This window comes from Acinetobacter sp. B51(2017), from assembly GCF_003711395.1.
GTDB lineage: Bacteria > Pseudomonadota > Gammaproteobacteria > Pseudomonadales > Moraxellaceae > Acinetobacter.
Genome location: NZ_PJRJ01000001.1, coordinates 56,031 through 111,826, shown reverse-complemented (window position 1 = coordinate 111,826; position 55,796 = coordinate 56,031). Strand labels below are relative to the sequence as shown.

Sequence of the window (55,796 nt, the reverse complement as noted above, 5' to 3'; positions counted from 1 at the left end):
TCGGTGCTGGGCGATTTATTTGAATCGATGATTAAGCGTCGTGCTGGCATTAAAGATTCAGGTCGTATTCTACCAGGTCATGGTGGGGTACTTGATCGTATTGACTCACTCCTTGCTGCTGCACCTATCTTTGCCGCAGGGATGTATGTATTCAAATTAATTGGCGTAGATTTATAAATGTCACAAGCTGTTTGTATCTTAGGTGTTACAGGTTCCATTGGTCAAAGTACCTTAAAAATTTTACAACAACATCCTGAACAATACTCGGTGTTTGCAGTCACGGCACATAGCCGTATCGATGCATTAATTGACATTTGTAAACAGTATCAGCCCAAAGTTGCTGTTGTGCCGCAGTATAAAGTCGATGAGTTGGCACAAAAACTCAAAGCTGCAGGCTTATCACATATTGAAATTCTAAGTGGTGAAGCTGGTTTAATTGCTGTTGCCAAGCATCCAAGCGTAGATGTAGTGATGGCCGCGATTGTGGGTGCGGCAGGGCTGTTACCAACGCTGGCTGCAGTTAAAGCCGGTAAACGTGTATTACTTGCCAATAAAGAAGCTTTAGTGATGTCGGGTGACATTATGATGCAGGCTGCGCGTGAGCATGGTGCATTATTATTACCTGTAGATTCTGAGCATAACGCTATTTTCCAATGTTTACCGAGTGATTATTTAGATGCTGAACGTCACGGTAAACCGAAATTGGGAGTGCAGCAAATTTTACTTACCGCCTCAGGTGGGCCATTTTTAAATCACAGCTTAGAACAGCTAAAAACGGTGACGCCTGCGCAAGCCTGTAAGCATCCCAATTGGTCAATGGGGCAAAAAATCTCTGTTGACTCGGCAACGTTAATGAATAAAGGCTTAGAGCTGATTGAAGCCTGTCATTTATTTGCAGTTTCAGAAGATTACATCACCGTGGTCGTGCATCCAGAAAGTATTATTCATTCGATGGTGCAATATGTCGATGGCTCGACCTTAGCGCAAATGGGTAATCCAGATATGTGCACCCCAATTGCACATGCTTTGGCATGGCCTGAGCGTTTAACCACGCATGTGCCGCCGCTCGATTTATTTATCAATCAGCAATTGAATTTCCAAGCACCGGATGTGACACGTTTTCCTGCTTTAAAACTCGCACGTCAAGCCATGCAAGCTGGCGGAACTGCACCGACTATTTTAAATGCTGCCAATGAAGTAGCAGTGGCAGCATTCTTGCAAGGTCAAATTGGCTTTACACAAATTCCACAAGTGGTTGAGCAGAGTTTAACTACAATGGCGCACGCACAGGCCAACAGCCTTGAGGCCATCTTGGCGGCAGATCAACAAGCACGCGAGATTGCATCTGACTATATTCGAACAGGAAGCTAAAACATGAGTGCCTTATTTATGATTGTGGCGGCAATTTTGTTGCTGGGGCCATTAATTGCGATTCATGAATTTGGTCATTATTTTGTGGCACGTAAATTGGGTGTCAAAGTTTTAGTCTATTCGATTGGTTTTGGCCCAACCTTATTGAAGTGGACTTCTAAAAAGTCGGGCATTCAATATCAGTTGTCGGCATTGCCACTCGGTGGTTATGTCAAAATGTTGGATGAGCGTGAAGGTAATGTAAAAGCAGAAGATTTACCCAAAGCCTTTAACCGTCAGCATCCATGGAAACGTATTGCGATTGTGGCGGCTGGCCCGTTGGTCAATTTGGCCTTTGCTGTGTTGCTGTTTTGGGTTTTATTCTTACCTGAACAAACGCAGCTGAATACCCGTGTGGGTAAAGTCATAGAAAATACACCGGCAGCACAAGTCTTGCAGGTGGGCGATAAAATCAATGCGGTTGATGGCACCAATACACCAAATTGGGAAAAACTTAGCTTTGCCTTGGTGGATCGTGCCGGTGAAACCGGTCAAATTGCTTTAAGTATTGACCGTGCTGGACAAGATCAAGTTGTGCAATTGCCGATTCAAGATTTCTTAAAAGATCAAAGCCAATCTCCTCTTGATGAATTAGGCTTCTTGCCATACCGTCCAACGATTCCTGCCGTGGTGTCTAAATTGACCGAAGATGGTGCTGCGATTCGTCAAGGGATGCGAGTTGGCGATAAAATTACTGCCATAGATGGCGTAAAAATGAACGATTGGTATGCTGTGGTTGAAAAAGTACAAGCATCACCAGAAAAATTATTAAAAATCGAAGTATTACGTGATAATAAACTTATTATTTTAGAAGTGATGCCGCAAGGCAAACGTGACAATATGGGACGTGTTACTGGGATGCTTGGTGTACAAAGTGATCCTGGAAAAATTAATATCCCAGCAGAATATAAGCAAACCATCCAATATACCCCAATAGAAGCCTTGGGTATGGCGGCAGATAAAACCGTACATATCTCAAGTATGATCTTGAATTCTATGGTAAAAATGGTAAAAGGTTTAATTGGTTTAGATAATTTATCTGGACCGATCACCATCGCCAAAGTGGCAGGTCAAAGTGCCGAAATGGGATGGCAAACCTTTATTGGCTTTATGGCACTCATGAGCGTGAGTTTAGGGATTTTAAACTTATTACCTATTCCTATGCTTGATGGCGGGCATTTAGTCTATTATTTTATCGAACTGATTCGAGGTAAACCTGTTTCGGAACAAATACAATTAGTTGGATTGAAAATTGGTATGGTACTGCTCGGAAGTATGATGCTTCTGGCATTATTTAATGACTTTATGCGTTTATAACAAAACGTAATGGAATAAACTAACAGCGGAAAAGACTGGCATGCAGCACAGATATTTATTTATGCCTTTGGCACTGGTTAGTGCTATGGCAGCAGTACCACAAGTATATGCAGCGGACGCGTTTGTAGTACGGGACATCAAGGTCGATGGTTTAGTACGTTTAACGCCGGCGCAAGTTTATAGCGCACTGCCGATTCAAGTGGGACAACGTGTTGACGATGCTGCAATTGCTGAGGCAATTCGTGCTTTATATGCCACTGAAAACTTTGATGACATTAAAACGGCACATTTAGAAGACGTCCTTGGTTTTCAAGTGGTCGAACGCCCATTGATTTCAAGTGTGGAACTCAAAGGCAATAAACTCATTCCTAAAGAAGCTTTAACCGAAGGCTTAAAGAAAATGGGCTTGGCCGAAGGTCAGGTGCTTAAAAAATCATTATTACAGACGGTTGAATCAGAGCTTGAACAACAATACATGCAGCAAGGTCGTTATGATGCTGATGTAAAAGTGATCACCACCGCACAATCGAATAACCGCGTGGCAGTGACCTTAGAATTTGTTGAAGGTAAGGCTGCCAAAGTTGTTGATATCAACTTAATTGGCAACACTGTCTTTAAAGACGATGATATTAAACGTGCCTTTGCAGTCAAAGAGAGTGGTTGGAACTCTATTCTGTCGAAAAACGATCGCTATGCGCGTGAGAAAATGGCGGCCAGCTTAGAAGCACTGCGCGCTTTATACTTAAACAAAGGTTATATTAACTTTGATATCACCAATTCAAGCTTAAACTTAAGTGAAGATAAGAAAAATGTCTTTATTGAAGTGGCTGTGAATGAAGGCGAACAATTTAAGTTTGGCGAAAGTAAATTCTTAGGTGATGCTTTATATACGCCTGAAGAATTAAAAGCGTTACAAGTCTATAAAGACGGTCAAACTTACTCGCAAGAAAAAGTGAACTCGGTTAAACAGTTGCTACAACGTAAGTATAGCAATGCGGGTTATTACTTTGCCGAAGTAAACGTAGTACCACAAATTGACAATGACACAAAAACTGTCGGCTTAAACTACTACATTAATCCAGGTCAACAAGTGACCGTACGTCGGATTAACTTTAGTGGTAATGTGAAAACAGCCGATGAAGTACTACGTCGTGAAATGCGTCAAATGGAAGGTGCTTTAGCCAGCACAGATAAAATTGATTTATCTAAAGTTCGTTTAGAGCGTACCGGCTTTTTTAAAACAGTTGATATGAAATTGGCTCGCGTACCGAACGTACCTGACCAAGTCGACATTAACGTCAATGTGGAAGAGCAGCATTCAGGCACCAGTACCCTTGCTGTGGGTTATTCACAAAGCGGTGGTATTACCTTCCAAGCAGGCTTAAGTCAAACCAACTTCTTAGGTACGGGTAATAGTGTCGCGATTGATTTATCGCGCTCAGAAACTCAAGATTACTACAACTTAAGTGTGACTGACCCGTACTTCACCATTGACGGTGTACGTCGTGGTTATAATATGTACTATCGTAAAACCAAGTTGGATGACGATTACAACGTTAACAACTATGTGACCGACAGTATTGGTGGTGGCTTAACTTTAGGTTATCCGATTGATGAAAACCAAAGTATCAGTTTTGGTTTAAACCTCGACCAAACTGATATCACCACGGGGCCTTACGCATCGACCTATATTAATGACTATTTGGAAGATCAAGGCACAGATAGCTTCTTAAGTTATAACCTCAACCTAGGTTGGTCGTACAACACTTTAAACCGTCCGATGTTCCCAACCAAAGGGACATTACACCGCGTTAATGCAGAAGTGGCATTACCGGGTGGTGATGCGGAATACCAAAAAATTACCTATGAAGCACAAAGTTTCTTCCCGCTGGGTAAAGACTTTGTACTGCGTGGCTATGGTAAGTTAGGTTATGGTAATGATCTGCCATTTTATAAACATTTCTATGCCGGTGGTTATGGTTCGGTACGTGGTTATGAAAACAGCACTTTAGGACCAAAATACATCACCCAGTTTGATGCAGATCAAGAGGCAGCAGGTGAGGATGTCAAAGATCCATATTACGAAGAAGTGGGTGGTAATGCTTTAGTACAATTTGGTACAGAGCTGGTGTTGCCATTGCCATTTAAAGGAGATTGGACCAGTCAAGTGCGTCCAGTGGTCTTTGCTGAAGGTGCGCAAGTTTTTGATACCACCTGTGATGTACCTAACGACGCGCGTGATCAAAAGTTATGTAAAGATAACTATCAATTTGACCTGAATGAAATGCGTTATTCGGTAGGGGTAGGTTTTACGTGGATTACCATGATCGGGCCTTTATCACTCAGTTATGCATTCCCGTTAAATGACAAGCCAGGTGATGAAACCAAAAACATTCAATTTGAGATCGGTCGTACCTTCTAAGGACGACCTGATACTTTGGGCATTTGACAGGATATAACAATGAAAAAACTCGTAATAGCAGTTCTAGCAGGTTTGGCTTTAAATGTAACGCATGCAGCAGGTTATGGTGTGATTGACCTTGAACGTGTGGTGCAAAATAGCAGCTATTTAAAACAGCAAAATACCAGCTTGCAAAACACCATTAAGCCGCAAACCAGTCAGTTAGAACAACTGCAAAAAGATTTAGCGGGTATTCAGCAAAAAGGTCAAGCTGCCAAAACGCAAGCGGAACGTGAACAACTTGCCAAAGAGTTTGAAGCTAAAGCAGAACAAGCGGCAAAATTACAGCAGCAAGTACAAAACACCGTACAAAGCAGTATGCAAAATGTCAATAAAACCTTTGAGGGTCGAGTTAAATCGACAGCTGAACAATTGCGTCAAGAAAATAAACTAGATTTTATTCTCAATAAAAATGCTGCACTGGCCTATGACGTAAAAGCTGATTTAACTGATAAAATGATTCAAAAGGTTAATGCTATCAAATAACGTATGACTCATTCTTCATTTACCTTGCAAGATCTTGCTCGCCGTGTTCAAGGCGAGTGGATCGGGCAAGCCGACCTCCCATTGTCTAAACTGGCCAGTCTTGAGCAAGCCACAGCTCAACAGCTTGGTTTTGTGAATGGCGATAAATATCTCTCTCAAGCTCGTGCTTCTCAAGCAGGTGCTTTAATTGTTACAGAAGCGCTATTTAAACAATTGCCTGCCAATGGGAACTACATCATTGTGGCGAATCCCTACTTGGCGTTTGCGATCTTAACTCATGTGTTTGAACGTAAAGTTAGTAAACGTGGCATTGAAAGCACAGCGCAAATCGACCCATCTGCCATCATTGCCGATACTGCTTATATTGGGCATTATGTGGTAATTGGTGAAAATTGTGTGGTGGGCGACAACACCATTATTCAATCGCATGTCAAACTCGATGACTTTGTTGAAATTGGCAAAGATTGTTTTATTGATTCTCATGTGACCATTACGGGTGAGAGTCGCTTAGGCGATCGCGTGCGCGTGCATGCCAATAGCGTAATTGGTAGTGAGGGTTTTGGTTTTGCACCCTATCAAGGTCAGTGGCATCGTATTGCCCAACTGGGTTCAGTTCGTATTGGAGATGATGTACGCATTGGCTCGAATACCAGCATTGACCGCGGTGCCTTAGATGACACAATTTTAGACAATGGCGTGATTATTGATAATCTTGTGCAAGTCGCCCATAACGTGAAGTTGGGTGCAGGAACGGCCATTGCTGCGAAAACTGCAATTGCAGGAAGTACTACAATTGGCAAAAACTGTATCATCGGTGGCGGTTCTGCGATTTCAGGTCACTTAAATATTGTGGATAACGTGACTTTAACCGGAATGTCAATGGTGACAAATAATATTTCTGAAGCAGGGAAATACTCTTCAGGCATTGGTTTATTTGAAAATCAGCGTTGGAAACGTACCGTGGTGCGCTTAAGACAATTAGCAGATGTGCCATTGACCCAAGTCGTGAAAAAAATTGATGATATACAGACTCAGATTGAGTCCCTTGAATCAACTTTAAAATTGCGTAAATAACTATGAATATGATGACAGAGTCAACTCCGCCAGCATTCACGAAACCAGAATTGCCAATGACAATTCAAACCATTCGTGAATATTTACCGCATCGCTATCCATTTTTGTTAGTGGATCGTGTGGTTGAAATTAATGATAACAGCATTGTTGGCTATAAAAATATCACCATTAACGAAGAGTTTTTCCAAGGACATTTCCCTGAATACCCGATTATGCCGGGCGTACTGATTGTAGAAGCTTTAGCACAGGTATCGGGTATTTTGGGCTTTGTCATGAGTGGACAAAAGCCAACTGCAGATTCTTTATTCTTATTTGCAGGCGTAGATAAGGTAAGATTTAAGAAACAAGTGGTTGCAGGTGACCAACTTGTATTAAAATCTGAATTGTTAATGCACAAACGTGGGATCTACAAGTATGCTTGTACAGCCACGGTTGATGGCGTCGTTGCAACCACTGCGGAAATTACAGTTTCGCATCTAAAAGTCGAGCAGGCATGAGTAATACCGATTTAATCCATCCAACTGCCATTATTGATCCATCTGCTGTGATTGCAGCAGATGTGAGCATTGGTCCATACTGTGTTATTGGTCCCCATGTCACAATTGGGGCGGGGACTGAACTACATTCGCATGTGGTTGTCGGCGGTTATACCCGTATTGGTGAACACAACGAAATTTTTCAGTTTGCCAGTGTGGGTGAGGTTTGTCAGGATCTAAAATATCGTGGCGAAGAAACATGGTTGGAAATCGGTGATCATAACAGTATCCGTGAACATTGCAGTTTGCATCGCGGTACAGTACAAGACCAAGGCTTAACCAAGATTGGTAGCCACAATTTATTGATGGTCAACACTCATATTGCCCATGATTGTATGGTCGGCGATCATAATATTATGGCCAATAATGTGGGTGTGGCAGGTCATGTTCACGTAGGTGACTATGTGATTTTAGGTGGTAACTCGGGTATTCACCAATTCTGTAAGATCGGTTCTTATAGTATGGTAGGCGCAGCATCTTTAATTGTGAAAGATGTACCTGCTTACGTGATGGCATCAGGTAATCCTGCCCATGCATTCGCCATGAACTTTGAAGGGATGCGTCGTAAGGGTTGGTCTAAAGAGGTGATTCAAGCCTTACGTGAAGCGTTTAAACTGGTATATAAATCTGGTTTAACCAAAGATCAAGCAGTAGAAAAAATTCGTGCTGATTTATTACCACACTATGCTGAGGTCGGTCTTTTTGTTGATTCAATTGAACAATCTGAGCGTGGTATTGTGCGTTAAAAAGCACTGCTAAAAAAAGACACCTACGGGTGTCTTTTTTTACTTTAAAAATCCAGCTTCTTCAGAGTTTGGATAACTTTTTTGCAACATAGTGGCATATTCATGTGCAAGGGTTGGGTTTTTATCGACATTTTTAGCCATGCTGTATAAGCGATATAGGGCAGAGGCCGCTTTGGCTGACTGCGGATAACGATTTACGACTTCAGCATAATTGGCTTGGGCACGTTTATAGTTAATGGGTTCAATAGCTAAATAAAACTCACCCATCCAAAAATAAGCATTACTGACGTAAATGCTATTGGGATGATTTTTAATAAAATTACGCATCGGTGCAATGGCTTTGGCCGCTCCACCTTGTTTATAGGCCTCTAGGGCAATGGTATAGGCGGCACGATCTAGCTCATTATCATATTGTGCTGTTGAATCAGGCGTGACTTGCGAGTTTGGCTCAATACTGGGCGCTGCGGTGGGCTTAATTGGATCAGGCGTTGTAACATTTATACCACTGGGTGCAGTATCCTGTTGATTATCCTCCGCTTGTTCAGGGGTATCTTCGCTATTGTCGGCATCCAACTTTTGTTGTAATAGTTCTAAGCGTTGATCTAAGTCGGTGTAGCGATTATTGAGCTCATGGTTTAGCTTTTCGTTAGCATTTTCGAGTTCTTCAATCTTGCCACGTAAATGCCGTAACTCAGTTTCGAGTTGCTGATTTTTTTGAATGAGTTGCCAATTTAAATTGGTGGTGACTTGATCCCCGCCAGTACTGGCCGCAACAGGCGTTGCAAGCGTAGTGCTTTGACTTAAACCGCGTGATTCAATTGGAATGTTGGCAAAACTTAAGCTGCTTGCAAACAGCGCACAGCCAAACAAAATATGCTGATGGAGCATCATATTAAAAAATCCATATTTGTGATTATGGGCTTAAAAACCTGAGTCCATTAAAAACACATGCCTATTGAAAAGCAAGTCTTAGATACAGTGTAAAGTTGCTTTTATGTAGCGAAATGTAGAGATAAATCCAGCAATAATTCTAAATTGTTCTTAATTTAATCAAATAGATAGCTTTATTGATTTTTTTGTTGTTGAGGGCTTGCATAGCGCATAAAAATCTCTATAATCGTTTTTGCAATGGTAGCCCTGCTGGTTACTTCGCAATTGTATCCTATGAACCCCGCCAGGACCGGAAGGTAGCAACGGTAATAGACATATGATGTGCCGAAGGCTTGCTGGTAGGGCTGCCACCAGATTCTTATAATAATATTCAATCTCTGTTTTAAATATCTCCAGCTTTAATCATCATCCTCTCGACGGCTGATTGCTTTAAAAATCACATCTAAGTCAAAACCACGATATTGTAAAAAGCGAATCTGTTTGGCTTTTAGTTTTGGATCTTGGCTAACGTCTACGCCATATTTTTTCACTTTCAGTTGATAGGCTTGTTCTAACCAATCAATTTCTTGCATTTCCTCCCGAATTAAATCGCTATCAATTTTTTTATTCTTTAATGCCAGTTTAATTCGCGCAGGTCCCTTGCCTCTACGCTTTTGGCTAGATAATACAGTTTCAGCCATGCGTTGATCACTCTGATAATGCTGATTGGCCAGTTCTTCGACCAGCGCAATCACTTCATTACGATCCTCTGCATATAAAGCTAATTTTTCGATCAGTTCGGCTTTGGAATATTCTTTACGCGTCAGTACTGCAAAGGCATAAGAACGTAAACGTGAACCTTTAAGTAAGCTACGTTCGGCTTTTTTCTCTGCTTGATTAAAATTTAATGGGCTGTAGCCAGCATCTTTTGCGATGCTTTCATCACCATATTCACGTTTTAACGCGTCATAATCAATAATCTTGCTGAATTTGGCATCATTCATCATAATATCCTATAAAGACAAAAACGCCCCGTAGGGCGTTTTATACTGTTTTAATTATTCTGCAGGTTCAAATTCAGCATCATCGTCCTGATCATCAGCAGGTACTTGATTGGTGGTTAAAAGTTGCTCGCGGATTAGGCGCTCAATTTCTTGTGCCATTTGGGTATTTTCTTCTAACAAACGAATGACGTTGTTTTTACCCTGACCAATTTTGCTGCCTTGGTAAGAGTACCAAGCACCAGCTTTTTGCACGATGTCTTGTTGTACCGCAAGGTCAACCAATTCACCTAAATGATTCACACCACGACCGTAGAGAATCTGGAACAGCGCTTCACGGAACGGCGGTGCCATTTTGTTTTTCACGACTTTGACTTTGGTTTCTGAGCCAATAATCTCATCGCCTTCTTTGACCTGACCAATACGACGAATATCTAAACGTACAGAGGCGTAGAATTTAAGGGCGTTACCGCCTGTAGTGGTTTCTGGGCTACCAAACATCACACCAATCTTCATACGAATCTGGTTAATGAAGATCACCATACAGTTCGAGCGTTTGGCATTACCTGTGATTTTACGTAAGGCTTGGCTCATTAAACGCGCTTGTAGACCCATGTGCGAGTCACCCATTTCACCTTCAATTTCAGCGCGTGGGGTTAAAGCTGCGACAGAGTCGACCACGATCATGTCAACCGCGCCTGAACGCACCAGCATATCGGCAATTTCAAGCGCTTGTTCACCATGGTCTGGCTGTGATACCAGTAGGTTATCAATATCAACGCCTAATTTACGTGCATATTGTGGATCGAGTGCATGTTCAGCATCGATAAATGCACAGGTACCGCCATTTTTTTGACATTGAGCAATCGCTTGCAAGGTCATAGTGGTTTTACCTGATGATTCAGGGCCGTAAATCTCAATAATACGGCCTTTTGGTAAACCCCCAATCCCAAGTGCAATATCGAGTGTTAATGAGCCAGTAGAGATGGCTTCAACGGCTTGAACCGTATTTTCGCCTAAGCGCATTACTGTGTTTTTACCAAATTGTTTTTCGATTTGGCTCAAAGCGGCATTTAAAGCTTTGCTTTTATTTTCATCCATCTTACAACCTCAAAACTGTAGATTCACGATTCACCCAAGTGGATGTCTATGTGGGAAATAGTGACAGATTTTATTTTAATGTTCTAGTGTAATTGATGTTGGTGCGACATTCTATGACGCACTACATTAATCGTCTAAATAGGACCAATGTTGCTCAAAGCCCGCATCATTATCATGTCTAAAGCGTTGAATGTCACGACGATCTTTTTTGCTTGGACGATGATCAGGGCGAGCAAGATTATGCATTTTGCGTTGGGTCGCAATCAATTCACGTTTGGCAATGCTGGCTTCGGTTTCTTCATATAACAGCTGTGCCACAGGCGCAGGTCCACGTACATCAGACAATGCCTTAACCAGTACAGTTTTTTTCTCAATGCCTTGTGCGATCGTCAATTCCATGCCTACACGTACTTCGCGTGACACTTTAACGCGCTCGCCATTATGATGCACTTTACCGCCTTCAATGGCATTTTTAGCAATGGAGCGGGTCTTAAAAAAGCGCGCTGCCCACAGCCATTTATCAATACGCATGCCAACAGCATCTTCAGCTAAAGAAGATTTACGCATATATTTTCTGTTCCTCAACCTGTTGTAACATGGAAATTAAATCGGTGAGATGCTCAAGCATTGGATAGTTGGCTTGAGTTTTCGCCTGTTTTGTAGATGAGGGCTGTGCAATGGTAATCAAGTTTTTGATGCCAAAGTTTTTTGCGCCATTTAAAACTTTTTCGGTGTCATCAATAAAATAGCAGTGGTTGGGATCAAAAGGATGCAGCGCTTGTAGGTGTTGCCAAAACTCGACAAACTCTTTGGCATGACCTAAAGTTTCTGAGCTCACAATCACCTCAAAATACTGGGCTAAATCCATGGCTTTAAGCTTAAATTCAAGCCCTTTACAATCAGCATTGGTGGCCAGCCAGCATGGGTAACCCTCGGCTTTTAAAAATTCTAATAATTCAATACAACCGGCACGTTTTGCGACCTTATGTTGAAATTCAATTTGCATCGCCAGCACATCCACGCCAACTTTACTGCTCCAAAAACGTGATGAATACCAATTTAAAGTATGGTTATGTTGTTGATAAAACGCATAGAGTTTTTCTTGGCTATGTTGCAGTGAGCATCCATGTGCAGCGGCATAGCGCTCAGGTAATAGCTCATTCCAAATAAAATCATCATAGGCCAAATCGAGTAATGTCCCGTCCATATCAAAGATGATGGTTTGCTTTTGCATGAGGCGCTCCCTACAGTATAAGGCTGACTTGAACTTAAATCAGGCAAGAAAATCTGTGCAGCAGTATAACCGATTTCGTAAAATCAGGTCTTAGAGTCTTATTTGAGTCATTGACGCGCAAAAATGAGAATGATGTTTTAGGTATTAGCCTTATTTTTTCATTTACATTTAGCCTATAACAAAAGCACTTTAGCCCTGAGGTAGATTTGGGATTAAAATGCAGATAAGACTTTATTTTATGAGGTGAGCTATGTTTATCACCACGCAAGTGCCAAACGATGCCTTTATTCAACAAATTTTACCTTGTGTTTTGCAGGCTTGCGCAATGTTACGTGAAGAATATCAACATTATTGTGCGGGTGGGGCTTTTGATATCAATAAAAAATCAGATGATTCACCAGTGACCCAAGCAGATTTTCGGGTAAATCAGTACTTAACTGAAGCTTTGCAAGCCGTTTCGGATTTACCTTTGCTGTCTGAAGAAGGTGATAAAACTGGCCGTCAAGCTTGGCAAAAATTTTGGTTATTAGACCCTTTAGATGGGACTAAAGAATTTTTACATCAACGCCCGCAATTTACCATTAACTTAAGCTTAATAGAGGGGCACCATACCATCTTTGCCATGTTGGCGGTTCCTGAAGACTATAGTGTATATATTTGTCCCTTACAGGGCTTACCCCTCAAATACGATGCCAAAATCCAAACATGGTCGCAGTATCAAGCGCCTGCAGTCAATCAAGCCATTCAGGTCGGTTTAAGCCAAAGTAGTCAACAAAAGGCACAATATTTAGATTATTTAGTCGCTTTAGAGCAGATTACCCCGTATTCGATCTTTAAGTCAGGCAGTGCTTATAAGTTTTGTATGATGCTTGAGGACAAAGTCGATATTTATCCACGCTTCCATCCCACCTGTGAATGGGATACCAGTGCTGGGCAATGTTTAATTGAGCGCATTGGTGGAGGGTTGATTGATTTTCAAGGCCGCCCATTTATGTATAACCAACGTCAAACCTTACTCAATGGTGGATTTTTAGCCTATCGTAATCTTGAAATGAAACAACTGGCCTTACAGGCACTTGAACGCATGGTCCATAAGGATTGAGCTAAAAAATGAACATGCTATAGTGAAGTCTAACTTTTCATTGTGACAGTATTATGGCACTCGATTTGCTTCCTAGCAGCATGTTACATGCACTGGATCTTCTCCCAGATCCCAAAACGCCTGTCACGCTGTTTACGCGGCATTCTTTACGTGAACAAGTGACAGGCCAAGGTCTGGCAGGCTACGATTTACAATTGACTCCAGCAGGGCGTGATTTGGCCACTGCTTGGGGTGAATATTTAATTGCTAATAGTGGGCGTCAAATTCAACATTGTATTTCAAGTCCAATTCAACGCTGCGTGGATACCGCAGCGTTAATGATCCAAGGCGCTGATGCGATTGATACTGTCAATACCCATCATATCGAGATTGTTGAGCAAGGCTTGTTGGTTGAACCGGGGAGCTTCGTGTTGGATATTCAAAAAGCCGGCCCTTATTTTAAGCGTCAAGGGGCTTTAGGATTCATCAATAGCTTTGTAAATAATGCATTGCCAGGGATGAAACATCCCATTAGTGGTGTGGTCGATGTGCTTGAATTGATTTATAACACCCATCCGCGCAATCGTTATGGCTTAAGTTTGGCGGTCAGTCATGACACGATTATTGCTGCAATTTTGGCAGTGATGTCGCAACGTCAAGAGGTCACATCCGAAGATTGGCCACAGATGATGGAAGGCTTATTTGTCTGGTTTGAAGGTGATGAATTTTTAGAATGTCAATTAAAATGGATTTGGCGTGGCAAATTACATTGTCTAGATATTGCCAAATTTAATGCTGCCCAATAAAAAAAGCCCTGTAACAGGGCTTTTTTTAAATGCATAAATTAGTTAGCTAATGCTTTAACTTGTGCATTTAAACGGCTCTTATGACGAGCAGCTTTGTTTTTATGGATGATGCCTTTGTCAGCCATGCGATCGATTACTGGAACCGCAGTTTTGTAAGCTTCTGAAGCAACAGCATAATCGCCAGCAGCAATAGCAGCTACTGTACGTTTAAGATAAGTACGAACCATAGAACGTAAGCTTGCGTTGTGTTTGCGTGCTTTAACGTTTTGACGAGCACGTTTTTTAGCTTGAGCAGAGTTTGCCACTCGTGCACTCCTTGAAATAGATTAGTCTGGGCGGGCTGCAACTCAACTGAAAACCAACATCAGAAGAACTATACCCAGCCCGTAAACAAGTGCCATATTTTGATTTAACATTGCTGTTAAGTCAAGCCTTGACACGCCGTGATGCCATTTTAGCCGTATAAAAAACTTAAAGAAAACCTAAGATTACTCAGATTATGTGGAGATTGTACAAAAAATGATTAATTCGATCAAAAAAGTCTTGGTGATTGGTGCCAGTGGTCTAGTGGGCAAGACCTTGGTTTTACAGTTGAATGCACTCGATAGCTGTGAAGAAATAGACGTCATTGTGCGCCGTGAACAGCTCGCATTTTTATCACAAAAAAAAATTCAACAAATTGTGTTGGATGACTTTTTATTGCTCAATTATGAACAGATGCAAGGCTACAGCCATATGTTTAGTTGTTTAGGCAGCACTTTAAAGCAAGCAGGCTCCAAACAGGCCTTCTATAATGTCGACTATAAAATCAATGCACATATTGCCAATTTAGTGCGTTATACCCCGACACATCTGTTAGTGTTGAGTAGTATGAATGCGAATGCTGACTCGGTATTTTTCTACGCAAAAGTTAAAGGTCAGCTTGAAGATTATCTTAAAAATTTAAATTTATACCGTTTGTCGATTATTCAACCATCTTTATTGCAGGGGCAACGTGATGAAGCACGTTTTTTAGAAGATTTAGCGCAAAAAATCTATCAAAAAATGGTGGATTATCTGCCACAACACTTTAGATATCGTCCTGTGACTGCCAGTCAAGTGGCTCATACTATGGTCGAGGCTGCACAAAATCAGCAAAAATCGTGTGAAACTTATGCTAATTTGTGTATACAAAAACATTAAACACAATAGAGGGATCCACCCGTGACGGCATTTGTAACTTGCGATTTACTTGACGATCATCCACAACTCGATTTACAGGTGGTTGCACCGTATATTGATGGAAAGGCATTTAAAAGCTACGGCGCACGTAAAACCTTTGGTGGTCAAGTGGTCACCGTAAAATGCTATGAAGATAATTCGCGTGTAAAAGAATTATTGGCCACTGATGGCACAGGTAAAGTGCTCGTGGTGGATGGAGGTGCATCAATGCGCTGTGCATTAATGGGGGATTTAATTGCTGAATCTGCGGTAAAAAATCACTGGAATGGTGTAGTGATTTATGGTTGCGTGCGTGACGTAGATGCCATTGCAACCCTTGATTTGGGTGTGCATGCGTTGGCGGCGATTCCGCAAAAAAGTACGCGTAAAGGTGTAGGCGAAGTCGATTTAACTTTAAGCTTTGCGGGGGTTGTGATTCGTTCAGGTGATTATTTATATGCAGATAACAACGGCATTGTGATTTCACGTAAAGCTTTAGTGAAACTCTAACATATACCCACCCATGTTTCGGCATGGGTGGGTTTTTTAATTATTTATCCAATGCTCAAACTATTGAATTGAGCTTAAGCCTCTAAACAACACGCTTAAAGTCAATGCTATCTCAGCCTAAAAAATAATTTTAAATAGTTAAATTCTCTCTTCTGCTGAAAAGTTGTTCAATAGCCTAAGTATAAAAATAAGCAATACTGCCGCTAAAACTAAAAAACAGCTAAACTGAGTAGTCGCTTTCCTCAGGATTTACCGCATGTTTGATAAAGTTCGTCAATTGTTTAAAAGCAAAGAAGATCCACGTTTGGTCTTTATGCGTGAGCATCAACTCGAATGGGATGAGGCGCGTGGCTATAGTGTAGGTGGGCTGGTGCTAAACGAAAGCTTATCTGAACGCTTAGAATATTTTTCAAACCGCCGTTTAAAGAAATTTGATGATCTAAAAGATCTTTATTTTGCAGCCATGCTGATTAATGAAAAAATTGATCTTGAAATTGCTACAGGCCGTTATGTGGCGCGGTTGGGTAATAGCCAAGAAAATTTACACGAGTTTAAAGGTATTATCGCGCTGTTAGGTGAATATTACCGTCAATTTATACGCGAAAAGCGTTAATCCTTTTGTGGTAAAGGATTGCATATAAAAATTACCGAAAGCTTCAAAAACATCATGTTAAGATAGATGTCTGTCTTTCATGCTTAGAATGGCCATGTTTCAAGATTCCATCGCACAGCTTCAATTAAAACAACTTAAAGTCGGCGAAAAACGCTGGATCGGTAATTTACAAGGTTCAGCTGCAGCGCTGTTATTTAAAGAGATTGCCAAAAATACACCACAGCTTTTGGTGATTGTGGCGCGTAATAATCAACATTTGGCCCAACTTGAAAGCGGGCTTGAGTTTTATGGGCTTAGCCCCACCATTTTCCCAGATTGGGAAATTTTGCCGTATGACCGTCTATCACCGCATCAAGATATTGTTTCTGAACGTTTGGCGATTTTATCCAATATGCCAAGCCAAGGTATTTTGCTGCTGTCGGCGTCGACCTTGGCGCAGCGTGTCGCGCCAACCTCGTGGGTATTGGGTGAGCACTTTGATATTTATGTGGGGCAAAAATTTGCTTTAGAACAGCAAAAACAACGTTTGGTACAAGCCGGTTATCAATTGGTGGATACGGTATATGACCATGGTGAATTTGCGGTGCGGGGCAGCATCATGGATATCTATGCCTCAGGCCAAGCTGCACCGATTCGTATTGATTTGTTTGATGATGAAATTGAAAGCTTAAAGTTTTTTGATCCCGAAACGCAGCGTACCACACAAACTTTGTCGCGTTTTACTGTGTTGCCTGCCAAAGAATTTCCACTTAAAGAAGCGCGTTCACTGTTTCGCGATCGTTATGCGGAAAGTTTTCCAAGCGCCAATCCCAAGAAAAATCAAATCTATCAAGATGTGTTAGACGGTATTGCTGCACCCGGCATTGAATTTTACTTGCCACTGTTCTTCGATGCCAAAGCCATGCAGACGCAAAGTACTTTGTTTGATTATTTACCATCGTCGGCAATTGTCATCACGGATAAATTTGCAGAAGAGGGTTGGAATAATTTTTATAAAGATGTGTTACGTCGTTATGAAGAGCGTCGTCACAATATTGATCAGCCTTTATTGCACCCGGAACAACTGTTTTTAGCACCTAATCATATTTTAGAAAAACTGAATACTTTCCCGCGTGTGATTGCTTCGCCTGAAGCATTTAATGATGATAAAGCTGGGCATTTTAATTTAGCGACCCAACCGCCACCGCGTTTACCTGTTGATCCGAAACGTGAAAAACCGTTTAGTAAAGTGAAAGCCTATGTTGATGCTGCCAATCATCCTGTATTGTTGGTGGCAGAGAGCGCAGGCCGCCGTGAAACCTTAAAGGATGCGCTGCGCAGTAGCTTAGGTGAAATTCCGGTGGTGGAGAGCTTTGAAGCCTTCCAACAATCACTGTTTGCCATTGCCATCACGCATGCGCCTTTAGACCGTGGTTTATTGGTCACTGATCAGTTGAGTGTCATTTCAGAAAATCAACTCTATGAACATCGCGTGGTGCAACGTCGCCGTAAGCGCCAACAAGAGATTTCTGAAGAATATTTAATTAAGAGCTTAACCGAGCTGTCAATTGGCGCACCGGTGGTGCATATTGATCATGGTGTCGGGCGTTATGCCGGATTAATCACCTTAGAAATTGATGGGCAAGACCATGAATTTTTACAGCTCGATTATGCCGATGGTGCCAAAGTATATGTACCTGTGACCAACTTGCACCTCATTAGCCGTTATAGTGGTGGCGATTCGGATTCGGCGCCACTACATAAAATTGGCTCAGATGCATGGAACAAAGCCAAACGTAAAGCACTCGAGCAAATTCATGATGTGGCAGCAGAACTTTTGCATATACAAGCACGTCGTCATGCTAAACCGGGCTTTGGTTTTGAGCTCGATGAAAAGATGTATATGCAATTTGCCTCCGGTTTTGCCTATGAAGAAACCTTAGATCAAGCCAATGCCATTGAAGCCACTTTGTATGACATGCAACAGGCCAAACCGATGGATCGTTTAGTCTGTGGTGATGTCGGCTTTGGTAAAACCGAAGTGGCGATGCGTGCGGCCTTTGTCGCGGTGCAAAATGGCAAACAGGTCGCGGTGCTTGTTCCCACCACGTTATTGGCGCAGCAGCATTATGAATCCTTTAAAGATCGTTTTGCAGATTGGCCGGTACGCATTGAAGTGTTATCCCGTTTTGGTTCGAGTAAAAGTCATCTAAAAACCTTAGAAGATTTAAAAGATGGCAAAGTGGATATTGTGGTCGGCACACATAAAATCCTGCAAGAAAGCGTGGAGTTTGCTGACTTAGGTTTAATGATTGTCGATGAAGAGCATCGCTTTGGGGTGCGCGATAAAGAACGAATTAAAGCCATGCGCGCCGATGTTGATATGCTGACCTTAACCGCAACACCAATTCCGCGTACCTTAAATATGGCCTTTGGTGGCATGCGTGATTTATCGATTATTGCCACACCGCCCGCGCGTCGTTTGGCAGTCAAAACCTTTGTCCAAGAACAAACTGATGACTCGGTCAAAGAAGCGATTTTACGTGAATTGCTACGTGGCGGTCAGGTGTATTTCTTACATAACGAAGTCGATAGCATTGAACGCATGGCAGAAAATATTCGCAATTTAGTGCCAGAGGCGAGGGTGGCGGTCGCCCATGGGCAAATGCGTGAACGTGAACTTGAGCAAGTCATGCAGCAGTTTTATCACAAAGAATACAATGTCTTAGTCTGCTCAACCATTATTGAAACCGGGATTGATGTTCCCAATGCCAATACCATCATCATCGAACGTGCTGATAAACTCGGTCTGGCTCAGTTACATCAATTGCGTGGTCGTGTTGGGCGTTCGCATCACCAAGCCTATGCTTATTTACTTGTACCATCGTTAAAAGGCTTAAAAGGTGATGCTGAAAAACGCCTTGATGCTATTCAACGTGCTTCAACTTTAGGTGCAGGTTTTATGCTGGCCACCGAAGATTTAGAGATTCGCGGTGCAGGTGAGTTATTGGGTGAACAGCAAAGTGGTTCGATGCATGCCATTGGTTATAGCTTGTATATGGAGATGCTGGAAAAAGCCACCAAAGCCATTCAAAACGGTAAAACCCCGAATTTTGATGCACCACTTGCACTGACCTCTGAAATTAGTTTGCATTTACCAGCTTTAATTCCAGATGACTATTTGGGCGATGTACATCAGCGTTTATTGTTCTACAAACGCATCAGTAATGCCACCACGCAAGATAAGCTTGATCATATCCGTATGGAATTGATTGATCGTTTTGGTATTGCCCCGCAAGCGGTGAAACATTTATTTGCGGTACATCAGATTCGTTTAAAGGCAGAAACATTAGGCATTACCAAAATTGATTTAAGCGCACATGGGGGTCATTTGGAATTTTCACCAGATACACCTGTCCAAGCGACCAGTATCATTCAAATGATGCAGCAACATCCAACCTATTTTAGAATGCAGGGTGTTCAGCGTTTAAAAGTCATGGTGCTGCAAGAAGAGCCAGAAAAACGCTTGAATTTTGTGAATGATATTCTCAATCATTTACTCAAAGATCTGCCAAAATCTTAACTTGACCCATGTAGAGCAGGCAAAGCCAAAGCTTTGCCTGTTGTATTTTGATATTTATACGGAAAGCTTTATTCGGGCGTACTCAGGGCGAAATTGATGTGATAGTATTAGCCATCACTTTCATTTTGCGTCATAAATAAAGAATATGTTTAGTTTGCATCCACAACTTGCTCAAGATACATTTTTTGTCGGCGACTTTCCGCTCTCTACATGTCGTTTAATGAATGATATGCAGTTCCCTTGGCTGATTCTAATTCCACGTGTGCCAGGGGTGACAGAATTATACGAACTCAGCCAAGCTGACCAAGAACAATTTTTACGTGAATCAAGCTGGTTATCGAGCCAATTATCCCGTGTTTTCCGCGCTGATAAAATGAACGTTGCGGCTTTAGGTAACATGGTGCCACAATTACATTTCCATCATGTGGTACGTTACCAAAATGATGTGGCTTGGCCAAAACCGGTATGGGGTACACCTGCAGTGCCATATAGCAACGAAGTTTTAGCGCATATGCGTCAAACCTTAATGTTAGCTTTACGTGGTCAAGGTGATATGCCATTTGATTGGCGTATGGACTAGTCTGCGCTGTAGGACTTAAACCGTGTTGCCATTGGAATATTGGCTAGACCGCGAACCTAAACAGTTTGACTACTTCCATCGATTGATGGGGTATTCGATGTTGTCTTTAGGCTTGTTGGTCTATACCTTTACTACAGATGGCAGCCATGCACCTTTATATTTACCACTGCTATTTGCCTTGGTGTTATTTATTAGCCCACGTTTAGCGCAGTGGTTACAATACCGTTATAACGTGCAAGTCCAGCGCAATACTTTATTTTTAATTGATATTGCTATGGTGGCAACGGTACTGTCTGCGGTACATTTAAATTTAATTATTACCTTTTGTACTTTCGCTGCGCTGATTTATAGCACCGTCAACAGTAAGATTTCCTTCTTTATGATGTCTTTGGCTGGGCTATGGGGCGTGAGTGTCTTTTATCTGGCCAATATTTGGGTTTTTGGTTTTGGGCAATATTTTGCTTTAGCCTCAACCGAATTAACAGTTTTGGCATTTCTGTGTTTGATTGCTTATTTTACTGTAGGCTCAGTCTATCAAGCGCGCCGTGTGCATAATGCCTCGCAAAAACGTGAATATTATTATTCACAAATGAATCGTTATATGGAATTTGCCAATCAACTCAGTCGCTATGCCCCGCAGCAATTGTGGCAATCGATTATGAAAGGCGAGACCGAAGCCAAAATTGAATATAAACGCAAAAAAATGACCATCTTCTTTTCAGATATCGAAGGGTTTACCGAGTTATCTGAAAGCTTAATCCCTGATGATTTAGCCTTTGTTTTAAATGATTACTTAAGTCATATGACTGAAATTGCTAAAAAATATGAGGCCACAGTAGACAAATTCATGGGGGATGCGATTTTAATTTTCTTTGGTGATCCGACCACGCAAGGCGTCGAGCAAGATGCCAAAACTTGTGTGGATATGGCCATGGCCATGCGTCAACAAATGAAAATTCTACGCAAACGCTGGGTAAAAATGGGCTATCCTGCACTGCATATTCGTATGGGGATTAGTACGGGTTATTGTCACGTAGGCAATTATGGCGCGGCACACCGCATGGCGTATACCATTGTTGGGCGCGATGCCAATTTAGCTGCCCGTTTGCAAAGTGCTGCCGATGTGGATGAAATTTTGATTTCTGATGATACCTATAATTTAATCAAAGATGATTTCTTATGTGCACCTAAGCAGCCGATGTTTTTAAAAGGTATTCAGTTACCTGTTAAGACATGGCAAGTGATGGAAAAACATAGTGCACGTCAAACCGAATATCAACGTTGGTTTGATTATGAATATAAAGGCTTTCATCTATTATTAAATTTAGATGAAGTACAAAACTTTGAGTATCCTGAATTGATTCAAGTCTTAGAAAAAATGGTACAGCGTATTCAAACCCAGCAACGTTTAATTAATGCACATGGTGTAGTGCGTTTAAATCTAGAAGATGAAGTGGTGGTAGATATTGTGGATCGTCCGACACGTTTATGAAGTGGTATAGACTTGCCACTCAAGCAAATTAAACTGCTTGCGCTAGCGATTTTTTATCAGCGAAAAAACCGAAACACTTGCCGTGTTGAGTATATACATTTGAGAAATGGTATAGCTGTTCACAGAGCGACAGATGTGCTGTGCTGTATTTTGAGTAGGGTGGTTGGGTCAGCTAAAAATTATAGCCAATTGCATATTTATCCCGTCAAAGGCAATAGGATTTTTGCCACAAATCTCGTAACATAGACTGCTCTAAATTTTGTGAGGTTTTTTATGTCATCCCCAACGCCCTATCAGGTGTTATGTGTGTGTTTAGGCAATATCTGTCGTTCTCCTACGGCAGAAGTCGTGCTTAGGCAGCATTGTGAGGCAGAAAAACTCTTGATCAACATAGACTCTGCAGGAACCAGTAATTATCATCCTGGTAAAGCCCCTGATTTACGCAGTCAACAACATGCTCAACTGCGCGGTTATGACTTATCAGGTTTACGTGCTCGGCAAATTCAGCTTGAGGATTTTATCCAATTTGATCTGATCTTAGCGATGGATCATGATAATTTGAGCGATTTACAGGCCTTGGCACAGCAAGCCCAACAACAATTTGGCAGGCTACGTGCTGAATTGGCCTTAATGAGCGCACATGATCCTGTCTATCCACATCAAGCCGTACCTGATCCGTATTATGGCGGTGCTGCTGGCTTTGAGCGCGTACTTGATCAATGTGAATCGAGTAGCCGTGCTTGGGTCACTTATTTTCAACAACAAAATTCAAAGGTTTAAGAGAAGCCATGAATATTCAAAACAACGTGCAACTTAAACCGTTTAATACCTTAAGTTTGAGCTCGATTAGCTCTCATTATGTTAAAATTCAAAATATTGCAGACGTATTAGACGCGGTTGCCTATGCTCATTTGGCCAATTTAAATATTTTGGTTTTGTCAGGTGGTAGCAATATGCTGTTACCTGAGCATGTGCATAGCTTGGTCATGCATATGGATATTCAAGGCATTGAACTGATTGCTGAAGATGCACAGAGTCAAACCTTAAGAGTAGGTGCGGGCGAAAATTGGCATCAATTTGTCTTATGGACTACGCGTCAGCAGTTGTATGGCTTACAAAATCTAGCTTTGATTCCGGGCTTGGTTGGTGCATCGCCTGTGCAAAATATTGGTGCTTATGGCGTTGAAGTAGGTGAGTTTATTCAATCGGTACAAGTTTACGACCGTGAACGCCAGCAATTACGTTCAATTTTGGCTGCTGAGTGTGATTTTGCCTATCGTCATAGTGTGTTTAAAGATCAGCCGAATCGCTACATCATTACCCATGTCACTTTTAAACTGCCAAAACATGCTGAGCTAAAGTTAGGCTATGGTGATCTAAAGACAGCTGTTGGGGATGATTTGACGCCACAAAACTTGCAACAACAAGTGATTAACATTCGTCAAAGTAAATTGCCTGATCCTAAAGACTATCCAAATGTCGGCAGTTTCTTTAAAAACCCAGTGGTAACTTCACAGGTGTTTGCGCGAATTTCGCATGAATTTCCCAATTTACCACATTATCCGCAAGCCAATGGGCAGGTGAAGTTAGCAGCAGGTTGGCTGATTGATCAAGCTGGTTGGAAGGGTAAACAATTAGGTAAGGTCGGCATGTTCCATAAGCAGGCTTTGGTTTTGGTGAATTATGCCGATGCCAATTTAACCGATGTACAGGCTACCTATCATGCAGTACAACAGGATGTGTATCGTAAGTTTCATATTCAACTGGAACCTGAGCCTGTATTGTTTGCCAAAGATGGGTTGATTCGCGCGCATACGGACGCCTAATTGATGTTGCGACTGGTACGTTGTGCGGCAATCTTGTTTGTCTTTCTTGGTGTATTTATTGTGTTTTTATATTCACCGTTTTATTCCAAACTGGTGATTAAAGCGCTAAATCAATTTGTACCTGTGGAAGTCAATCCTGTGGCGGCCAGTAGCCAAAAGCGCGGTGTGCTGAGTGCATCAGAAACTTTAGAGCCGGGTTCGGAACTGTGGATTGCACGTCAGGCCTATTTGGCAGTGATGAAGCAGCAGATGCAAAGTAATAATTCACATACTTTAACCTTGGTGCATGCGCGTTATAAAGCTTTGCAGCAAAAAATTCAGCAGCAACAGCAAGCTAAAGCCCAAATTTCCCAAGATTTTCCCCCGTTTGCTACAGAATATGAAGCATCTGTGCCTGAGAACAATCCTCACTATCGCTTTGATTTAAAAAACTCAGCGCAGCATGCCCTAATGCAGCAATATCGCGATTTTCTAAGCAGTCATCCTATTGATATTGAACAAACCCCAGTCGATGAAGAAATTTTTCAAGACATCGCCTTGATTCATCAACAAAATGCACAATTAACACAGACAGATGAAGAACCTTATGCCATTGTGGTTTTGGGGGGCGGTTTAACTTTAGCTGAAAATGGCAAAGATATTGTAGTGAATGACTATACGCGCTTACGTTTAGAAACCACCTTAGGGATGGCAAAACAATATCCAATGCTACCGATTGTGTTAAGTGGGGTCGAAGCGCCATATATGCAGCGTTGGCTAAAACTGCGCGGTTTAGATGCGCAGTTGTTAGAAAATCGCAGCATGAATACTTGTGAAAATAGTCGCTTTAGTTCCTTATTATTACAAAAAAAAGGAGGTGCACCGCGCGTGATTTTAATTACCGATGCGTACCATATGCCACGTACACGGCGCTTATTTGCCTTAAATGGCATTCATACTGTGGCAATTGAAGCCCCGATGCCGACTGAGCTGACCCAATGGCAACCTAGCGTACAAAATTATGATCATAGTCGCCGTGCCAATTATGAAATGTTAGCCACTTTGCGTGATGTATTGTTAGGTTCGAGTGATTGTCGGGAGGTGCCATAAATGTCAAATATCCCGTTTTTAAATCCCAGTGTGTTAAAACAGCTCAATTTACCTGTGCCCAGCCGTGAACAAACGCCGCATTTTTTAGCTGAATTGGATTTAAATCAGCCCGCTCAAGTCTCGCTTGAAATTCAAGCTTATCGACGTTTATATGGTTTAGATCAGTTAGATGCGGAACATTGGCAAGGTTTTATTCAAATGCCATTGTTTAAATTGCATGTCCAAGTGTTTAAACCGCACGTTGAGCAGATAAAAGGTACAGTATGGGTATTGCATGGCTATTTAGAGCATAGCGGTATTTATCAACCAATCTTTCATGAGTTGTTGGCACAGGGCTTTAGTGTACTCACTTATGATTTACCTGGGCATGGTTTAAGTGATGGTTCACCTGCCAATATTCAAAACTTTGACCATTATCAGCACGTTCTCCATGCGGTTTATCAGCGTGTTAAAGATGCACCTCAATTGCAGGGGCCATGGCTAGGGATTGGACAAAGTACGGGTGGGGCAATTTGGATGCATCATTTACTAGATTTTGCTGAGCAACGTAAAAATCCTTTTGTACAGCGGGTGCTGTTGCTCTCGCCTTTGATTCGTCCAGCAAAATCGGCATGGTGGCATAACCCTGTAGGGCTGGGTATTATCCGCCGCATTAAACGCCAAGTACCACGCCATTTTAGACGTAATAACCATAATCCAGAATTTTTACGTTTTATTCGTCTTAAAGATCCGCTACAACCGCGTATGATGGGGATGGATTGGATTTTAGCGATGTCTAAATGGATGTTACAAATGGAATTGCGCCCTGCTTGTCGTATTCCCGTGTGGTTAGCACAAGGTGCACAGGATCAGACGGTGGATTGGCGTTATAATATCGAATTTATTCGCCGCAAATTTCGTTTACAAACCTTATTAATGCTTGAAGAAGGTTCGCATCAATTAATCAATGAACGTGCCGATATTCGTGCGGCACTCACGGGTTTAATTCCGGCATTTTTACATGCGCAAAGTAGCGGTGAGTACTACTAAATTGTTAAGGCAACAGCAAGAGGCCAGCGGCCGCTTAAGTTAAAATTGTTCTAATTTGGCTAAATTCCACATTCGATAATAGAAATTATCTTCATCTTTTAAATCCTGATGTAACAGTTCATTGGGTTTAAGCCAAAAATGTAATTGAGCATAGTTTTTAATCTCACGGTCATTAATACGCTGAGCCAAATGATGTGCTTTTACCTCTGCAGGATGACATAAGCCCGCTGAAGCAATCATTTCTGCTAAAGCATGCATTGTGTTTTTATGAAAATTAAAAACCCGCTCGGCTTTGGTATCGACATGTAAGGCTTTTTGGCGATCTTTGTCTTGGGTGGCAACACCGACTGGACATTGGTTGGTATGACAACTTTGTGCTTGAATACAGCCTACAGCAAACATAAAGCCACGCGCTGAATTACACCAATCCGCACCGGTTGCCATCATGCTGGCAATATCAAAAGCGCTAATGATTTTACCACTGGCACCGACTTTAATATGTTCACGTAGACCTGCGCCCACTAAGGTGTTATGCACAAACAATAAACCTTCGCGTAGTGGTGTGCCCATATGGTTGATTAATTCGATAGGTGCGGCGCCAGTACCACCTTCGGCACCATCCACCACAATAAAATCAGGCACAATTTTGGTATGTAACATGGCTTTGACAATACTCATAAATTGCCATGGCTGCCCAATACATAATTTAAAGCCTACAGGTTTTCCGCCCGATAAATCACGTAGTTGTTGAATAAACTGCATCATTTCAATGGGAGTGCTAAAAGCAGGATGGCTCGAGGGTGACACACAATCTACATCGCGACTTACCCCACGAATTTGTGCGATTTCTGCGCTAATTTTATCTTTAGGTAAAATCCCGCCATGACCGGGTTTTGCTCCCTGTGATAATTTAAGTTCAATCATTTTAACTTGCGGTAGAGCCGCTTGTTGGGCAAATTTAGCTGGATCAAATTGTCCATCTAGCGTGCGGCAACCAAAATAACCACTGCCCAATTCCCAGACAATATCGCCGCCATGTTCTAAATGATACGGGCTAATACTACCTTCACCTGTATCATGATAAAAATTGCCCATGTATGCGCCTTTATTTAATGCGCGAATAGCATTGGCACTTAAACTGCCAAAACTCATAGCAGAAATATTAAAAATAGAGGCTGAATACGGTTGGCGACAAGCGCTATTGCCAATTGTAATCCGGAAACTGTCTGGATCTGCGGGCTTGCACGGATTTAAAGCATGCGTCATAAAGCGATAATCAGCTTGATACACGTCAATGATCGAGCCAAAAGGTTTATCGGCATTTTCATTCTTCGCCCGTTGATAGACGAGGCTGCGTTGCATGCGTGAGAAAGGCAGCGCATCTTGATCAGATTCAATAAAATACTGGCGAATTTCAGGCCGAAAATCTTCAAATAAAAAACGAAAATGTCCCATAATCGGGTAATTCTTTAAAATCGAATGTTTATTCTGTAAAACGTCGTATAGACCCACCGCACTGAGCACAGAAGTGATCAGCCAGATCGTATTGATGACACTATCCGACATAAAATAATACAGATAATGTGGTGCATAAAACACACGCAACCCAGTTAAAAATAACGCTACAAAAATACAGGCAAACCAAATCGAATGTCTTGAAAAAAAAGTATTGAGTAATTTATGTCTGACGAGCTGTGCAGGTCCTGCCATTTCAGGGTGTCCTATTTTTATCGTTTTATGTACTTTGCCAAGATTTAAGCAGGTGCTCAAGTAATGAATTGTGAAACTCTTTTTAAGTTTAGGGATATCTAAACACATTGATTTAAATTATGATTGATAAAAAAATAAACGATAAATTTAAAAACAGCCAATTCAGCATTAACAGTATTGCCTGAAATGATTTTGGGGGAGCTCAAGATGAGCCAGACACAGCAACATGCACACACGATAGGGATGTATAGTCAAAATTCACAATTTCTGCAGCGTTTTGGTGACTTGGTTCAGCAGATCGGTCATCACACGACAGCCTATACACACAGCAGTTTAGCCCACAGCCATGAAAAATTGTGGGTGATTGATTTAGAGGCGTCTGAGGTCGAAAAAGTATTGCGTCGCTTATTACAACAGGCCAAAGATATCTTAGTGGTAGCACATTTAAGCCAGAGTGAGCGGGTGATTCGTGCTATTTATGCGGGTGCCACAGCCTGTACGCTATCTGAACGGGATGATGCAGAAATTATGGTCGCCTTGCGTAGCTGGGGCAATGGTGAGGCACCGATAGATCCTGCTATTACGCGGCAACTATTAGCCTCATTGTTACAACAATTGCCGCAGCAGCATAACATTACTGCCTTGGTTGAGTCTGAAATTGAATTAACTAATCGTGAAAAACAAATTTTACAGTTAGTGGCAGAAGGTTTATCTAATCAACAAATTGCTACGCAATTGTATGTGTCTCGACATACCGTAGATAGTCATGTCAAACATATTTATCGTAAATTAGAAGTCACCAAACGTATGCAGGCAGTCAGTACAGCACGTCATTTAGGTTTATTATAAAAAATGCCCAAGTTTACTTGGGCATTTTTGCAACTTAAGTTTTAGTCTTCGCTGTCTTCTGCAGGCAATAACATGATAATCGATTCATTCATTAAGGTTGCGATATCTTCTAATAAATCAGCATCGTAGAAACGGTCATCCATCAGCACCACTTCGCCATTTGCCAATTGTTTTAAAATATCGCTAGAGGCATCGCTTAAGCATAAACCTTCACCATTTGCCCAAAACAAGGTTTGACCATCTTCTTCGCTATAAAGTAGACGTGACGCAGGTTCGAGCATTAATGAATAGCCTAAGCCCAGCGCTTCTTCTAAATCACCTGTGCCAATTTCTTCTGCTTCTGGAATATTTTCCGGATATTTTGCTTCAGACATTAAACTCATAATCGCATCTTCGAGCACATTTGAGTTTTGGAGCTGTGCCATCAGCTTGTCTTTTAAATAAGCCAATTCATTTGGCGTAACTTGACCAGCTAAGCTCACTTGATCACGAATAATATCCGTTAACGGATTACGTAATACTTCATTGGCAGAGAACTTATCACTCACGCGATCCATCATATCGCTGACATTTGGCATGCGGAAACCAAAAGAGAAGGTCAAACATTCATCTTCAGCCACGCCATAATGCGACAGACCCGGTGGCACATACAACATATCACCCGGAGCTAACATCTCATCAAAGTGTACTTCCATTTCTGCTAATAATTTTAACGGTTGATTTGGTAAAAACTCAGTATCGGCATCACACATTTGACCGAGCTGCCAACGACGATGACCATGACCTTGTACTAAAAATACATCATAAAAATCAAAGTGCTTGCCTACAGAACCACCTTGCGGTGCATAAGACACCATAATGTCATCACGGCGCCACTGCGGAATAAATGGGAATTTTTTCCAAAGTTCAGCTAAATCAAAAGAATAGTGGTCTACTGCTTGAACCAATACGCTCCAAAGTTTTGGCATTTTTTGGAAATCGGCTTTGAGTAAAGGCGATGACTTGACTGACCATTGATTTGGATCACGGTCTTTTTGTTTAATTAAACGCGCAGTCACATTTTCATCAAGTGCAAGTTCCATTACATCATTGGGTTCTAATAGACCCACAATTTCAGGCATGGCATTACGCACAAGGAGGGGTTTTTTCTGCCAATATTCGGCAAGAAATTGTTCAGCGCTGATTCCGCCTAAAACGTCTAAAGTTTGGGACATAATAAATACTACAACTAAATTTGGCTTATTGTCCCTTGAACGCTATAAGTTCTGCAAGTAACAGGGCTTTAAAAGCTTGTATTTTGTTATCGATGAGCATCATCCAAGGATCTTTCGAAGTGGCGGCAACGATGATTTTTAAGAAATTGGACTTTTCTACTTTGGGCGTATATCACGATTTCGTCTCAGAGATTTTATATTAATAATTTCATTTATCTTAACAAACTTAAAAAAATATCAAAACTATCCGAGACTTCGAGTAGTTTTAATTTAGGTTGTCCATGTTGATCTTTAATATATTGATTATGGTACATAAGAACTATTTTAGGACGATTAACATTAGATCGGTAGTCAAATCCGATATAGTCACCACCACCATTTAGTCCAAAGACGACTATCCTATCATGGCCATATATATCCTGATCTTGAAAGTTTTCGATATCATCACCTCCTATTGGCTTTCCAAAACAGCAGAAGGCTATGCTAGATTCTTCGACTTTATTGTTAGAATCTGTATATTCAAAACTATTTTCCATAAATTGCACGCCATTGTGGCAAGCAATTAGCTTTTTATAATTTAAAGGAAAATTAATTTTATTATGTTGTTCAAAACTCTCTATGACCTTTATGTCGATTGGTCCAAAGTCATACATAATATTTAAGTTTTGATAAAGCATTTGATCTTTTACCTGCTGAGAATAGTGAAACTTCGTATAACAGCCATTATGTTAAATAATTTCAATTGTTAACTTTTCTAGTTTCTAAAGCTCTTAAAAATCTGATACAGAAATAAATAAAGAAGTTTACAAAGAGATAGATCGCACCTATGACCACATAGCCTAATGCTGTAAATTGCACAAAACTACTGGTAGCCATGAAAATAAAAAATAGTGTGATAAACATAATATTGATAATTAAAAATTTAGACATATTTTTATTCAAGAGAAATTTATTGAGAATAAATATCATTTATTGTTTTTAGTGTAAAGAAAAACTATTACTTTTTAAGATTCTCTAAAATTAACATAATACTGCTTATACGAAATCGGTTTTATTAGTTTATAAAATTCAATAACTTAGCTAAAAACAAAAAGCCCAATTCTCAGCAGTTGGGCTTTTTAAATGATTTATCACGTTCCACGCTTAATATCTACGCAATACTTCACAATTTTATGTAGAAAGATTAAATATAAAACAAGCTATTGCGATTTTAATGAAAAGCACTGATCAAATAAGATTCAGACTTTTTTAATAAAAAATCATGAAAAAAACCGAGCATATGACTCGGTTTTTTACAAATACAGTTAACAGTTATGGGACTAAAACCTTTAAATCACGCAAAATTTGGCAGAGCTTAATCATCGGCATACCCATTAAAGTAGTTTGGTCTTGCCCAATCATCTCTTCAAATAAGCTAATGCCTAAACTTTCACACTTAAAGCTACCTGCGCAGTGTAGAGGTTGCTCAATTGCTACATAACGTTCAATTTCTGCTTGCGATAGCTTGCGGAATTTTACTTTGTAATGCTCAATAATGGTCTGCTCAAAACCTGTTGATTTTTGCTGCACACTTAATGCGGTACTAAAATACACAATTTTATTGGAATTGGCTTGTAGTTGACGAATCGCTTTTTCAATCGTGAGGGGCTTACCAATAAAAATATCAGGCGCACCTTCACGCCAAGCCACTTGGTCTGAACCAATGACAATCGCATCAGGATGTAATTCACTAATATATTTAGCTTTTTCAAATGCTAAACGTTTAGCCAAATCATCGGCATGGTTTTCACCTTGGGGGCTTTCATCAATATCGGGTACGACAGTGTGATAAGCAAGATGGAGGCGATCCATTAACGCTTTACGGGTTTGACTTGATGAAGCCAAGATAATTGAAGGACTATTCATTACACTGCATATTCCATAAGCACGTGAAGTGGTACATAAGATAATACTGCTTGATGACAAGCTTGTAGCTTAATTGGAGGAGCAACATCGGCTTGATAGGCTTCTACCCAGCGGCTGACGCAAATACACCAAAAATCGCCAGGATGTAAACCAGGAAAGCCGACTTCAGGCAGCGGAGTAATGAGGTCATTGCCAATTTTTTGTGAGAAATTAAGAAATTCTGCGGTCATTTGGGCACACATGGTGTGCTGACCTAAATCGGTTGTGGCGGTGTGGCAGAATCCATTGCGAAAATATCCTGTAATCGGATCATAACAACAGCTGGCTAAAGGCTCACCTAACACATTAAAACGATTGAGTTTAGGATCTGGATGAATCGACATAAGCGCTGAAATCAGAAAAGACTTTTCCCTATCATAGCAAAACTTTGCATTTAGGCGGCTTTTATACAAAAGTTGCTAACCTTTTTTTTCATAATCATTTAAAATCACCGCGTTTTTGATATTTATAAAGTGAGCTATACATGAACTTTCAGCGTATGACTGACCTCGATTTAGCAGGCAAACGTGTTCTAATCCGTGAAGACTTAAACGTTCCTGTAAAAAATGGCGTGATTACAAGCGATGCGCGTTTACGTGCAGCATTGCCAACAATTAAAGCCGCTGTAGAAAAAGGTGCTGCAGTCATGGTGTGCTCACATTTAGGTCGTCCTGTAGAAGGCGAGCCAAAACCTGAGCAATCACTCGCGCCTGTTGCGGATTATTTAACACAAGCACTGGGTCAAGAAGTGAAATTATTCACTGACTACTTAGATGGCGTTGAAGTTGCAGCAGGTCAAGTGGTATTGCTTGAAAACGTGCGTTTTAACCACGGTGAAAAGAAAAACAACCCAGAACTTGCACAAAAATATGCAGCGCTTTGCGACGTATTTGTTATGGATGCTTTTGGTACAGCGCACCGTGCAGAAGCCTCAACTGAAGGTGTGGCACGTTTTGCTCAAGTTGCAGCAGCAGGTCCTTTACTGGCAGCGGAACTTGACGCTTTAGGCCGTGCCTTACAAACGCCTGAAAAACCAATGGTTGCGATTGTTGCAGGTTCTAAAGTATCGACTAAACTTGACGTTTTAACTTCACTTTCAGACATCTGTGATCAATTGATCGTAGGTGGTGGTATTGCTAATACTTTCTTAGCTGCTGCCGGTTACAACGTGGGTAAATCATTGTGTGAAAATGATTTAATCGACACTGCAAAAGCCATTGCTGCCAAAGTTTCTGTACCACTACCAACTGACGTTGTAGTGGCTGACGCTTCTGAAATCGACTTTACTGACTTTTTAGGTTCATTGGCAGCTGCTAAAGCAGTGGTGAAAAAAGTTGCCGATGTATCTGACAACGACATGATTTTAGATGTTGGTCCAGAAACTGCACAAGCATTTGCTGAAATTTTAAAAACTTCAAAAACCATTCTTTGGAACGGCCCAGTGGGCGTATTTGAAGTAGATCAATTTGGCGAAGGCACAAAAGCATTGTCTTTAGCCATTGCTGAATCGGCTGGTTTCTCAATTGCCGGTGGTGGTGATACTTTAGCTGCAATTGATAAATATGAAGTGGCTGACAAAATTGGCTATATTTCTACGGGTGGTGGTGCATTCTTAGAATTTGTAGAAGGTAAAACACTACCTGCAGTGGCAGCATTACTTGAACGTGCTTAAGGTTTTATAGATTTAAGCATGATCATTAAAGGTTGACTTCGGTCAGCCTTTTTTTATACAACTTCATAAAAATGTCATATTCTGGCTCTAGACTTTGCTCAACGCAAAATACCTTGTTGCTAGGAAAACTAGATGAAATTGAAACTCACGCTTGCAGCACTTATTGTTAGTCCATTGTTATTCACCGGTTGTGCCAAGCAAGAAGCACCAACCAATACAGCTGAACAGCCAGCAGCAACAGAAGCGGCAACCGTATCTGCAGAACAACAAGCAGCGATTGATGCCATTGATCAGCCAGTTATGGATGAAAATAATACTGATGTGCCAGCAGAAGTGGCCAATGCTGAACCAAGCACAGCTCAAGCAGCTGCATCTGGCGCACAATAAGCGGCTAGATATCGAAAAAACTCCTCGCAATTGCGGGGATTTTTTATGAAATAGTGTTTTTTATTGCTGAATTAGATGGCTTGACCATGTAGAATATGCCGCATTACCTGGGAGGATATTATGGCGCTTATTTCATTGCGCCAGCTCTTGGATCACGCCGGCGAACATGCTTACGGCGTACCAGCGTTTAACGTAAACAACTTAGAACAAATGCGTGCGATCATGCTTGCAGCTGATCAAACCAACTCACCTGTGATCGTACAAGCATCTGCGGGTGCGCGTAAATATGCAGGCGCTCCATTCTTACGTCACTTAATTTTAGCGGCAATTGAAGAATGGCCACATATTCCTGTGGTAATGCACCAAGATCACGGTACTAGCCCTGATGTGTGCCAACGTTCAATTCAATTGGGCTTCTCATCTGTCATGATGGATGGTTCTTTGGCTGCAGACGGTAAAACACCAACGTCATACGAATACAACGTTGACGTAACACGTCAAACTGTAGCTATGGCACATGCATGTGGCGTTTCTGTAGAAGGCGAAATCGGTTGTTTAGGTAGCTTAGAAACAGGTATGGCGGGTGAAGAAGATGGCGTAGGCGCTGAAGGCGTTCTTGATCATTCTCAACTGTTAACTTCTGTAGAAGAAGCGACTCAATTCGTGAAAGACACCAATGTCGATGCTTTAGCGATTGCAGTGGGTACTTCACACGGTGCTTACAAATTCACGCGTCCACCTACAGGTGATATCTTAGCGATTGACCGTATTAAAGAAATTCATGCGGCATTGCCAAATACGCATCTTGTCATGCATGGTTCAAGCTCTGTACCACAAGAATGGTTGGCTGTGATCAACGAATACGGCGGTAACATCGGCGAAACTTACGGTGTACCTGTTGAACAGTTGGTTGATGCAATCAAACATGGTGTACGTAAAATCAACATTGATACCGACTTACGTTTAGCATCTACGGGTGCAATGCGTCGTATGATGGCTGAAAAACCAAGCGAATTCGATCCACGTAAATTCTTTGCAGCAACTGTTGATGCAATGAAACAAATCTGTGTAGATCGTTACGAAGCATTTGGTACTGCTGGTAATGCAGACAAGATCCGTCCAATTTCTTTAGAGAAAATGGTGGGTTTCTACGGTAAATAATTTGCCATAGATTATCTTGTAGAAAAAGCCCACACTACGTGGGCTTTTTTTTGGCAATGAGGACGCGATAACACCCATGGGCTTTATTTTTTCTGCTGCACTATGCAGTGTTTTAGTCTCAATCTTATTAAAAATTGCCAAATTAAAAGGCTATCAACCGCTGCACATGATTAGCTGGAATTATTTAGCTGCTAGTCTCCTATGTTGGTTATGGTTTCAGCCAGACTTGAGTCAAATTTCAATACAAGATACGCCATGGTGGCTGGTGATTGCCTTAGGGGTGGCACTACCGAGTATTTTTTTATGCTTAGCTAAAGCTTTAACCCATGCGGGGATTTTAAAAACTGAAATTGCGCAGCGTTTGTCGGTGATTTTATCTTTAACTGCAGCTTATTTTATTTTTAATGAGAGTTTTAATCTTTTAAAGCTGTTAGGGATTGGCTTGGGCTTAAGTGCGATAGCATTGATTTTATATTCGCATCGGGGCACAGCGCAAACACAGTCCAAAGGCGGGCTATATTTGCTGTTGGTGTGGATGGGGTATGCTTTAATTGATGTATTACTCAAATACACTACAGGTTTAGGTGTGCAATTTGCCGTGGCATTAAACCTGATGTTTATATGTGCTTTTGTTTTATCGTTAAGTTTTATTGCTCTCAAAGAAAAAAGTCTGGGCAGTGCTAAAAATATCATCGCGGGTTTAATTTTAGGCGCTTTAAACTTTGCCAATATAGCTTTATATGTCAAAGCACATATGCTGCTCAAAGACAGCCCTGCTGTGGTTTTTGCAGGTATGAATATCTTGGTGGTGGTGTTGGGTGTTGTGGCTGGGGTATGGCTGTTTAAAGAACAACTCAAACCAAGTTCAGTCCTTGGCTTGAGTTTGGCCTTAATTAGTGTGTTTTGCCTAGCATTTGCAATGTAGCATGCAGATAACTTTTGGCCACCAAAACAGGATGTACGATAAGATCAATCACTTCGGCACTGCCCAATAAACGCCCTTGAGCGGCACATTGTGGGCAGCAAGGATATTGATATAAGCCCCCACCTTGTTCAAGATGCATATAAATTTGATGGCAATTGCCACATTCAAACTTAACCGGTAAAGGTGCAATAATCGACATAGTTATTCTACCGTTGTTATTTTGTGTAAAATATACTCGATTTTTGTGAAAAAAATAAGACATTGCCGATCAATGGGCAAGTTCACTTGCCCAAGTTGTAACAATTTATCAGCTGAATGCACTTTGACTTAAAGATGAGTAAAAATTTGCTCTGCGGCTAAACGTGATTTTGGTAGCTTGGCATTAAAGTCATTGTCGCTACGATAACCTAAGGTGAGTAACACCGATGGAATCAGTCCCAATTGTTTTAATTCTAGCTCTTGGCTAAGGATTTCTTCATCAAAACCACCAATCGGGGTGGCATCAATCTGTTCAATGCCTGCTGCAAGCAGCATTTGACCCAAAGCAATAAAGGTTTGATTTTCTGCCCAGCGTCCAATATCGCCTTTTTCGTTGCGGTAATAATCAATATAACCTGTGCGCGTGTCCTTTTGACCTTGTTTGGCTTGCTCATCTTTAAAACGGCCACTTTGATCATCTTGTTGTAATAATTGCTCTAAATGTTCAGCATCAATATCGGCTTTGGTGCAAAACAAAATGGTATGCGATGAATCTAACACCTTAGGTGCGTTATAAGCATATTTACCGACTAAAGCTTTAGCAATACGTGCTTTAGCATCAGCATGATCGGCCACAAAAAAATGCCACGGTTGAATATTAATCGACGAGGGCGCCAAACGTAAAATTTCTAATAGTTGATTAAATTGCTCGGTGGGAATTTTCTTATTGGCATCATAGGCCTTAGTGGTGTAACGACTTTGTAAAACTTTGAGTAAATCCATGAGGGGTGTCCAAGATTATTTCTATCTTATTTTAGGATAAAATTCATGTTTTGGCGCATATATTTAGTGTTTTATTGAATAAGATCAGTGTTTTTCAATCTTGGTAAATAGCCCAAAAAGGCGTATTAATAATAACAGTCCCATGCGAAGAACATCACCATGACATTTGAAAACCATTTTAAACAGCGACTTAAAACTCAGCAACAAATTGGCTTATGGGTAGGGCTAGCCGATGCTTATGGTACCGAAATTGCCGCTAATGCCGGTTATGATTGGTTACTGATTGATGGCGAACATGCGCCAAGCGATTTAAGAACTACATTAGCACAGCTACAAAGCATTGCGGCTTATCCGTCACAAGCCGTGGTACGCCCACCGATTGGTAGCGTCCAGCTAATTAAGCAATTATTAGATATTGGTGCGCAAACTTTACTCATTCCTATGATTGAAACAGTAGAACAAGCAGAACTTATGGTCAAAGCGGTGCGCTATCCACCACATGGCATTCGTGGGGTAGGGGCAGCACTGGCGCGTGCCACCCGTTGGAACAGCATTGCAAATTATTATGCCACAGCACATGAAAATATCTGTTTGCTGATTCAAATTGAATCCGTAGCAGGTTTAGAAAATTTAGATGCCATTTTAAAGGTGGATGGTATTGATGGTATCTTTATTGGTGCAGTAGATTTATCTGCCACCATGGGCTATGAAGGCAATCCAAATCATCCTGAAGTGCAAAAAGCCGTGGTAGATGCCATTCAAAGGATTCGTGCCGCAGGCAAAGCAGCAGGGATTTTATCGACCACGCATGACGTTACGCAGCAATACTTAGATTTAGGTACAGAGTTTGTGGCTGTGGGTGTAGATACCAGTGTGTTGATGAATTCTTTACGCGATTTGTTGGCGCAATATAAAACGGATACCAATCGGCCTAAAATTGAAGCTGGCTATTAACAGCCTAAAAAAGCCTACACTGTTAGGCTTTTTTAGTATTTAAATTCTGAGAGTTGCCAGTCTGACTTGGTGTCATGGATGACCAAAACTTGCGCGCTGTTTTCACGCCAATCACCGAGTACAATACGCGGTTTACCCTCTACATCATGAATATTCGGGCGGTGGGTATGGCCATGAATGAGCAGGTCAACCTCTTTTAGAGCCTCTATTACGGCATGTTGATTTACATCCATGACGCTATAGCTTTTCACTTGATTGGCTTGCTGACTTTTTTTGCGAAAACCATTGGCCAATTTTTGCCTAAAACTTAAAGGCGTGGCTTTTAATAGCCTAAGTAAAATTGGATTGCGGATAATTTTTTTAAAGCGTTGATAGGACACATCATCGGTACATAAACCATCGCCGTGTTCTAAACGAATCCGTTGCTTATTCACTTGAATATGATGAATGTCGCTTAACAAAATGCCATGAAACTGATCCAGAAACTTTTGTCCCAAAGCAAAATCACGATTGCCCACTAAGAAGTAGATTTGATTGCCTTGTTGATGGAATTTTTCTAAGGCAGTAACAATTTCATTAAGCCATGGTGCAGGATTGTCATCGCCAATCCACGCATTAAACCAATCGCCTAAAATATACAATTGGGTATGTTGATCTTGATACTTGTCCAATAAAGCCAAAAACCCTCGAATCAATCGAGGGTGTTCAGGTGACAAATGTAAATCAGCGATAAACAAGTAGGTCACAATCGATTCCTTGAAATCTCCCTAAATCCCTCTTTATAAAAGAGGGACTTCTCCTCCCTTTGATAAAGGGAGGTCGGGAGGGATTCTTATTCAGAAATGATTTTTGCAGATTCAATTACCACGTTTTCAAGTGGCACGTCAGCGTGGTAGCCACGGTTACCTGTACGAACGCCTTTAATTTCGTTAACCACGTCCATACCTTCAACCACTTTACCAAATACAGCATAACCCCAACCTTGTGCAGTTTTGCCAGTGTGGTTTAAGAATGTATTGTTCGATACGTTGATGAAGAACTGTGCAGAAGCAGAATGAGGTGCTTGCGTACGCGCCATTGCAATCGTACCGATGTCGTTGCTTAAGCCGTTGTCCGCTTCGTTTTCAATCGCGTCGCGTGTTGATTTTTCTTTGAAGTTTTCGTCCATGCCGCCGCCTTGGACCATGAAACCATCAATCACACGGTGGAAAATTACGCCGTCATAAAAACCGTCACGTACATACTGTAAGAAGTTTTCAGCAGTTTTTGGTGCTTTTTCTGTGTTAAGTTCAAGAACAACACGGCCTTTATTGGTGTTTAATTCAACTTGAGGAAAACTCATTGGGTCATCTCCTAAACATGGACACTAAAGCCATGGGTTTTTTGGTTGAGAGAAGCATAAGCAAACTGTAAACTACATAGCAAGCAAAAAACGTGATTTTCTTTGTGAAAAACTTAAAAACGCGTTTTAATTATCCTAATTTTTTATTTTAGAAGTGATTTTACTGTTATGAAGCCAAATGATGTTGTTGCGTCTCTGCCAAATACTAATGCCTCAGTCGATGCTGCGCAGCAAGAACAACAGCCAGGCTTAGACTTTGTTCGTCAAGTGATTACAGATGACTTAGCCGAGGGTCGTACGCAAAAAGTTGTGACGCGTTTTCCGCCTGAGCCAAACGGTTACTTACACATTGGTCACGTGAAAGCGATCTGCCTAAACTTTGGTATTGCCGAAGAATTTGGTGGTGCATGTAACTTACGTTTTGACGATACCAACCCAGATGCTGAAGAACAAGAATATGTAGATGGGATTGCCAACGACGTAAAATGGTTAGGCTTTGAATGGGATGGCGAACCGCGTTATGCATCAAGCTATTTTGATCAGCTTTATACATGGGCTGTGCAACTGATCAAACAAGGCGATGCGTATGTGGACTTACAAAGCCCAGAAGAAATTAAGTTAAACCGCGGTAACTTTATTGAGCTAGGTAAAAACTCACCACAACGCGATGCGACTGTTGAAGAAAACCTTGAGCGTTTTGAAAAAATGCGCAGCGGTGAATATGCAGAAGGTCAAGCGGTACTACGTGCTAAAATTGACATGACGTCACCAAACGTACATATGCGTGACCCAATTATGTACCGTATTTTGCACTCCGAGCATCACCAAACTGGCGATACTTGGAAAATCTACCCAATGTATGACTATGCGCATCCATTATCTGATGCGATTGAAGGTATTACCCATTCATTATGTACACTTGAATTTGTCGATCACCGTCCATTCTATGACTGGGTTGTGGCAAAAGTACAATCACCATCAGTACCACGTCAGTACGAATCAAGCCGCTTAAATGTGGATTATACTATTACCTCTAAACGTAAATTACGTCGTTTAGTGGAAGGTGGTTTTGTACAAGGGTGGGATGACCCACGTATGCCAACGGTTGTGGGTATGCGTCGCCGTGGTTTCACGCCTGAAGGTTTACGTGATTTCTGTAAGCGTGTGGGTGTCACTAAAGTCGATGGCAGTATTGTTGATGTAGCGATGCTTGAATTCTGTATTCGTCAATCTTTAGAAAATACTGCGGCGCGTGGTATGGCGGTATTAAATCCACTTAAAGTGACGCTCACCAACTTGCCTGCGGACATGGACTTAAGCCATTCACGTCATCCAAACGTGGATATGGGCGAACGTATCATTCCACTGACCCAAGAAATCTTTATTGATCGTAAAGACTTCGAAGAAGTGGCACCAAAAGGCTTTAAGCGTTTAATTCCGGGTGGTGAAGTACGTTTACGTCACGCGTATGTGATTAAATGTGATGAAGTGATTAAAGATGCAAACGGCGAAGTGGTTGAGCTGAAATGTTCGATCGATCCGGAAACTTTAGGTAAAAACCCTGAAGGTCGTAAGGTGAAAGGTGTGATTCACTGGGTATCTGCAAGCAAAGGCGTTAAAGCTGAAGTGCGCATTTATGACCGTCTATTTACAGAAGCTGATCCTGAAGTGGGTGATGATTTCCTTGCCAACTTAAACCCTGAATCACTTAAAGTGGTTGAGGCGATTGTTGAGCCTGCACTAGCAACAGCACAGCCTGAAGATCGTTTCCAATTTGAACGTGAAGGTTACTTTGTAGCTGATCAACACGATCACAGCAGCGAAAAGCCGGTGTTTAACCGTATTTTGGATTTAAAAGACAGCTTTAAACCGGCGAAATAATCTAAGACATAGCCTTATTTTGTCCAAATGCAGTTACTTAAGTTAAACTTGAGTAATAGCTTTAAAAGCTCAACTTCGGTTGGGCTTTTTATATGGCTTTAAAACGTGACTGTCGGCTAAAAATGGACTGATGTTGTAGTCTGGCAATAAAACATAACTTACCAATAAACAAGTTCTGTGGCAGTTGCTCTAAACGCTATTTAATCTGATCGCTCATATTTAACGCAGCAAAAAGGTTAAGCAAAGCATCTGTGCTGGCGCTATGCCTTGTTGCAAGGCTTGATAAATCTGCTCAGTTAAAATGACTGTTTTGCCGCTCCTTGCGGGTACAAGGCAGGCATGCTGACCTGTAGATAAGCCAATCACAGCTCTTTGCGCGGGAAAAAAGGGTAACATCATAGAGCACAGCAAAAGCGTTTTAATCGCACAAAAATTGCCATTGCAACAAATAGCAGCTACGACTTTGGTCGTTAAAACCAAAAATAAGCAAACGATCCGATTGACAGGAGGCTGAAAAGCTCGCATATTTTAGATGAAATATCATTTTAATTTTCTCGTAACCCCACCACGGTGGGGCTTTTTTTATTTTTATTTTAAGCTGTTGATTGAATTGGCTTTATCGCGAAGTTTTTTCTTAATATACAAAACCAAGGCAAAGCAAGTAGTGGTGATGGTCAACAACATCCCATTCATATAACTTAAAATTGAGCTAATATAGCCAATGGTGGTTAGCCGATTCATCATCATCACCACTTGCGGACTACTTTCTACCCCAGTAATCGCCCACGTACACAGATGCTCACAGTTATTGATAATTAAATGGTAATTATTTTCGTGCATCCGTGAGCGCATCCTCCGTACCACTTTACGACCTTGATATTTAGGTTGTTGATAATATTGAATGTGAATAGTCTTGCCACGACTAAAACGCTGCAAACTGGTGATTTCAATCGGGTGCTTTTTAAATAAATGCGCAAAACCTGAATAATGAATGACACGGCCACGCCCAGCATAAATCCCATGATGCGAATAGCCTAAGTGTTTTACCACCAAATGGGCACCAAGCGGATAACGCGTTTTATAACTTTGCTGTTGTATTGTCATTGGGCATAAGTCAAATTAAAGCAGTGTTGCGGTCGGTCAGTTGTTAACTAGCCAAAGCAAAAACAAAGTAATCAGCCAACCTAAAGATTGGCTTAAAACTTATAAACAATTAGCAGGTTTGGGAACACCTGCTAAACGACTTAAATGTCGTGCCACTAAGCCAGTATTAAAGCGAGCTTGTAACATTGCATTATCAATCTCAGGACTCACGCTTTTCATTAAAAACTTAATCAACGGGCGTGTTGCAGGCGAATGACCAAATTGTTGATAAAAAGCACGTACCGCATGCAGTATCTCAAAGTGCCATGCTGTTAACTCAAGTTCAAGGCTGTGCGCCAATTCTTGCGCTATAGTTTCATTCCACTGGGTATAATCTACCAAATGACCATCTTGGTCTAATGCTAAACTCATAATTTCACCCGTTTATTTAAAACGCATACAATGTTGATAAGTCAAACTTAAATCGGCAAAGCCTGCATAAGAGATCACTTGGGCTTGCTCTGGCAGCGTTTTTAGCATCTGTGCATCATGTTCTAAAATATAAACATGATCAAAGGCAAAGCTTTGAGCGTGCAACACAGCATCGCCCATAACCACCACAGCATCGCCAGTCTGATAAACGCGCTTGAGTTGCGCTAAGGCGTGTTCGGTTGCCACATAATCGGCTTGAATCAAATACAAATAAGACATACTGTTTACCTTACCAATATAAGACATGCTGAAACTGAGCTAAAAACGCAGCATCAAAATCAATCAATTCTACTTCATGTTCAGTATTCACTACAAAAGGATGTTCAGCTTGCTCACGTGTCACTAAAATTGGGGTTAAGTCATAAAATTCAAAGCTATCCACCATGTTGGATGCCACTTTAAAGGCATGTTTTAGTCCGTCAAAGCTTAAGTCTGATTGTAATAAACTTAGGGCAGCATCTTGTAATAAGACTTTGACCTCACAGCCAAAAGTGGCCAAAACCATCGTGGCAGATAAGCTTTCATGCACTTGCAGGTTGCTTAAATTGGCATGGTTTAAAATAACCAATACAGATTTCACACAATTTACCTTTTTAAACGCAACAATGTTGCAAAAATAACCACTTAAAATTGAAGAATGCGTTCTGCGCTTTGTACTGCATCAGCCAATTCGCCTAAACCTACCAGCTCAAATTGGGCTGCGAGGTTATGTTGTTCAAGTTGATGGCGCTTTGCATTCTCAGCATCGCTAATACCGCGTGCTAGAGCAGCACTGACACATACAGGTAAACGAATACCGAGTTTTTGCCACTCTTGACTTAAGTTGCGTTGGTCATCGGGTTGCCATTGCAATTGATTGGCAACATAAACACCATCTTGATAGAAAAACACCCGAAAATCTTGCTGTTTTTGCTGTAACGCTTGAGCCAGACCAAGCGCATGCCAAGCGTGAATACTGCTAGGCGCGGAGGTAATCAGTAATAAAGTAGACATTGCATCTCATTGTCCTCAAGGGACTTTAAACTTGATAACAAAAAGGTAGTATACAATGATTTTAGGTGTGATTTACTGAGCATAAAAATAAATATCAGAATTATTGTAAAAATAGTTATTTAAAAACAATACCTTATAAAAATAAGAGATCTTAAAAAGCTACTAAACCTTTTCTTTACCTGCACAAAATACAGCTTATTTTCTTTCATTTTTTTACGTTACAGATAAAATGAAAAGTAATCTGCACCAAATCTGCACCAAGAAATGAAACTACCAAAACCCATTCAGCGAGGGTCAAGCTGGCGCATCACCGTATCTTTCGAGAATAAACGATATTCAGCAACTAGGGATAGTGCTAAGGAATGTGAGCATTGGGCTTTAAGCAAATTAGCAGAATTAAAAAACGGCAAAATTAGTGAAGAAAAGGGGATTAAGGCTGCTTACCCATTTCGTGATCTATGCAATAAATACTATCAGGAGCATGGCAGGCACATGCGATCTGCCAGAACAATTTTATTCAAGATAAAAAACCTTGATCGTATCGCGCCAAATCTTGCTGACAAATCCATTTATGATTTTAAACCTGCAGATATTGCAGAGTGGCGCAATCAACGTAAAAAAGAAGTAAAAGTTGCCACACTCAGAAATGAACACGGTATTTATTCGGCGGTTTTCACTTACGCCATGAAAGAGCTATTTTTACTTGAATCTAATGTATGGCAATCAGTGACCATGCCAAGTAAATCTAAACCGCGTAATCAGCGAATTACACCGGAGGATCAAGAGCAACTACTACAAGCATTTGGCTGGGATGGTACTAAGTCACCTGAAAAGACACGAGACTATGTTGCATGGTCATTTTTATTCGCTATGGAAACAGCAATGCGACAAAGCGAAATATTGGCAATGCGCCGTGCTGACTTAAAAGATGGCTTTGTGCATCTGCCTTTCACTAAAAATGGTGAATCGCGAAATGTACCTTTATCTAAAGAGGCAAAGCGACTATTGGCATTATTACCAGGTAAAGATGCCTTAGTGCCTATAGATAAAAGTAAATGCTGTGCTACATGGACTCGAGTTAAAAATAAAGCCGATCTGCCCCATATTAACTTTCATGACTCACGACATGAAGCAATCACAAGAATGGTAAAAGACAAGGGCTTGCCAGTTGAAGTCTTAGCTAAAATTACAGGGCATAAAACTATTGGGATGCTCGTGAATACTTATTACAATCCCGATGCTCAAGACCTAGTAGATATGTTCAATAAAACCGAGAGCTAATTCACTCTCGGTCTGCCTTTCTTGGGCTTTTGAGTGAGCAAGGTGCGTGCTAATTTAGGATCGTATAAGCATTTACCCTGAGTACCTTGATTGATGCTTGCCAACCTGTCACGAATTGTGGTGACACTTAAATTGTAGAGCTTTGCTAAATGTGCAGCTGATACCAGTTCGACATCTACTTCTTTTAATTCCTTTACAATCCCACCAAAAAGATTCTGCCCAAGCGTAATTTGAGGGGGAGTATCACTTTCAACCGTGATGAGATACTTTGTTGACACTATGACACCTCAGCTAAGCTTTTTAGGATTGATTCGGGTAGATGGGTACGACGATTCATTTGAATCTCCGTAAGATTAGCAGGTCTAATTTCTGCTACAAACAGCGTCCAAAAACCGCGACTACCACCGTTATCACCAACAATAAAATTTCCGTGATTTTCTTTTACTGTGTAAACATCGTTGTCATTGATGCCAGCTACATGAACAACTTTGTCACCCGATTGATAAGTTTGATTTTCCATATCTGTACTCCAAGTCAGCCGCACCGGCTAGAGTGCGGCCATTTGCCTATTAGCCTTGTTGGATCTCGTTTAATTTTTGGTTGGCCATGCTGTTAAGCAGGCGTTGTTCTTCTTTGTCTAGCTCCGCAAAGTCAGGACTCATTGTGATATCAAAAACATCTTGCTCAGTCGTCGCACTTTGGATTTTCTCTACAGCGATTTCGTAGTAGCTATCATCAAACATGCTGATTTGATTTTCTAAGAAAGTCTTACGTTCAGCGTAGGCAGACTTAACTTGATTTAGATGCTCAACAGTCATCTGACTTGCATGGGCATTGATTGATGGCGCAATAGTTTTCTCTAAAACTTCTACTGTGGCAGCATCAGAAATCATTTTGGTAAGATTACTTGCAACAGCTTGACTCTTAGTGAGATCTACAGTCTTGGGCTTGGTCAGTGTGGCCATCTTTTGATTAAGCGCCGTGTTTAGCTCTGCATGTTGTTCATCACTTAAGGTACCGTTGGCTGAGAACGTAGCACGGATCTTCGTCAAGGCTTCTGGTGTCTGAGCAGCTTCGATTTGTTCCTTAAACTTAGTCACTTCTAACTCGGTTTCATCGAATTCGACTGCAGGTGCTTCTTCTACAGGTGTAAGCTTTTGTTCAACTTGCTGTACATTCACTTCTAAGTATTTGCGGTCTTTATCGCTCAGGATTTCATTGCTATATATTTGCAAAGCAATATCGGTCAACTCTCGTAAATCTTTGGCGTTGTTTAACGCTTTGGCAAATTGCTTTTTAAGCTCTGCTGATGTTGGCTTTTTCTCTGCTGGTTCAGCCTTAGATTCAGGTTCGATAACCTCAGCAACTTGCACTTCCTCAGCCTGTGGCGCAGCTTCTTTCACTACATTAGGCTTAATATCTTCTAGAGTTTTAGTCGCTACTGGTTCAGGCTCAGGCGTAATATCAATAATGGCATCGAGTTCTTCTTCTTGGGTACGTAAGCCCATTAATAGCTCAGGGGCATAAACACGGCCAAAGAATGAAGCAGCACGATAACGCAGCATTTGCTCAGGCATGGTTTGCCATTTGCTGCCGTTCTTTTGGTACCAACCTTCTTTAACTGCCATTTCCATGGTGATTTTTGAAGACTCGATACGTTCACCAGTTTCGCGTTCAATGGCAAAAGCAACGCAACTCATATTCTGAATGGTCATCTTCTTATGTACGGTTTGCTTTTGACGGTTTTGCCAAACGGTTTCGGTGTACTCAACTTCTTTTTCGCCTAGATCCTCAATCTCAAAACGTAGGGCAGAGAAGCGACCACAGCTATTAATCGCAGCCATCACAAATTGACTCGACCAACTTGGACGACCCTCAATTAAGTATAGGTTTTGCATGATCATCAGTGGATCTGCGCCCATACGGTTGGCCATGTTCAAAGCGATGATGCAGTTCGATAAACCATTCGGGTTTGGCTCTTCACGATATAACCAGTTGCCATAGTTATCTTTGCCGTCTTTAATTTTGACTGTGGCACGGTATTGTTCAGGTACCAGAGTCGATTGCGATAGCATTTTGGCAATACGTTGTGAGAGTTCAAAAGCTTCAAGATTAAGCAAACCTACGCCCATGTTGGCAGATGCAGCTGCTTGTTGACGTTGAGCGCGTAGAGATTCAGTGGTCATTACTTGAGATGTCATAATCGTTATTCCTATTTAATTTTAATTACTTGCGAAATTTGCATGTTTTGAAAATGGGGCAGTATTTTTCACTGCAGAGCATTGATTTAGAGTTACCAAAGAACACACCATGCTTAAGGATTTGTGCAGCATGATGCAGTAGTCCGGGTTCTTCATTGGTACCCAAAAGCACTTCCGCTGGTGACTCGATTTCACCAATGCCAACGTGCTGGCCTTTGTCGGTTTTACCTGTAGTCAGGCCGTAGATTCGGGCAGGGGCAGTCACAGGCTCTTGTAATGCATGGCTTGCCAATACGGTGTAAATTCCCATTTGTGGTGCATGGCCAACGGTTTTTACTGTGCCATCTGCAGCAGTGACCATCTTGCCGGTCTTAATGTCACCAATGCCGAGTTCACGGTTATAGTTCTCATAGATTCGGTCAATGGTTCCAGTCAGCTCTAAGCCCAGATCAGACAAGATCAATGGCTCACATTTCACCTCTACACCGATGTACTTTTGAGTCGGTGCAATTTGTGTGATGTACTTATTCATCAAAGACTGAGCCACTGATTCAACCGTGTTTTGGTCCATGTTAGACCAGTCGGTATCTTCATCCGCATCCCAAATTTGGCTATGCAGAATGTCTTGGCATTCATCTAAATACGGTGTTTCACCTAAGAGATTTGAATAATCCCAATGAGTAACAGCTTCATGTAATGCTGTACCAATACGTGTTTTACCGCCTGATGGAGTGCGCTTGTTTTGGATATTCTTAGCTTCCCAACGTGCAGGGCAATCAAATAGATCTGACAGTGAACTGGCACGTACAGGAATGATTTTTTGTTGAGGTACCACGAAAGCGTTCATGATTAACCCCCATTTAATTCTTTAATTTTTTGGAGCATTAAGTAGGCGAGTTCGATTTCAGATCCACTTAAATAAACATCAACATTATTGGTTGAGATGGTGTAGGTATCACTTCCAAAGTCATCAACCGTTAAAACGAGATGGCATTCCTCACCATCCTTAACTGTTCTATGAGCAATCTTTTCGACCATCATTTTTGATATTGTATTTTTTGTACTCATGATCAGCCCCCCAATACTGCAGTTAGAAATACAGTGATCACCAACCAAGACACGATTGCCACAGCAATAAATACGGTAAAGTCGAATAGGTTAGCCATAAGCTTTTTCTTTGGGCATGAGCCTTGTTCGCTAGGCTTAGGCTCACGGTAGAGGATAGGAGTCGTTTGAGTTTTGTTCGTATCAAACTCAGGGGTTTGACTGTTTTTAATTGTTTGTTGCATAATGATCTCGCAGTTTTGCAAAACCTCAGTTCCCGTCGAAAGTAGCTGAGGTTTTTTGTTGTCTGTGAGATTTATATTACCTAAAAGGTAATTAAATGGCAAGTGGTGCGAATATTTTTATCTTTTTGGTTGTTTATAAGGTTTAAAATCTCTTTGTATAACGTCATATTTCCTAAGAACAAAAAAGGATATTTTAGTAATAAAAAACCCACTATATCAGTGGGTTATGAATTTTTTAATAGATTTAGGTTTCTGAATAACTTTCAATCTGAACCCCTAAAAGTTTGTTTTCAGGAATATCACCTTTCAGGTGTAGAACAATACATTTTTGAATTTCTTCGTATTCTTCGTAGGAAAGATATTCTTTCATGCTAAGAAGATTTTCTTTATTCAGAGAAACAATATATTGTTTATTTGTAAACTTAAGCTTATTTAAAATAAATTTAAACCAAGATGCCCGAGCTTTCGGATTAATATCAGCAAATAAACGATTATCGTGCCAAACAAAATTGATCCTATGGTTGTTACCATGCAGTAAGTTCAACATATCAAAGGCTAAAACTCTAGCATTATCAATTCCATCTGAATCAGCCCCATCAATTTCTACTTTTAAATTATAACGTAGTTGGTTAGTACCTGGATTGTTTTCTAAAAAAATACCAGCAGCAGCTTGATCGTATAATTGACTAATAAAATCTTTGAAAATATGATCTTTTTCATCTAGAGGGTTTGTTTCAATGTAATTTAGGGTACGACGATCCTCTTTGATCATTTCTTCTTGAATATCGAGTTTATTCTTATTTAATTGATTTTCTAAGTTTAAAAATTTAGTCACAGTTTGATATGTGTTCTTTAGTTCGACTAATTTATTAGCCATAACAGTGTATTCGTCTAAAGCGCTTTTGCCTTTTAAGTAATTAATCTTATTCTGTTGTATATCTAAATTAACTTTATTTAAATCAGTTAATTTAGCAATTTTATTATCAATACTTATTAGCTCATCTTTTAGACGTTTTTCTCTATTCTGTGAAATTGTATTATGAAACTTTTCTACTGCATCAAAGTGCTTTAAAATTTCAGGTTTAAAAATGGCCTCTAATCCGTTATACATTTCTGTTAAGTCATTTTTTGAAATATCAGGAGAGACTTGAAGAGACTTGATAATATTACTTTTATTGAAATTTAAAATAGAAATTTCTCTCTCATTTTTTGCAATTAGTTGCTTAAGAGCATTTGCTTCCCTTTCAATAATCTTAAAGTCGTCTACAACCTCAAAGTTGTCGAGCTTTTTTTGGAGAGCCTCGATTTCGATTAAGGTTTTATCTAATTGTATTTTTGGGTTTTTTCCATTTAAAACTAAAGATTTTAGCGTGGCACTAGTCTTGAAAGTTTTAAGCTCTTGAGAAATAGAATCCAAGTCATTCTTTAATTTTTTCTTTCGAATAACTAAAGAAATATCCGTCCCTAAAAGATGTAAAGAGGTTAATAAAGATTGATAGTCATTCTCAGATTCTGTTTGCAGAGGATGATCACAGTCTTTTTTAGTTAGTCTAGAAAATCTTTTAATTAAAGTTCTGAAGCTTAGATATTCTGAATCATTAGGTATGTAAAAAAAACCAGCATTATTTAAATGCTCTCGGAATTCTTTTATTTTATAAGTATGTTTATTTAATGTAATTTCATTTCCTAAAGCATTTCTAGAAATCTTATTTCTATAACTATCAAATTGGTAATGTAACGTAAATACTTTTTGAGGCATTTTTTTCGCTATTTTAGGAATAGCATTTTGTGCACCTAAACAGTGATGCAATATTCCTAAACTAAGTGTTTTCCCCACACCATTACTTCCACCATCTTCTGTAGCATTGGCCGGGTCATCCCCCAAGATTATATTTAAACCTGTTGGTTTAAAATCGATAGTTTTAAAGCTTTGAAGATCAGATTCAATTTTTAGTAAATTCATATTGGAAGCTTCTGAATACGACCATCAGGAAGTAAATCAATAAGATTAATTGCAAATAAGATGTCTGTGGCTAAAATAGTTTGCTCGAAGGTTATGGTGGTGGGATAAATTTTATGATTTGTCTCAACTAAAGTCCATAGCTCTTCAATAGTTAAACTATTCATTGGCATAATAGAGTTTAAGAAACCTGCTACTCCAATTAATGACTCTGAAAATAAAGTGTGTTTATGCGGTAGCAAAGCTGTCAGGATGTTCATAGACGTCGCAACTTTCAAAGTATTTAGCCAAAACGATAGAGGAAACGGATCTATATCCTGCAAGAGCCATTCTTTGAGCTGGGTTGTTTCTGACTTCTGGAGGGATAATTTCATCTTTGATCCAAGCATATTGTAGGTCTATTTCATCATTTTGACCATTGAATAAAAGTTTACTTTTTTCATATATCTCATGAATATAGTTACTTATCTCTTGTGAAATTCCGCCTCTCACTGAGTCTAAATATTCATCAATAAGGCTTACTTTTTTTATATTTGTTCTTAATTCCTCAGCAATATATGGGTTTAAATTATTTAAAGTAATTTTTCTTTCAAAATCAGGTACATTAATATCAAGGAGAGAGATCTTTGAGTTATGAGATTTATCACTTAAATATAATAATAATGTATGAATTTCATTATTATGAAGATTTAGAGTTACATCTTCGATATTAGGAACACCTCCAACTACAAGACTTTTTAGATCGTCAGGAAGCTTATTAAATCTAGTGAGTAATTTTCTTGAACATAAACAGTCGCATAACTCTAGCGAGGTTTCGTTTTTAAATTCTTGTAAAGCGGAATTTAGAGGAGCAGGTGAACCTTCGAATCTATCATTAAGAACAAAACTATATTTTTTGACATCTAGCCATTTCTTTCCGAGTTTATGAAAATCAGTTTTTGCTTTATTGAAGGCTTCAGGAGGGCTCCAATTAGTGTTAGGTTTAGGTGCGTATACTTGAAAATAATGGCCCTCATCTTGAATAAATCCATCATTCCCGCCATCTCCCCACTTACCCCAAGGAGCAATAGATTGAAATCTCTCATCTGAAAAAGCCATTACGTCATTAAATAAGCACATAAATGCTTCACCAGATTTTTGGAGAATTTGTACTTTAAACAATAGATTATAAATATAATTTACTTGCGAGTTTGACATATGAAAAGCCTATTTAAACGTCCCTATATAATCCAACGACCTTGCCGACTAATTTACATCCATCTATTAGAGGGATAGTTTGTTCTGGCCAATTGGGATTGAGTGGTTGTAGGTAGATATGACCACTTTCTAAGATTAATTTCTTAAATGTAGCTTCTGCATCGCTTTCACAAGAAACAATTACAAGATCGCCAGTTTTTAATTCATTTGGTTGAAAGTCCGGATTCACATAAATTTTGTCACCTGGTCTAAAATCGGGAAGCATAGACTCACCAACAACCTGTAACCCATAACCATTCTTCCCACACTTAGGATTAGGGGGAAGCCATTCGTCACATTCGGTGTCATAAGGAACAGAATCCACGGCCGTCCATTTACCAGCTTGTATCCAGGAAATCAGGGGAACAAGACGTCCAATTAGAGGGAAAGCCGCTGTGACGTTTGATACAACTTTATTCTGATCTGATTGTTGTAAAGTGTCTAACCAACCATGAGGTTTTCCAAAGGCTTCTTCTATTTCACGTGCAACCTTATTTCCAATACCTTTAATTGGATTGGTCCCAGCGAATTGACTAGTTTGAGACTGTCCCTTCCCAATTTTATCAGCGAAATTGGATACACCACCAACTTGATCAACAAGTAGGCGAGTATTTTTATATCTAATTGATTTGCTGTCCATAATTTTCCTAACTCTTCGAAACGAGTTACATCTGCCAATTGTAGTTTTATCACCAAAAAGGTAAACAAGAAAAAAGGTTGTATTTTTATTACCTAAAAGGTAATATTTGTCTTATTGAGGGAGATCCAAACTATGAATTTTAAAGATTACGTACTCACGTTGAATCATATGGAATTAGAACAATATGCAAAGGAGTCTGGGACTACAGTTGGTTATATAAAATCTCATCTTTTATATGCCTATAAAGAGCCTAGAAAAAAACTCAGAACAGCTCTAGTTACAGCTAGTCAGGGAAAAGTTTCTGAGAGAGAAATTTTACAGCACTTTGGCTTATATCCAACATCTGAATAATACTTATGCATATAAATCTTCTACATCGTAAAGAGGAAATTTTATGAGCCTCGAAAAAGAAGACCTCCGGTTAAAGATGCTGCCGGACATGATGGAGCGTTTGCGCCTAATCGCAGACGTTCATGGAAAAGAATACGGACATCAGGCTGTCATCCTCTTAGAAAAAGCAATCATGGGTGAATTCCATGAAGTTAGCTTAATGCTAGAGCGAGCAAATAAAAACAGGCTGAAAAGGGAGAGTCTGGGCTTGGTGGGTAACATCGAGACAGACTTGGCCAATACACAAATCGTGGATATGAAAAAAGCCTGACAGGTAGGGTCAGGCTTTTTATATTCACATACGGCAAGGCATAGAATATGAAATCGAATTTAGCACAAGAAATAAGCGAAGCGCAAGGGAAGTTAGTGAGCTTTCCAAAAAGAGAAGAATTCATGTCCCAAGCTAAAAAAGAAGATGGGCATACCAAGATGCCTAATTATTTAGTGGATGACAATTACGTTGCTCAAATGACCGGTAATGCTCTGAAATGCTACACAGTGATTAACCGCTTTACTGAGGGCTTTCATCGTCAAAATTGGGCCATTGATTCAACCTTTTTAATGGAGAAAACGGGCATTAAGAAACCACATACGGTTTATGGTGCAGTGAAGCAATTAGAAGATATGGGTTTGCTGAGTGTACAGCGTCAGGATGGTCAAACCAGTAAATTTACCATCACTAACCCATGCCGAAAAACGGCACTGCCTATAAACGGCACTACTGCCGATAATGGGCATAGGGGTAGTGCCTATAAACGGCAGGGGGGTAGTGCCGAAAATGGGCACACTAAGAAAGAAACAAATAAAAAAGAAAATATTAAAGAAAAAAGAGAGAGCGAAATGCCTGTTGAAAAATTTGAAGATGAATTGTTTTCTGAGTATCTCGCTGAGCACACAGATCCAATCTCTTTGAAATTACTTTCCCGTAAGCAGGTCACCTTACCTGCTGATCTACGAGTACAGGCAAAGAAAATTAATCCTGAACTCTGTGATGATTTAATCACGGCGGAAATCAAAGGATTTGCTCAGTGGTCACTGACTCGTAATCCAGTTACTCCCCAAACGTGGATGAATTACTGGATTAACCGTATCCAAAAACTAAAAACCTCGAATTCGATGCCTTTGAAACCTAAAGCTGAGTCAAAACAACCTCTGGCTAAAAAATTCACAGGTCTTTCTGACAGCCAATGCAATGTATTCGCAAACAAGATCTGTGCTGATCACAACTTTGCATCGCAGTACGCAGAGGTTGGCGAGACGCAAAAAGAATTCGTATCACGCATCACTGAAAAACTAAAAGACCCAACTCAAGCCATTGAATGGGCAGATTACCTCCGTATCGTGGGGTTTGAGGGCAACCTAGGAGAACAAGCATGAGTTTAATTCAACGTGTGGGCAGTCAAGGTATGGCTGAGCTGATCCTGAGCAAGGTCTGCACTACGGCTAAGGATGCTAATTGCTATCTGCCCGATTTCAAGGCCTATGGGCACGTAATGGATGGAAACCTGTACTGGTACCACGAGGAAATGCGTCAGTACGTCCAATATGCACCTGCAAGTTATGCCGATGAACTGATCGTGATGCTGAATGATCTTGCCGATGAATTAAAACAGGTGGTGGTATGAATCAAAAGATTTTAGATCCTTGCTGTGGCTCACGCATGATGCATTTTGATCGTCAAAATCCAAATGTGCTGTTTGGTGATATTCGTACCGAAAATCACATCCTTTGTGACGGTCGTACTTTGGATGTGGCTCCTGATGTTGAACTCGATTTCCGTGATATGCCGTTTGCCGATGGTCAATTTAAATTGGTCGTGTTTGATCCACCGCATTTGATCAACGCCGGTGATCAATCTTGGTTGGCGCTCAAATACGGAAAATTGCAAAACGATTGGCGTGAAGATCTACGCCGTGGCTTTGCTGAGTGCTTTCGAGTATTAGCCAACGATGGGGTTTTAATTTTTAAGTGGAATGAAACACAGATCAAGGTGAGTGAGATTTTAGCGCTGACGGATCAAAAGCCGATCTTTGGGCATATCAGTGGAAAACGTGCCAATACACACTGGATTACGTTTATGAAGCTTGGTGGTGAAGTATGAGCTCGTTTATCCAGCACGGCGAAGTTTTTACCCGAGTTTTAAAGTTGGCCATACAAAAAACCGGACGTTTGGCAGTGGCAGATATTGAACCCATGTTTAAAACCAAACGTGATGCTCAGCGTTGTTTATACCGCTTAGCAGTTCATGGCTATCTGATTGGTGATCGCTGTGCACCCCAAGGATTTAAGCCTACAGACAAGGCTAAACAGCTGTTTGAGGTTAAACATGACACCACATGACGCGCAGTATCAGGAAGAGGATGGCACTTGGTGGAAAAATGAGGGCGGTCAATGGTATTACTGGTATTCCTTCGATTGGGCACCGTATGTTGGACCGGTAAATAAGAATTTTGAAATGCGGTTTAGGTGGATGGGTAATGACTGATCGGATGTCGGTGGCAGAGTACAAGAAACTATGCCGCAAGCTCACCAAGAACAAACCTCAGACTAAATCAGTAAGACCTACAAGGAAAAAACACGAAAGCGCAGAGGGAATCTTGGCCACGCAGTTGCAGGCGCTTAATGTGCCGTTTGAACGAGAGTTTAGATTTCACAGTACACGGCGTTGGAGAGCTGATTTTCACATCGTAGGACGGCAGCTGCTGATTGAGGTTGAAGGTGGTGTATGGAGTGAGGGTAGACATACACGCGGTAAGGGATACATGGATGATATGGAAAAGTACAACGAGGCAACCGCATTGGGGTACCAGATCATTCGCTTTGAAACGAGTCAGGTTAAATCTGGGTATGCGTTTCGTTGGATAGAGAAATTTTTAGGTTTAAGCCAGGATAAATCATTATGAATGCAGCAGTACAACAGCAACATATTTTACAAGCAGTAAATTGGTCACGTTTTAATTTAGAGGAATGGCTGTATCAGTTCGGGGCATGGATGAATAGCGTATCAGGTACGTGTGGCCGTAGTGTAAATCCGATTGCAGTTGCTATGGATCAGGCAGTGGTGAAGCGTAAGCAGAAGAAATTGACGGAAGCTGAGAAGAGTCAAATTATTGCGAACTACTTTACCAGTGAAGATAAGCCAAAGCGTAATCGCTCGAGTATTGTTTGCCAGATTGATGACAATGAA

General features: G+C 40.8%; 67 protein-coding genes and 1 other RNA gene (2 of these 68 cut by a window edge). 37 read left to right on the top strand and 31 right to left on the bottom strand.

Annotated features, from left to right (window positions below):
- The 8 genes in view from CYK47_RS00645 to lpxA are tightly spaced (at most 40 nt apart) and all read left to right on the top strand, a layout consistent with a single transcriptional unit that may run on beyond the window.
- A protein-coding gene (locus CYK47_RS00645; protein WP_122897906.1) for a phosphatidate cytidylyltransferase crosses the window boundary here: on the top strand, positions 1-177 show its final stretch. Its footprint begins 651 nt before the window's first position; only the last 177 of its 828 coding nucleotides appear in the window; its start codon lies beyond the left edge, outside the window; it ends in the stop codon at positions 175-177.
- Positions 178-1,371 carry a 1-deoxy-D-xylulose-5-phosphate reductoisomerase gene (gene ispC, locus CYK47_RS00640; protein ID WP_122897904.1) on the top strand — a complete coding sequence of 398 codons (1,194 nt, stop codon included), beginning with the start codon at positions 178-180 and terminating at the stop codon, positions 1,369-1,371. It abuts the gene before it with no gap.
- Positions 1,372-1,374: 3 nt separating this feature from the next.
- On the top strand, positions 1,375-2,727 hold the full coding sequence (gene rseP / locus CYK47_RS00635; protein WP_122897902.1) for an RIP metalloprotease RseP: 1,353 nt from the start codon (positions 1,375-1,377) through the stop codon (positions 2,725-2,727).
- 40 nt (positions 2,728-2,767) lie between these two features.
- On the top strand, positions 2,768-5,149 hold the full coding sequence (bamA, locus tag CYK47_RS00630; RefSeq protein ID WP_122897900.1) for an outer membrane protein assembly factor BamA: 2,382 nt from the start codon (positions 2,768-2,770) through the stop codon (positions 5,147-5,149).
- Positions 5,150-5,188: 39 nt separating this feature from the next.
- Positions 5,189-5,674, top strand: a complete 486-nt coding sequence (locus CYK47_RS00625; protein ID WP_122897898.1) for an OmpH/Skp family outer membrane protein — start codon at positions 5,189-5,191, stop codon at positions 5,672-5,674.
- A gap of 3 nt (positions 5,675-5,677) precedes the next feature.
- Positions 5,678-6,748, top strand: coding sequence for a UDP-3-O-(3-hydroxymyristoyl)glucosamine N-acyltransferase (gene lpxD, locus CYK47_RS00620; protein ID WP_122897896.1), 1,071 nt, complete (start codon positions 5,678-5,680; stop codon positions 6,746-6,748).
- Between the two features lie 11 nt (positions 6,749-6,759).
- Positions 6,760-7,245, top strand: coding sequence for a 3-hydroxyacyl-ACP dehydratase FabZ (gene fabZ / locus CYK47_RS00615; RefSeq protein ID WP_122898138.1), 486 nt, complete (start codon positions 6,760-6,762; stop codon positions 7,243-7,245).
- Positions 7,242-8,030 carry an acyl-ACP--UDP-N-acetylglucosamine O-acyltransferase gene (lpxA, locus tag CYK47_RS00610; protein WP_122897894.1) on the top strand — a complete coding sequence of 263 codons (789 nt, stop codon included), beginning with the start codon at positions 7,242-7,244 and terminating at the stop codon, positions 8,028-8,030. Before fabZ ends, lpxA begins: the two co-directional genes overlap by 4 nt.
- Positions 8,031-8,069: 39 nt before the next feature.
- Here lpxA and CYK47_RS00605 read toward each other — a convergent pair whose 3' ends face one another.
- The gene (locus CYK47_RS00605; protein WP_122897892.1) at positions 8,070-8,921 is read right to left on the bottom strand and encodes a tetratricopeptide repeat protein; all 852 of its coding nucleotides are present in this window, start codon (positions 8,919-8,921) and stop codon (positions 8,070-8,072) included.
- 247 nt (positions 8,922-9,168) lie between these two features.
- On the opposite strand from CYK47_RS00605, the gene ffs reads away from it, so the two are divergent.
- Positions 9,169-9,265: signal recognition particle sRNA small type (gene ffs / locus CYK47_RS00600), an RNA gene on the top strand.
- Positions 9,266-9,319: 54 nt separating this feature from the next.
- Here the strand turns inward: ffs and CYK47_RS00595 are convergent.
- From CYK47_RS00595 to CYK47_RS00580, 4 genes are all read right to left on the bottom strand, one after another.
- On the bottom strand, positions 9,320-9,904 hold the full coding sequence (locus CYK47_RS00595) for a regulatory protein RecX (protein ID WP_122897890.1): 585 nt from the start codon (positions 9,902-9,904) through the stop codon (positions 9,320-9,322).
- Positions 9,905-9,958: 54 nt separating this feature from the next.
- On the bottom strand, positions 9,959-11,002 hold the full coding sequence (gene recA / locus CYK47_RS00590; RefSeq protein ID WP_122897888.1) for a recombinase RecA: 1,044 nt from the start codon (positions 11,000-11,002) through the stop codon (positions 9,959-9,961).
- Between the two features lie 126 nt (positions 11,003-11,128).
- Positions 11,129-11,569, bottom strand: a complete 441-nt coding sequence (locus CYK47_RS00585; protein ID WP_122897887.1) for an RNA-binding S4 domain-containing protein — start codon at positions 11,567-11,569, stop codon at positions 11,129-11,131.
- Positions 11,562-12,236, bottom strand: coding sequence for an HAD-IA family hydrolase (locus tag CYK47_RS00580; RefSeq protein ID WP_122897885.1), 675 nt, complete (start codon positions 12,234-12,236; stop codon positions 11,562-11,564). Before CYK47_RS00580 ends, CYK47_RS00585 begins: the two co-directional genes overlap by 8 nt.
- A 250-nt stretch (positions 12,237-12,486) precedes the next feature.
- Between CYK47_RS00580 and CYK47_RS00575 the strand changes: the two genes are divergently transcribed.
- Together CYK47_RS00575 and CYK47_RS00570 are read left to right on the top strand one after the other, a co-directional pair.
- Complete coding sequence (locus CYK47_RS00575; protein WP_122897883.1) at positions 12,487-13,338, top strand: 3'(2'),5'-bisphosphate nucleotidase CysQ family protein; 852 nt, start codon at positions 12,487-12,489, stop codon at positions 13,336-13,338.
- A gap of 53 nt (positions 13,339-13,391) precedes the next feature.
- Complete coding sequence (locus CYK47_RS00570; protein WP_122897881.1) at positions 13,392-14,123, top strand: histidine phosphatase family protein; 732 nt, start codon at positions 13,392-13,394, stop codon at positions 14,121-14,123.
- A gap of 38 nt (positions 14,124-14,161) precedes the next feature.
- On the opposite strand, the gene rpsT is transcribed toward CYK47_RS00570, so the two are convergent.
- Positions 14,162-14,428 carry a 30S ribosomal protein S20 gene (rpsT, locus tag CYK47_RS00565; protein WP_122897879.1) on the bottom strand — a complete coding sequence of 89 codons (267 nt, stop codon included), beginning with the start codon at positions 14,426-14,428 and terminating at the stop codon, positions 14,162-14,164.
- 214 nt (positions 14,429-14,642) lie between these two features.
- Between rpsT and CYK47_RS00560 the strand changes: the two genes are divergently transcribed.
- The 10 genes from CYK47_RS00560 (at position 14,643) to CYK47_RS00515 (ending at position 26,024) form a co-directional block, all read left to right on the top strand.
- Positions 14,643-15,305 (top strand): Rossmann-fold NAD(P)-binding domain-containing protein, encoded by a 663-nt coding sequence (locus tag CYK47_RS00560; RefSeq protein WP_122897877.1) that lies wholly within the window; start codon positions 14,643-14,645, stop codon positions 15,303-15,305.
- A 21-nt stretch (positions 15,306-15,326) separates the two neighbouring features.
- Positions 15,327-15,833 carry a ribonuclease E activity regulator RraA gene (gene rraA / locus CYK47_RS00555; RefSeq protein ID WP_122897875.1) on the top strand — a complete coding sequence of 169 codons (507 nt, stop codon included), beginning with the start codon at positions 15,327-15,329 and terminating at the stop codon, positions 15,831-15,833.
- A 256-nt stretch (positions 15,834-16,089) separates the two neighbouring features.
- Entirely contained in the window at positions 16,090-16,446 is a 357-nt protein-coding gene (locus tag CYK47_RS00550) for a hypothetical protein (RefSeq protein ID WP_122897873.1), read from the top strand.
- Between the two features lie 94 nt (positions 16,447-16,540).
- A complete protein-coding gene (gene mfd / locus CYK47_RS00545; RefSeq protein ID WP_122897871.1) occupies positions 16,541-20,008 on the top strand; it encodes a transcription-repair coupling factor in 3,468 nt (1,155 codons plus the stop codon).
- Between the two features lie 145 nt (positions 20,009-20,153).
- A complete protein-coding gene (locus tag CYK47_RS00540) occupies positions 20,154-20,588 on the top strand; it encodes an HIT domain-containing protein (RefSeq protein ID WP_004976660.1) in 435 nt (144 codons plus the stop codon).
- Between the two features lie 25 nt (positions 20,589-20,613).
- A complete protein-coding gene (locus CYK47_RS00535; RefSeq protein ID WP_122898136.1) occupies positions 20,614-22,080 on the top strand; it encodes an adenylate/guanylate cyclase domain-containing protein in 1,467 nt (488 codons plus the stop codon).
- Between the two features lie 273 nt (positions 22,081-22,353).
- Positions 22,354-22,860, top strand: a complete 507-nt coding sequence (locus CYK47_RS00530) for a low molecular weight protein-tyrosine-phosphatase (RefSeq protein ID WP_122897869.1) — start codon at positions 22,354-22,356, stop codon at positions 22,858-22,860.
- Positions 22,861-22,868: 8 nt separating this feature from the next.
- Positions 22,869-23,906: a UDP-N-acetylmuramate dehydrogenase gene (gene murB, locus CYK47_RS00525; RefSeq protein ID WP_122897868.1), complete on the top strand. Its 1,038-nt coding sequence runs from the start codon at positions 22,869-22,871 to the stop codon at positions 23,904-23,906.
- A gap of 3 nt (positions 23,907-23,909) precedes the next feature.
- Positions 23,910-24,995, top strand: a complete 1,086-nt coding sequence (locus CYK47_RS00520) for a YdcF family protein (RefSeq protein ID WP_122897866.1) — start codon at positions 23,910-23,912, stop codon at positions 24,993-24,995.
- Positions 24,996-26,024, top strand: a complete 1,029-nt coding sequence (locus tag CYK47_RS00515) for an alpha/beta hydrolase (RefSeq protein WP_122897864.1) — start codon at positions 24,996-24,998, stop codon at positions 26,022-26,024.
- Between the two features lie 39 nt (positions 26,025-26,063).
- Here the strand turns inward: CYK47_RS00515 and CYK47_RS00510 are convergent, their stop codons facing one another.
- Positions 26,064-27,734, bottom strand: a complete 1,671-nt coding sequence (locus CYK47_RS00510; RefSeq protein ID WP_122897862.1) for an FMN-binding glutamate synthase family protein — start codon at positions 27,732-27,734, stop codon at positions 26,064-26,066.
- Between the two features lie 207 nt (positions 27,735-27,941).
- On the opposite strand from CYK47_RS00510, the gene CYK47_RS00505 reads away from it, so the two are divergent.
- Positions 27,942-28,583 (top strand): response regulator transcription factor, encoded by a 642-nt coding sequence (locus CYK47_RS00505; RefSeq protein ID WP_164709122.1) that lies wholly within the window; start codon positions 27,942-27,944, stop codon positions 28,581-28,583.
- Between the two features lie 41 nt (positions 28,584-28,624).
- On the opposite strand, the gene CYK47_RS00500 is transcribed toward CYK47_RS00505, so the two are convergent.
- From CYK47_RS00500 to CYK47_RS00485, 4 genes are all read right to left on the bottom strand, one after another.
- The gene (locus CYK47_RS00500) at positions 28,625-29,797 is read right to left on the bottom strand and encodes a cupin domain-containing protein (RefSeq protein ID WP_122897858.1); all 1,173 of its coding nucleotides are present in this window, start codon (positions 29,795-29,797) and stop codon (positions 28,625-28,627) included.
- 212 nt (positions 29,798-30,009) lie between these two features.
- Positions 30,010-30,474 (bottom strand): SMI1/KNR4 family protein, encoded by a 465-nt coding sequence (locus tag CYK47_RS00495; RefSeq protein WP_122897856.1) that lies wholly within the window; start codon positions 30,472-30,474, stop codon positions 30,010-30,012.
- Between the two features lie 634 nt (positions 30,475-31,108).
- Positions 31,109-31,702, bottom strand: coding sequence for a Maf family protein (locus tag CYK47_RS00490; RefSeq protein WP_122897854.1), 594 nt, complete (start codon positions 31,700-31,702; stop codon positions 31,109-31,111).
- Entirely contained in the window at positions 31,702-32,085 is a 384-nt protein-coding gene (locus CYK47_RS00485; protein ID WP_122897852.1) for a DUF2237 family protein, read from the bottom strand. Before CYK47_RS00485 ends, CYK47_RS00490 begins: the two co-directional genes overlap by 1 nt.
- Positions 32,086-32,225: 140 nt before the next feature.
- On the opposite strand from CYK47_RS00485, the gene CYK47_RS00480 reads away from it, so the two are divergent.
- The 4 genes from CYK47_RS00480 (at position 32,226) to CYK47_RS00465 (ending at position 35,886) form a co-directional block, all read left to right on the top strand.
- Entirely contained in the window at positions 32,226-33,413 is a 1,188-nt protein-coding gene (locus CYK47_RS00480; protein WP_122897850.1) for a phosphoglycerate kinase, read from the top strand.
- Between the two features lie 132 nt (positions 33,414-33,545).
- Positions 33,546-33,800 (top strand): hypothetical protein, encoded by a 255-nt coding sequence (locus CYK47_RS00475; protein WP_122897848.1) that lies wholly within the window; start codon positions 33,546-33,548, stop codon positions 33,798-33,800.
- Between the two features lie 120 nt (positions 33,801-33,920).
- The gene (gene fba, locus CYK47_RS00470; protein WP_122897846.1) at positions 33,921-34,961 is read left to right on the top strand and encodes a class II fructose-bisphosphate aldolase; all 1,041 of its coding nucleotides are present in this window, start codon (positions 33,921-33,923) and stop codon (positions 34,959-34,961) included.
- Between the two features lie 76 nt (positions 34,962-35,037).
- On the top strand, positions 35,038-35,886 hold the full coding sequence (locus CYK47_RS00465; protein ID WP_122897844.1) for an EamA family transporter: 849 nt from the start codon (positions 35,038-35,040) through the stop codon (positions 35,884-35,886).
- Here the strand turns inward: CYK47_RS00465 and CYK47_RS00460 are convergent.
- Positions 35,855-36,085, bottom strand: coding sequence for a hypothetical protein (locus tag CYK47_RS00460; protein WP_122897842.1), 231 nt, complete (start codon positions 36,083-36,085; stop codon positions 35,855-35,857). The two genes, CYK47_RS00465 and CYK47_RS00460, sit on opposite strands and share 32 nt — an antisense overlap.
- A 128-nt stretch (positions 36,086-36,213) precedes the next feature.
- Complete coding sequence (nfsB, locus tag CYK47_RS00455; protein WP_122897840.1) at positions 36,214-36,867, bottom strand: oxygen-insensitive NAD(P)H nitroreductase; 654 nt, start codon at positions 36,865-36,867, stop codon at positions 36,214-36,216.
- Positions 36,868-37,026: 159 nt separating this feature from the next.
- On the opposite strand from nfsB, the gene hpaI reads away from it, so the two are divergent.
- The gene (hpaI, locus tag CYK47_RS00450) at positions 37,027-37,821 is read left to right on the top strand and encodes a 4-hydroxy-2-oxoheptanedioate aldolase (RefSeq protein WP_122897838.1); all 795 of its coding nucleotides are present in this window, start codon (positions 37,027-37,029) and stop codon (positions 37,819-37,821) included.
- A 32-nt stretch (positions 37,822-37,853) separates the two neighbouring features.
- Here hpaI and CYK47_RS00445 read toward each other — a convergent pair whose 3' ends face one another.
- Together CYK47_RS00445 and CYK47_RS00440 are read right to left on the bottom strand one after the other, a co-directional pair.
- The gene (locus tag CYK47_RS00445; protein ID WP_122897835.1) at positions 37,854-38,567 is read right to left on the bottom strand and encodes a UDP-2,3-diacylglucosamine diphosphatase; all 714 of its coding nucleotides are present in this window, start codon (positions 38,565-38,567) and stop codon (positions 37,854-37,856) included.
- Positions 38,568-38,653: 86 nt separating this feature from the next.
- Positions 38,654-39,163, bottom strand: a complete 510-nt coding sequence (locus tag CYK47_RS00440; protein ID WP_122897833.1) for a peptidylprolyl isomerase — start codon at positions 39,161-39,163, stop codon at positions 38,654-38,656.
- A 168-nt stretch (positions 39,164-39,331) separates the two neighbouring features.
- Between CYK47_RS00440 and CYK47_RS00435 the strand changes: the two genes are divergently transcribed.
- Positions 39,332-41,044, top strand: a complete 1,713-nt coding sequence (locus CYK47_RS00435) for a glutamine--tRNA ligase/YqeY domain fusion protein (protein WP_122897831.1) — start codon at positions 39,332-39,334, stop codon at positions 41,042-41,044.
- Positions 41,045-41,263: 219 nt separating this feature from the next.
- Here CYK47_RS00435 and CYK47_RS00430 read toward each other — a convergent pair whose 3' ends face one another.
- The 6 genes from CYK47_RS00430 to tusD form a co-directional block, all read right to left on the bottom strand.
- Complete coding sequence (locus tag CYK47_RS00430; RefSeq protein WP_122897829.1) at positions 41,264-41,443, bottom strand: UvrD-helicase domain-containing protein; 180 nt, start codon at positions 41,441-41,443, stop codon at positions 41,264-41,266.
- Between the two features lie 189 nt (positions 41,444-41,632).
- On the bottom strand, positions 41,633-42,148 hold the full coding sequence (locus CYK47_RS00425) for a lecithin retinol acyltransferase family protein (RefSeq protein ID WP_122897827.1): 516 nt from the start codon (positions 42,146-42,148) through the stop codon (positions 41,633-41,635).
- Positions 42,149-42,247: 99 nt separating this feature from the next.
- Positions 42,248-42,559 (bottom strand): TusE/DsrC/DsvC family sulfur relay protein, encoded by a 312-nt coding sequence (locus CYK47_RS00420; protein ID WP_122897825.1) that lies wholly within the window; start codon positions 42,557-42,559, stop codon positions 42,248-42,250.
- Between the two features lie 12 nt (positions 42,560-42,571).
- Complete coding sequence (locus tag CYK47_RS00415) at positions 42,572-42,838, bottom strand: DsrH/TusB family sulfur metabolism protein (protein ID WP_164709121.1); 267 nt, start codon at positions 42,836-42,838, stop codon at positions 42,572-42,574.
- A 10-nt stretch (positions 42,839-42,848) separates the two neighbouring features.
- Positions 42,849-43,199, bottom strand: coding sequence for a hypothetical protein (locus CYK47_RS00410; protein WP_122897821.1), 351 nt, complete (start codon positions 43,197-43,199; stop codon positions 42,849-42,851).
- A gap of 44 nt (positions 43,200-43,243) precedes the next feature.
- Entirely contained in the window at positions 43,244-43,612 is a 369-nt protein-coding gene (gene tusD, locus CYK47_RS00405) for a sulfurtransferase complex subunit TusD (protein WP_122897819.1), read from the bottom strand.
- Positions 43,613-43,876: 264 nt separating this feature from the next.
- Between tusD and CYK47_RS00400 the strand changes: the two genes are divergently transcribed.
- The gene (locus CYK47_RS00400; protein ID WP_122897817.1) at positions 43,877-44,893 is read left to right on the top strand and encodes a tyrosine-type recombinase/integrase; all 1,017 of its coding nucleotides are present in this window, start codon (positions 43,877-43,879) and stop codon (positions 44,891-44,893) included.
- On the opposite strand, the gene CYK47_RS00395 is transcribed toward CYK47_RS00400, so the two are convergent.
- The 10 genes from CYK47_RS00395 to CYK47_RS00355 all read right to left on the bottom strand — a co-directional run bounded on the left by CYK47_RS00395 (position 44,890) and on the right by CYK47_RS00355 (position 52,219).
- Positions 44,890-45,174: a DNA-binding protein gene (locus tag CYK47_RS00395; protein ID WP_122897815.1), complete on the bottom strand. Its 285-nt coding sequence runs from the start codon at positions 45,172-45,174 to the stop codon at positions 44,890-44,892. The two genes, CYK47_RS00400 and CYK47_RS00395, sit on opposite strands and share 4 nt — an antisense overlap.
- Positions 45,171-45,413 (bottom strand): hypothetical protein, encoded by a 243-nt coding sequence (locus tag CYK47_RS00390; RefSeq protein ID WP_122897813.1) that lies wholly within the window; start codon positions 45,411-45,413, stop codon positions 45,171-45,173. Before CYK47_RS00390 ends, CYK47_RS00395 begins: the two co-directional genes overlap by 4 nt.
- A gap of 49 nt (positions 45,414-45,462) precedes the next feature.
- The gene (locus CYK47_RS00385; protein WP_122897811.1) at positions 45,463-47,094 is read right to left on the bottom strand and encodes a hypothetical protein; all 1,632 of its coding nucleotides are present in this window, start codon (positions 47,092-47,094) and stop codon (positions 45,463-45,465) included.
- Positions 47,095-47,119: 25 nt separating this feature from the next.
- On the bottom strand, positions 47,120-47,941 hold the full coding sequence (locus tag CYK47_RS00380) for a RecB family exonuclease (RefSeq protein ID WP_122897809.1): 822 nt from the start codon (positions 47,939-47,941) through the stop codon (positions 47,120-47,122).
- Positions 47,942-47,943: 2 nt separating this feature from the next.
- Complete coding sequence (locus CYK47_RS00375) at positions 47,944-48,162, bottom strand: hypothetical protein (protein ID WP_122897807.1); 219 nt, start codon at positions 48,160-48,162, stop codon at positions 47,944-47,946.
- Positions 48,163-48,164: 2 nt separating this feature from the next.
- Positions 48,165-48,383: a hypothetical protein gene (locus tag CYK47_RS00370; RefSeq protein ID WP_122897805.1), complete on the bottom strand. Its 219-nt coding sequence runs from the start codon at positions 48,381-48,383 to the stop codon at positions 48,165-48,167.
- Between the two features lie 244 nt (positions 48,384-48,627).
- Positions 48,628-50,346 (bottom strand): DUF2326 domain-containing protein, encoded by a 1,719-nt coding sequence (locus CYK47_RS00365; RefSeq protein ID WP_122897803.1) that lies wholly within the window; start codon positions 50,344-50,346, stop codon positions 48,628-48,630.
- Complete coding sequence (locus tag CYK47_RS15405) at positions 50,343-50,603, bottom strand: ABC-three component system middle component 6 (RefSeq protein WP_164709120.1); 261 nt, start codon at positions 50,601-50,603, stop codon at positions 50,343-50,345. The genes CYK47_RS00365 and CYK47_RS15405 overlap by 4 nt, the downstream gene beginning before the upstream one ends.
- On the bottom strand, positions 50,572-51,540 hold the full coding sequence (locus CYK47_RS00360) for an ABC-three component system protein (protein WP_122897801.1): 969 nt from the start codon (positions 51,538-51,540) through the stop codon (positions 50,572-50,574). Before CYK47_RS00360 ends, CYK47_RS15405 begins: the two co-directional genes overlap by 32 nt.
- A 13-nt stretch (positions 51,541-51,553) precedes the next feature.
- A complete protein-coding gene (locus CYK47_RS00355; RefSeq protein ID WP_122897799.1) occupies positions 51,554-52,219 on the bottom strand; it encodes a LexA family protein in 666 nt (221 codons plus the stop codon).
- 132 nt (positions 52,220-52,351) lie between these two features.
- On the opposite strand from CYK47_RS00355, the gene CYK47_RS00350 reads away from it, so the two are divergent.
- The 8 genes from CYK47_RS00350 to CYK47_RS00315 all read left to right on the top strand — a co-directional run.
- A complete protein-coding gene (locus CYK47_RS00350; protein ID WP_122897797.1) occupies positions 52,352-52,570 on the top strand; it encodes a hypothetical protein in 219 nt (72 codons plus the stop codon).
- A 43-nt stretch (positions 52,571-52,613) separates the two neighbouring features.
- Positions 52,614-52,880, top strand: a complete 267-nt coding sequence (locus CYK47_RS00345; protein WP_122897795.1) for a hypothetical protein — start codon at positions 52,614-52,616, stop codon at positions 52,878-52,880.
- A 47-nt stretch (positions 52,881-52,927) separates the two neighbouring features.
- On the top strand, positions 52,928-53,986 hold the full coding sequence (locus CYK47_RS00340; protein WP_122897793.1) for a replication protein: 1,059 nt from the start codon (positions 52,928-52,930) through the stop codon (positions 53,984-53,986).
- Positions 53,983-54,234, top strand: coding sequence for a hypothetical protein (locus tag CYK47_RS00335; protein ID WP_122897791.1), 252 nt, complete (start codon positions 53,983-53,985; stop codon positions 54,232-54,234). The genes CYK47_RS00340 and CYK47_RS00335 overlap by 4 nt, the downstream gene beginning before the upstream one ends.
- A complete protein-coding gene (locus tag CYK47_RS00330; protein ID WP_122897789.1) occupies positions 54,231-54,710 on the top strand; it encodes a class I SAM-dependent methyltransferase in 480 nt (159 codons plus the stop codon). The genes CYK47_RS00335 and CYK47_RS00330 overlap by 4 nt, the downstream gene beginning before the upstream one ends.
- Positions 54,707-54,949 (top strand): hypothetical protein, encoded by a 243-nt coding sequence (locus CYK47_RS00325; RefSeq protein WP_122897787.1) that lies wholly within the window; start codon positions 54,707-54,709, stop codon positions 54,947-54,949. Before CYK47_RS00330 ends, CYK47_RS00325 begins: the two co-directional genes overlap by 4 nt.
- 137 nt (positions 54,950-55,086) lie before the next feature.
- On the top strand, positions 55,087-55,512 hold the full coding sequence (locus tag CYK47_RS00320; RefSeq protein ID WP_122897785.1) for a PDDEXK family nuclease: 426 nt from the start codon (positions 55,087-55,089) through the stop codon (positions 55,510-55,512).
- A protein-coding gene (locus CYK47_RS00315) for a hypothetical protein (protein WP_122897783.1) crosses the window boundary here: on the top strand, positions 55,509-55,796 show its 5' portion. It continues 207 nt past the right edge of the window; only the first 288 of its 495 coding nucleotides appear in the window; the start codon lies at positions 55,509-55,511; its stop codon lies beyond the right edge, outside the window. Before CYK47_RS00320 ends, CYK47_RS00315 begins: the two co-directional genes overlap by 4 nt.

Bases quoted from the DNA above. Each gene is read 5' to 3' on its own strand.
- CYK47_RS00475 (WP_122897848.1), top strand. From the start codon at position 33,546: ATGAAATTGAAACTCACGCTTGCAGCACTTATTGTTAGTCCATTGTTA.
- rseP (WP_122897902.1), top strand. From the start codon at position 1,375: ATGAGTGCCTTATTTATGATTGTGGCGGCAATTTTGTTGCTGGGGCCA.
- CYK47_RS00500 (WP_122897858.1), bottom strand. From the start codon at position 29,797: ATGTCCCAAACTTTAGACGTTTTAGGCGGAATCAGCGCTGAACAATTT.
- CYK47_RS00480 (WP_122897850.1), top strand. From the start codon at position 32,226: ATGAACTTTCAGCGTATGACTGACCTCGATTTAGCAGGCAAACGTGTT.
- CYK47_RS00530 (WP_122897869.1), top strand. From the start codon at position 22,354: ATGTCATCCCCAACGCCCTATCAGGTGTTATGTGTGTGTTTAGGCAAT.
- CYK47_RS00375 (WP_122897807.1), bottom strand. From the start codon at position 48,162: ATGAGTACAAAAAATACAATATCAAAAATGATGGTCGAAAAGATTGCT.
- CYK47_RS00540 (WP_004976660.1), top strand. From the start codon at position 20,154: ATGTTTAGTTTGCATCCACAACTTGCTCAAGATACATTTTTTGTCGGC.
- CYK47_RS00460 (WP_122897842.1), bottom strand. From the start codon at position 36,085: ATGTCGATTATTGCACCTTTACCGGTTAAGTTTGAATGTGGCAATTGC.
- CYK47_RS00515 (WP_122897864.1), top strand. From the start codon at position 24,996: ATGTCAAATATCCCGTTTTTAAATCCCAGTGTGTTAAAACAGCTCAAT.
- CYK47_RS00605 (WP_122897892.1), bottom strand. From the start codon at position 8,921: ATGATGCTCCATCAGCATATTTTGTTTGGCTGTGCGCTGTTTGCAAGC.
- CYK47_RS00325 (WP_122897787.1), top strand. From the start codon at position 54,707: ATGAGCTCGTTTATCCAGCACGGCGAAGTTTTTACCCGAGTTTTAAAG.
- CYK47_RS00345 (WP_122897795.1), top strand. From the start codon at position 52,614: ATGAGCCTCGAAAAAGAAGACCTCCGGTTAAAGATGCTGCCGGACATG.
- CYK47_RS00320 (WP_122897785.1), top strand. From the start codon at position 55,087: ATGACTGATCGGATGTCGGTGGCAGAGTACAAGAAACTATGCCGCAAG.
- CYK47_RS00390 (WP_122897813.1), bottom strand. From the start codon at position 45,413: ATGGAAAATCAAACTTATCAATCGGGTGACAAAGTTGTTCATGTAGCT.
- CYK47_RS00505 (WP_164709122.1), top strand. From the start codon at position 27,942: ATGAGCCAGACACAGCAACATGCACACACGATAGGGATGTATAGTCAA.
- CYK47_RS00595 (WP_122897890.1), bottom strand. From the start codon at position 9,904: ATGAATGATGCCAAATTCAGCAAGATTATTGATTATGACGCGTTAAAA.
- fba (WP_122897846.1), top strand. From the start codon at position 33,921: ATGGCGCTTATTTCATTGCGCCAGCTCTTGGATCACGCCGGCGAACAT.
- CYK47_RS00340 (WP_122897793.1), top strand. From the start codon at position 52,928: ATGAAATCGAATTTAGCACAAGAAATAAGCGAAGCGCAAGGGAAGTTA.
- tusD (WP_122897819.1), bottom strand. From the start codon at position 43,612: ATGTCTACTTTATTACTGATTACCTCCGCGCCTAGCAGTATTCACGCT.
- CYK47_RS00400 (WP_122897817.1), top strand. From the start codon at position 43,877: ATGAAACTACCAAAACCCATTCAGCGAGGGTCAAGCTGGCGCATCACC.
- fabZ (WP_122898138.1), top strand. From the start codon at position 6,760: ATGACAGAGTCAACTCCGCCAGCATTCACGAAACCAGAATTGCCAATG.
- lpxD (WP_122897896.1), top strand. From the start codon at position 5,678: ATGACTCATTCTTCATTTACCTTGCAAGATCTTGCTCGCCGTGTTCAA.
- CYK47_RS00510 (WP_122897862.1), bottom strand. From the start codon at position 27,734: ATGGCAGGACCTGCACAGCTCGTCAGACATAAATTACTCAATACTTTT.
- CYK47_RS00580 (WP_122897885.1), bottom strand. From the start codon at position 12,236: ATGCAAAAGCAAACCATCATCTTTGATATGGACGGGACATTACTCGAT.
- CYK47_RS00430 (WP_122897829.1), bottom strand. From the start codon at position 41,443: ATGATGTTACCCTTTTTTCCCGCGCAAAGAGCTGTGATTGGCTTATCT.
- CYK47_RS00570 (WP_122897881.1), top strand. From the start codon at position 13,392: ATGGCACTCGATTTGCTTCCTAGCAGCATGTTACATGCACTGGATCTT.
- CYK47_RS00420 (WP_122897825.1), bottom strand. From the start codon at position 42,559: ATGAGTTTAGCATTAGACCAAGATGGTCATTTGGTAGATTATACCCAG.
- CYK47_RS00560 (WP_122897877.1), top strand. From the start codon at position 14,643: ATGATTAATTCGATCAAAAAAGTCTTGGTGATTGGTGCCAGTGGTCTA.
- CYK47_RS00575 (WP_122897883.1), top strand. From the start codon at position 12,487: ATGTTTATCACCACGCAAGTGCCAAACGATGCCTTTATTCAACAAATT.
- CYK47_RS00465 (WP_122897844.1), top strand. From the start codon at position 35,038: ATGGGCTTTATTTTTTCTGCTGCACTATGCAGTGTTTTAGTCTCAATC.
- CYK47_RS00520 (WP_122897866.1), top strand. From the start codon at position 23,910: ATGTTGCGACTGGTACGTTGTGCGGCAATCTTGTTTGTCTTTCTTGGT.
- CYK47_RS00585 (WP_122897887.1), bottom strand. From the start codon at position 11,569: ATGCGTAAATCTTCTTTAGCTGAAGATGCTGTTGGCATGCGTATTGAT.
- CYK47_RS00370 (WP_122897805.1), bottom strand. From the start codon at position 48,383: ATGCAACAAACAATTAAAAACAGTCAAACCCCTGAGTTTGATACGAAC.
- CYK47_RS00415 (WP_164709121.1), bottom strand. From the start codon at position 42,838: ATGTCTTATTTGTATTTGATTCAAGCCGATTATGTGGCAACCGAACAC.
- CYK47_RS00625 (WP_122897898.1), top strand. From the start codon at position 5,189: ATGAAAAAACTCGTAATAGCAGTTCTAGCAGGTTTGGCTTTAAATGTA.
- CYK47_RS00550 (WP_122897873.1), top strand. From the start codon at position 16,090: ATGTTTGATAAAGTTCGTCAATTGTTTAAAAGCAAAGAAGATCCACGT.
- CYK47_RS00440 (WP_122897833.1), bottom strand. From the start codon at position 39,163: ATGAGTTTTCCTCAAGTTGAATTAAACACCAATAAAGGCCGTGTTGTT.
- CYK47_RS00490 (WP_122897854.1), bottom strand. From the start codon at position 31,702: ATGAATAGTCCTTCAATTATCTTGGCTTCATCAAGTCAAACCCGTAAA.
- bamA (WP_122897900.1), top strand. From the start codon at position 2,768: ATGCAGCACAGATATTTATTTATGCCTTTGGCACTGGTTAGTGCTATG.
- CYK47_RS00335 (WP_122897791.1), top strand. From the start codon at position 53,983: ATGAGTTTAATTCAACGTGTGGGCAGTCAAGGTATGGCTGAGCTGATC.
- CYK47_RS00485 (WP_122897852.1), bottom strand. From the start codon at position 32,085: ATGTCGATTCATCCAGATCCTAAACTCAATCGTTTTAATGTGTTAGGT.
- CYK47_RS00360 (WP_122897801.1), bottom strand. From the start codon at position 51,540: ATGTCAAACTCGCAAGTAAATTATATTTATAATCTATTGTTTAAAGTA.
- murB (WP_122897868.1), top strand. From the start codon at position 22,869: ATGAATATTCAAAACAACGTGCAACTTAAACCGTTTAATACCTTAAGT.
- CYK47_RS00355 (WP_122897799.1), bottom strand. From the start codon at position 52,219: ATGGACAGCAAATCAATTAGATATAAAAATACTCGCCTACTTGTTGAT.
- lpxA (WP_122897894.1), top strand. From the start codon at position 7,242: ATGAGTAATACCGATTTAATCCATCCAACTGCCATTATTGATCCATCT.
- CYK47_RS00350 (WP_122897797.1), top strand. From the start codon at position 52,352: ATGAATTTTAAAGATTACGTACTCACGTTGAATCATATGGAATTAGAA.
- CYK47_RS00380 (WP_122897809.1), bottom strand. From the start codon at position 47,941: ATGAACGCTTTCGTGGTACCTCAACAAAAAATCATTCCTGTACGTGCC.
- ispC (WP_122897904.1), top strand. From the start codon at position 178: ATGTCACAAGCTGTTTGTATCTTAGGTGTTACAGGTTCCATTGGTCAA.
- CYK47_RS15405 (WP_164709120.1), bottom strand. From the start codon at position 50,603: ATGAACATCCTGACAGCTTTGCTACCGCATAAACACACTTTATTTTCA.
- CYK47_RS00385 (WP_122897811.1), bottom strand. From the start codon at position 47,094: ATGACATCTCAAGTAATGACCACTGAATCTCTACGCGCTCAACGTCAA.
- CYK47_RS00495 (WP_122897856.1), bottom strand. From the start codon at position 30,474: ATGCTTTATCAAAACTTAAATATTATGTATGACTTTGGACCAATCGAC.
- CYK47_RS00425 (WP_122897827.1), bottom strand. From the start codon at position 42,148: ATGACAATACAACAGCAAAGTTATAAAACGCGTTATCCGCTTGGTGCC.
- hpaI (WP_122897838.1), top strand. From the start codon at position 37,027: ATGACATTTGAAAACCATTTTAAACAGCGACTTAAAACTCAGCAACAA.
- mfd (WP_122897871.1), top strand. From the start codon at position 16,541: ATGTTTCAAGATTCCATCGCACAGCTTCAATTAAAACAACTTAAAGTC.
- CYK47_RS00365 (WP_122897803.1), bottom strand. From the start codon at position 50,346: ATGAATTTACTAAAAATTGAATCTGATCTTCAAAGCTTTAAAACTATC.
- nfsB (WP_122897840.1), bottom strand. From the start codon at position 36,867: ATGGATTTACTCAAAGTTTTACAAAGTCGTTACACCACTAAGGCCTAT.
- CYK47_RS00330 (WP_122897789.1), top strand. From the start codon at position 54,231: ATGAATCAAAAGATTTTAGATCCTTGCTGTGGCTCACGCATGATGCAT.
- CYK47_RS00435 (WP_122897831.1), top strand. From the start codon at position 39,332: ATGAAGCCAAATGATGTTGTTGCGTCTCTGCCAAATACTAATGCCTCA.
- recA (WP_122897888.1), bottom strand. From the start codon at position 11,002: ATGGATGAAAATAAAAGCAAAGCTTTAAATGCCGCTTTGAGCCAAATC.